Consider the following 42,909-nt stretch of genomic DNA (forward strand, 5'->3'; position numbering starts at 1 on the left):
TTCGGCCGCCGCCAGTGGCTGCCAGAGCTTCGGCCTGAGCATGGCCGAGTCGCGTCAGCTTTCGGACTTCGGCGTGGTCAGCCTGCTGCTCAGCCACCAGCGAACGCTGCGAGATGCGTTGCAGGTCGTGGTGCATTACCGTCATCTGATGAACGACTCACTGGCCATCTTCATTGAAGAGGCCGGCAAGATGGTGATCATTCGCGAAGAGGTGGTCACCGAATCGCCGATGCCCAGCCGGCAAGCCACCGAACTGGCCATCGGCGTGATGTTCCGCCTGTGCGCCGCGCTGCTCGGCAGCCACTGGCACCCTTACAGCGTCAACTTCACGCACCAGCCTCCCGACAACCTGCAACTGCATCGGCGCCTGTTCGGTTGCAAGCTGGAGTTCGGCAGCGAGTTCAATGGCATTGTCTGCTCCGACGCCAGCCTCGATGTGACCAACCCCAATGCCGACCCGGCCATGGCACGTTACGCGCAGAGCTACCTCGACTCGCTGCTCAGCCACGAAGGTCCTTCGATGCTGTTCGAGGTGCGCAAAGCCATTTACCTGCTGCTGCCGATGGGACGCGCCACCATCGAGCAGATCGCCCAGACCCAGGGCATGAACGTACGCACCCTGCAACGTCGCCTGAAAGACGACGGCTGCGCCTTCAACGACCTGATCAACGACGTGCGCCGCGATCTGGTGTTGCGCTACCTGGAAAACCCGAATTACTCGTTGGGCCGAATCGCCGACATGCTCGGCTATTCGATGGCGAGCTCCTTCACACGTTGGTTCATCACCCAGTTCGGCATGCCGCCCGCCGCATGGCGCAGCGCGCAAAAGCACCCCGTCAAAGCTCCGCCGGACTTGAGCACCCTGCCCGGCTCCAGCGACTCCTGAAGCGGACGAAGGGCAGGCAAAAAAAAACGGCGACTGCTGGCACAGTCGCCGTAAAAGAACCGGTGTTTATGACGCACCGGCCGAGGAGTCCCTCTGCAATGTGGAACGAGGTCCGGCCCTGTAGGAGCTGTCGAGCCTGCGAGGCTGCGATCGGCTGCGAAGCAGTCGTGAATCCGGCTGACGCGGTTTGCCTGATGCACCGCAGGTTCTGGTTTTACGACTGCTTCGCAGCCGATCGCAGCCTCGCAAGCTCGACAGCTCCTACGGGATAGCATTACGGCTGCCAGTATTTTTTAACAGGCTTAAAGACCCCAGCGCAGCAACAGCAGCACCAGCACGACAAGGAACACCGTCTCCCCCACCATCAGCAGGATCGGCTTGATGCCCACCGCCGCCAGCTCCTTGAGCTGGGTTTTCATGCCCAGGGCGCTGATGGAAACCACCAGGCACCAGCGCGACAAGTCATTGACCGATCCCTGCACCACCGGGGCTATCCAGCCGGTGCTGTTGATACAAGCCAGAATCAGAAACCCGACGGCGAACCATGGCAGCAGCGGCGGTCGTTTGCCGGCCGGGTCGGCGCCTTGCATGCGGGTAATCATCGCGGCGCAGACGATCACTGGCAGCAGCATGGCAACCCGCATCAGCTTGATCACCGTGGCCGTATCGCCGGTCTCGGTCGACATGCTGTAACCGGCGCCGACCACCTGGGCGACATCGTGGATGGTCGCCCCCAGGAACACGCCCGCCACTTGCGGCGACAACGACAGCCAGTTGGCAATCATCGGATACACGATCATCGCCAGAGTCGACAGCGCCGACACCCCGATCACCGTGAACAACGTTGCGCGTTCTTTCTGCGGATGGTTCGGCAATGCCGCCGCCAGCGCCAACGCCGCCGACGCACCACAAATCGCAGTAGCCCCGCCCGTCAGCATGCCGAACAAGCGTTGAAACCCCAGCGCCTTGGCCGCAATCACCGAGACGCCGATCGTCACCACCACCACAATCACCACCAGCGCCACAGGCTTCCAGCCCAGCGCGGCAATCTGTTCGAGCGTGATGCGCATGCCCAGCAACGCCACGCCAATGCGCAACACCGTACGTGCCGTGAATTCGATGCCAGCCTTGCAGGCGCCATCACCGGCCAGGAAGTTCAGCGCCATGCCCAACAGCAAGGCAAACAGCATCACCGGCGCGCCGTAATGCTCGGACAAAAAGGACGCGGCCGCCGCCACGATCAGACTGACGACAAAACCCGGCGCCAATTCGCGCGTTCGGCTGTGGATACGGGTGAGAGCGATAGTGCTCATGGCACGGACTCCTCGGGAACGATGACGATGAATACCTGGCCGTCAATGATCTCGACGGGGTAGTTGGCGACTTTGAGCTGGGTTGAATTGAGCAAGTAACCGCTGCGCAAATCGAAGCGCAGGCCATGGGCGCAGCACTGAATCACCCGCCCCTCAAGACGCCCGCCACACAGCGAGGCGCCCTGGTGCGGGCAACTGTCGTCGATGGCGAACAAGTCACCTTCAACGTTGAATAACGCCAGGCTTTTGCCATCGAATTCGAACAGCGCACGACCGCCTGCCTGCGGGAGTTTTCCGGCAGGCACGGGAATACGAAGACTCATGCCGATTGCTGCTTGCGAGTACTTTCTTTCAGTGCCTGGCTCATGGCCCCGAGCAATGCCACTGCAGGTTGCGCGCCCACCACCGTCATGCGGCGGTCGAACTGAAAGCTCGGCACGCCACTGCTCGCCCCGAGTGACCCAGCAAATGGAGTGGCGTCACCCATCAGGCAGTCGGCCAAGGCCTCGACATCAATGCCGCAGGAGCGGGCAATCGCGAGCAAGGTCTCACGGCAACCCAGGTCTTCGCCCCTCTGGAAATAAGCGGCGAACAGGCGCTCGAGCAAGATGTCACGCTGGGCAACATTGCCTAGCTCGCAGGCACGCTCGAAGAAACGATGAGCGTCTGCGGTGTTAGGCATTGTCGCGATGCGGCTCAAGTCAATGGCCAATCCGACCGCCGCAGCAGCCTGCTGTACCTGGGCCTGGCGCATGGCCACGGCGTCGGCATTGCCCAGACGCTTGCGATAGAAGTCGGCGAAGGGCTCACCTTGTACCGGCAACTGAGGCAGCAACTGCACGCCATGCCACACCGTGGTGATCTGCACATCCGGGTGGCGACTGCGAAACTGTACCTGCGCATGCTCCAGTTGACGCTTGCCGATCAGGCACCACGGGCAGATGAAATCGAAAAACACATCAATACGTAAACGACCACTCACAACTTCACCTCTAACGCCGCTTTGCCAATCGAATCGAGAACTTGCTCGCCCTTAAGCCGGGCAATGTCCTTGTGGTAATGACACTTGGCATAAAAGAACACGGCCGCAGCCGCGATGCTGACCAGTGGCACCAGCTGAAAAGCAGCCTGCAAGCCGATAAGGTCGGACACCCTGCCGGTGATGAACGGCCCAGGCGCCAGCCCCAGCATGTTGTTGGCCAGGGTCAGCGTGGCGAAGGCCGTGCCGTGGACCGAGTAATGGGTCAGGTTGGCAACCATGGCTCCGCAAGGGCCGGTCGTGCCGGCGGCAATCAACATGCCCAGGCAGATCAGCACCAATTGCCCAGGCCCCGCCGGCAGGGCGAACGCCGCCGACAGCAGCAGGCAACTGCCCAGGCAATAGGCGATGGCCAAAGCGACTTTGCGCTCCGGCGAATGGCGACACAGTCGATCACTGAGCATGCCGCACAGGATCATCCCCGCACCGCTGCACAGCACGATGATCGCGGCGAGGCCTCCTGCCTTGTCGGTGGCCATGTCGTAATAACGATTGAGGTAACTGGGCATCCACACAATGACGGTGCCGCCGACGAACAGTTGCAAGCCACTGCCGATGTAGGCCGCGATCACCGAGCGGCTGGAAAACAGCGTACGCAACGGACGCTTGACCGCGGCAGCCGTCTTGTTCGCCGCCTGAGCGGCACGTTGCGGCGCAATGCGTGCTTCCTTGACGATGACCGGGTAAAGCACCGCCAGCAGCAGACCGAACAGCGCCATGCCGGCAAACGACCAGCGCCAGCCAAGCTTGGCGGCGATTGCACCACCCAGCGCCATCCCTAACACCGAACCGAACATGCCACCCGCCATGAACGCACTGGCAAGCGTTGCACGCATGTGTTTGGGAAACACCGAGATCACCACGGCGATGCCGACGCTGCCGTACGCCGCTTCACCGACGCCGACCATGAATCGTGCAATGAACATCTGCTGATAGTCCTGCGCCAATGCGCAGCCCAGCGTCGCCAGGCTCCACAGCAAAGCCATCAGTGCCAGGCTCTTGACCCGGCCGAAGCGATCCGCCAGCAATGACAGGGGAATGGTCAGCAGCCCCACCATCAGGGCGACAATGCCACTGAGCAGGCCGAGCTGGCCGTCGCTCAGGGCCCATTCGCCCTTGAGCATCGGGAACACCGCGTTCAACACCTGACGCGACATGTAATCGGAAATCAACAAACCGAACGTCAGCGCAAAGACGATCCAGGCGTACTTGCGCGCAACGCCGACGCCACTGCAGTCATCATCGTCTGCGGCGATTGGGTGAAAGGCCATGCAGCCTCCTCAAAGCTTCGTTTTATTGTTGTTATCAAGCGTGTTGCAGTGCAGCGAGCGGGAGGCCATTGCCCCCCGCTTCGTCTGCCGATCAGCCGCGTTGTGGCACACCTTTCTGCCCGGCCTTGCGGTTGGGGGCCATGCCATTGGCCAACAGGGTTTCTTCGATGCTTTGGTACTGCACACCAATGCGGTAGATCTCACGGGCTTCTTTGCCCGTGGCGATTTCGCGACCCAGTTCATGGGCGATGCGTACGGTTTGCTTGATCTGCGCAACCGAGCCGAAACGATCGCCCTTGTGATCAATGATAGTGTCTTCATTGCCCACACGCGGGTGCATACCCATGGCCATCGCCATGGTGTTGAATGGCATGACGTTTTTGAGCAGCGACTCGGAGGTCAATGTGCAACCGTCTGGCGCGCGGTGGATGAAGTTGAAGAAGTTGAACGGATTGGGGCCATCGAAACCGCCGCCGATACCGATCCAGGTCAGGTTCAACGGGCCCTTGTAGACGCCCCTGCGCACCAGGCGCTCGAGGGTTTCCATGGCATGCATGCCGGTCAGCTGGAAATGCGGCTGGATGCCGTTGTCCATCAGACGCTTGAGGTGCTCGGCGACCCAGGCCGGGCCGGCCGGTACGGTCATTTCGCTGTACGCCGCCTGATAGGCAGGATTGGCCAGGGACGTGCCTTCCAGGTATTCCGGATACAGCAGTTCCATGATGTTCATCTGGGTGGTGTTGATGGCCACTGTGACCTGATCCGGTTTTGGCGTCAGCTCGGCCAGCATGTGCCGTGTATCGTCAGACAGCCACTTGGCGGCTTCGCCATCGCTTTCGGGGGCGAAGGAAATCGAGCCACCGACCTGGATGATCATGTCTGGCACGGCTTCACGCACACCGGCGATCAATTCGTTGAACTTGGACAGACGCTTGGAACCCTTGCCATCCAATTCACGCACGTGCAGGTGCAATACCGTTGCACCCGCCTCATAACACTCAACCGCCTTCTGCACCTGCTCGTCCATGGTCAGCGGGATGTCTTCAGGAAAGTCTTCCGGCATCCATTCGGGGCCATACGGGGCCACGGTGATCACCACCTTTTCCATGTTTTCCGGGTGCAGGGAATCGTCGAAGAATTGCATGAGTTACTCCTATTCTTATGATTGTTCCGCCCACCCGGGATCGTGCCGGGCAGGCGTGTTTACGAGTGCGAATGCAGTTGCGGTCGATCAGTAAGTCTTGTCGCCGATGATGCCGGCGCGTTCCATCTTGCGATGGCACGGCGGGTAATCCATGACGGCGTAGTGCTGGGTACTGCGGTTGTCCCAGATGGCGATGCTGTTGGGTTTCCAGCGCCAGCGCACCTGATACTCGGGGATGTAGGCCTGGCTGATCAGGTAACGCAGCAGCTCACTTGCGCCCGGGTTGGCGTCCTGGCCGAAGCGCACCCGCTCGGGGGTGTGGTAGTTGCTCAAGTGCGTCGTGAAGGCGTTGACGAACAGCACCTTCTCTCCGGTTTCCGGGTGGGTGCGCACCACCGGGTGCTCGGCATCCGGATACATCGCCTTGAGCGCCAGACGCTTTTCGATCGGCATGGCGGCACCGAAACTCGCTTCGATGCTATGGCGCGCGCGCAGGTCGGCGATCTTCACCTTCACGTCTTCGGGCAAGCGCGCATAGGCCTCGACCATGTTGGCCCACATGGTGTCGCCGCCTACCGGAGGGCACTCTACGCAACGCAGCACACAGCCCATCGGCGGCGCCTCGCGCCAGGTCGCGTCGGTGTGCCAGGCGTTTTCGTAGCGGTCCATCGGCTGGTCCGGATTCTTGTAGATGCGCACCAGCCCTGGATGATCCGGATCACTGCCGGCCACCGGATGATCCTCCAGTTCGCCAAAGCGCCGGGCGAAGGCCACATGCTCGTCACGTGTGATGTCCTGATCACGCAGGAACACCACCCGATGCTTGAGCAGCTGAGCACGAATCTCGGCAAAAAGACCGTCGTCATGGACTGCATCGGCGAGGTTGACGCCCACCAGTTCCGCGCCAATGTTGCAGGTCAATTGTTCGACTTTCATGGCAGACAACTCCCTTAAATGACGAAAATCGATGAGCCCGTGGTTTTGCGTGATTCCAGGTCGCGATGGGCCTGCACGGCATCCTGCAAAGCATAGTGCTGGTTGATCTCGATCTTGATCCGGCCGCTGCCGACATGGTCGAACAACTCGCCCGCCAACGCGGCTTTTTCCGCCGGATCGGCGATGTAATCGGCCAAGGCCGGACGGGTCAGGAACAGCGAGCCTTTCATCGCCAGCAATACCGGATCGAAAGCCGGGATCGGGCCGGATGCCGTGCCGACGCACACCATCAAACCGCGACGCTTGAGCGAGTCCAGGGAGCCCATGAAGGTGTTCTTGCCGACACTGTCGAACACCACGTTGACCCCCACGCCATCCGTCAGCTCGCGAACGCGCTGGGCGACGTCTTCATGGCTGTAGTTGATGACATGCTCGCAGCCATGGGCCCGGGCAATTTCACCCTTTGCCTCGGTGGACACGGTGCCAATGACGTTCAGGCCGAGCAGCTTGGCCCACTGCGAAACGATCAGGCCCACACCACCGGCAGCGGCGTGCAGCAGAATGCTGTCGCCGGGCTTGAAGTCGTAAATGCGTCGCATCAGGTACGAGGACGTCAAGCCGCGCATGGTCATGGCCGCGGCGGTCTCGAAACTGATGGTTTCCGGCAATTTGATCAGAGGCGCGGCCGGGATCAGACGCTCGGTGCTGTAGGCGCCCAATGTATTGAGAAAACCGGTGTAGGTGACGCGATCACCGACTTGTACGTTGGTCACCCCTGCGCCGATGGCCTGGACCACACCGGACGCTTCAACCCCCATGCCGTTGGGCATCGGGATCGGGTAAGTGCCATTGCGAAAGTAGGTGTCGGCATAGTTCAGGCCCACCGCCACATGACGAAGACGAACCTGGCCTGGACCGGGATCGCCGACTTCGACCTCTTCATAACGAAGGACTTCGGGACCACCGGTTTCGTAGAAGCGTACGGCTTTGGCCATTTTTTCTTATTCTCCAGTCTCAAGTTGGGCTGCTGCGTCGAATTGCGCTGATTGGACTGTAGGACGCCGTCTGGTGAGTCGCTTCTCATCAGACGACAATGGCTTTTCATTTCATGACAGTGAGCACTGCATCAACAGCTGCCATGGATGACTTATCCAGTGCCTCTCGATACCCTGCGCATCTCGGTGCCTGATGGTGTTCCAGGTCAAACCACCTCCCTCCAGACGAGCATGTAATGAAATCCCCTGCAGGTTTGCTGCTGTCGGCTATCGAGCTGGACCGTGCCAGCGCCATCCCCCTGTACCGCCAACTCTATTTGCAGATTCGCAAACAGATTCTCAGCGGAAAAATGCAAGGAGGCGTGCGCCTGCCGTCGACGCGGACCCTGAGCAAAGAATTGGCGCTGTCGCGGATCACCATTCTCAATGCATTCGATCAGCTGATTGCCGAAGGTTTCCTGGCCTCGCGCACTGGGGCGGGCACCTATGTCGGCAATGAGTGGGAGAGCCGAGGGATTGCCGACGAAGAGCAGCGCCAGCCACCGCGCCTGTCCGACCTGAGCCAGTCCATGCTGTCGCTGCGCAGCAGTCACTTTCGTGGGGTTTCCTATACCGATTGGGATCCTGCGACCCCCACCTCATTCCTGCCCAGCCACAGTACCTACGACGCGTTCCCCCTCGCGGTGTGGCGGCGCTTGATGAACCGCCACCTGCTCAAGCCGACCAAGGCCATGCTTGGCTATGGCGAACTGCAAGGGTTACAGGCCTTGCGCGCGGCGATTGCCGAATACGTTTTTGATGCCCGTGGCATCGATTGCAGCGCCGAGCAGGTGGTGATCGTTTCAGGGGCCCAGCAAGCCTTCAACCTGTTAGGCATGCTGTTGCTCAATCCGCAGGACAGCGTATGGATGGAAGACCCGGGACACATCGCGGCGCGCATTGCGTTGCAGGCCCAGGGGGCTCAGGTGGTCCCGTTGCGGATCGATGAACAAGGAATTGATATCCGGCAAGGCCTGGCCGAGTGCCCTGACGCCCGACTGGTGTTCACCACGCCATCTCGCCAGCATCCCTTGGGCGTGACCATGAGTTATGCGCGGCGCCAGGCACTCATCGACTGGGCCGCGCAGTATCAGAGCTGGATCATCGAGGACGATTGCGACAGTGAATTTCGCTACAGCGGCCGCCTCCTCCCCGCGCTCTACGCCATGGACCGGATGGCGCGAGTGATCTACGTCGGCACCTTCAGCAAAGTGCTCTTCCCCTCGCTAAGACTGGGTTACGTGATACTGCCGCAAGCCCTGATCGAACCCTTCTGTACCCTGCGCGCGGTGATGGATCGCAGCCCGCCGACGCTGCTCCAGGCGACGACGGCGGACTTCATGCGCGAAGGCCACTTCCTCGGCCATATTCGCCGCATGCGTACGCTGTACCAGGCTCGCCAGCAAGCACTGCTCGAGCAACTTCAGCAACAGCTGGGCGGCTTCTTCAATATCACTCCGGTGGAAGCCGGCATGCACTTGATCGCCTGGCTGCCACCCACGCTTGATGACGACGCCATCGCCAGGGAACTGGCCCGGCACAACATCCACACCTATGCCCTGAGCGACTACTGCCTCGAGCATGTCCTGCCACCTGCCCTGCTCATCGGTTTCGCCGGTACGCCTGAGGGCCAGGCGCAGGAGCGCGTCGAAGCACTGGCCCGGGCCTTGAGCAAAATGGGGTACCTGCAGGCCACTTGAAGCTAGGCAAGTGGTCTTATGATTTAACTGATAATGGATCTATCGAGAGTTCCTGACTGGCGCGATAAAGGCTGCGCCGGTAGACCCGGCGTCTGACCAGGAACGACTCGAATGAACAATAAGATCCAAGAGCGATTCAATGCCTTGCTCAGCCACAAGGCTGCCGAGGCAGGAACACCTCCCCTACTGACTGAAGCACTGGCCCGCCAACTGCTCGACCGCCTTGGGCAGATGCGCTTGTTTGCTCATGCCTATCCCTTGCTGACCAACCTCACCCATGGCCGTGTCACGCCAGCCGATTTGCTGGACTTCGCCTATCGCCACGAGTTGCAGGGGCTGAGCCTGCACTTGCTCGACGGCGAAGAAAACAGCCTGAGCCAAATGACGCCCGCACAGTTGCAAGCGTTTGCCGACAAGGCCAATGCGCTCGCACTGGATGTGCACCTGGAAATCAGCAGCACGCTGAAAAAAGATGTCGATCAGGTGATCGCCATCGCCAAGGCGCTTGGGGTTCGCAACATCCGCGTTTACTCACGCTACGAGGGGACGCTGTCCCGAGTCATGGACGTGATCGAGTCAGACCTGAATTACCTCGCGCAGCAGGCAGATGAGCACGACCTGTTCTTCGACTTCGAGCAGCATGAGGAACTCAAGAGCGCCGAGATCGCGCAACTCCTGAACCGGCTAAACCACCCACGGCTGCACGCCTTGTTCGACTTCGGCAACATGATCAACGCCTGCGAACAGCCCCTGCCGGCTCTGCACACCCTGGCGCCGCACATTCGCCAGACCCACCTCAAGGGTGTGCGTATCGTCCCCGAGCACAACGGCTTCGGCCATTACGGCGTGCTGCAGGGCAGCGACGAAGACGACCTGCCAAGCGCCCGCATGCTGTTCGAACTGTTGATGCTCGGCGACTCAACCCCGCAAGTGATCGCGTTCATTCTTGAGCAGGAAAACCACTATGTCGCCCCGGCGTTCCGCCAGACCTTTGAGGCTGCCGATCCATTCATTGCGTACCGGGAAATGAGTGACACCCCCCTCCCGGACGGCTACTCGCTCGAACGAATGCTCGCCGACGAACACCGTTGGGCGAACAACCAGGTCGCCTATGTACGAAGCCTGCTGACCGAGTTCCGAACCCTGGCCGAGTTGACCCTCGACAACCACGAAAACGCCTGAACCTGACGTTACTACCCAATTACGCCTGGAGAACAATAATGACAACTCGTGACAAGGCCAAATGGCTCAGATTCCTGATTCTCATCCTCGGTGGTGGCACCATCTACAAGCTGGCGAACCTCAAGGACGCCTTCTATGTGCCCATGCAAGAATTCATGGGCTTGAGCCACACTGAAATCGGCCTGCTGCTGAGCGCCAACGCCATCATCGCCACCGCACTGTTTGTCGTCGGCGGCATGCTCGCCGACCGCTACGACACGCGCAAAATGATTCCCATCGGCCTGATCGGTACCGGCGGCCTGGGGCTGTATCTGGCGACCTTTCCGCCCTTCAGCAATCTGCTGATCGTATTCAGCCTGCTGGCCGTCTGCGCCGATTGCTTCTTTTGGCCCTCGCTGCTCAAAGCCATCCGCAACCTGGGTGACGATCAGGAACAGGGTCGCTTGTTTGGACTGTTGGAAGGTGGGCGTGGCGTCATTGATACCTTGGTCGCCTTTTCTGCACTGGGCGTTTTCGTCGCCATGGGCTCCGGTGAAACCGGGCTGAAATCGGCCATCCTCTTCTACTCGGTCATCGACATTCTTGCCGGAACCCTGACCTGGTTCCTGCTCAAGGGCGGCAGCGCACAGTCGATTGCCAAGCCGAAGAACGGTTTGGCGAACCTGCTCGAAGCCATCAAGGTGCCGGGTATCTGGCTGGTCAGCCTCAACGTGTTCATGGTCTACATCGTCTACTGCGGCCTGACCTATTTCATTCCCTACCTCAAGGAAATGTACGGTCTGCCCGTGGCACTGGTGGGCGCCTACGGCATCATCAATCAGTACTTCCTCAAAATCCTCGGTGGCCCCGCCGGCGGCTTCATTGCCGACAAGCAATTCAAGAGCACCAGCCGCTATCTGAAATGGGCATTCCTGGCCTTGCTGCCGCTGATGGGCGTCATCCTGCTGATCCCGAAAAGCCCGAGCTTTATCTACGCAGGCATGGCCGCCACACTGTCCTTCGCGCTGATTGTGTTTTCCATGCGCGGCGTGTTCTGGGCGCCCATGGGTGAAGTCGGCATCCCTTCGCACATCACCGGTTCAGCCTTCGGTATCGGCTGCCTGATCGGCTACGCACCCGGCATGTTCGCTTACGTCATCTACGGCGCAATCCTCGACCATTTCCCGGGTCAGCAAGGCTACAACTATGTCTTCAGCTTGATGAGCCTGTTGGCCATTGTTGGATTCATGGTGTCCAGCGTGTTGTATAGGAGCGTGCGGAACAAATCGGTGGCAATGGGTGGGGTGGGTGCGGTGCAAAGCTGATCGGGGTCGCCCTCATTGAACAGGCCAAGGCCTTTCGGTGGAGCGCTCACCTTGGACTTGAAATCGTTGAGGGTTGCGACTATCAGTGAGGTTCAATCCTTCGAGGGCAATAACATGCCAACGACTGAAGAATCGATAATTGCAGCAGCAAGGCTGCGCGCCGCATATCGGGGAGAAAACGAGGCGCTGGCTGCGGCTTCAGCGCTCGAGGCCCTGGCAGTGCTGAAAAAAACTTTGAAGGGAGATAAATACCAAGAGGCGCTCGAAAGACTGTATCTCGAGTATTCAACCTCTTGATCCGCCTGTGCCGCCGTAGCGGCGGCACATTGTTCACTTATTGAGAGCAGTTTGAACTCGCATCACCTCGGAAGACCGCAAGAGCAACACCGCAGAAACGAGAAGGAACAACCGACCTGGCTTCACTTGCTGCCAGTACGTGACCACTCATCTCCCCTGACGCCCGCTGCACTGGCGACTATCAGCGCCACTACACAGGCAACCAACAAGAACAGAGCAAAAGCACCCATCACATGCAAATAAGGCAGTACGTGATTCCACGCTCGAGCTACCCCCAGGAAAGCAGCAAATAGCCAGCTGCTCATAGAGAGAGCGCCCAAGAGAGCGAGGCGAGTGCGGCCGGAGTTGCGTAACAAGACAAAAGGGGCCTTCTGCAGCAGCGGGAAACCGATCCGATGCAACAAAACACCATTGAGGCTAAGCAGCGCGACAACACTCACCTTGGCCCAGAGCTTTTGATTGAGCAGATACGCGCTCCCCTCATAGAGGTAACCCTGTAGCACCAGCAGCAAGCCACTTCCCCAAAGCGCCAATAGCGCGAGCGTGACGATTTTTTGGGTCTCTTCGAGGTACTCACGCTGCACCTCACTCAACACATCCTTGCGCCAGCTCCATAGCTTTTGATCCGCCTGTAACACCCTCCCCAGAGCAATACAGGTGGCAATCAGATGACCGTACACGAGTAGCATTTTGAGCATTACCTTGACCTTATTTTTATATGGGCAATGCACTCCCTCGCACCCTTGATATGAAACTAAATGATACAGATTCATATTTGTATCAACAAGTTACACAATCAGCCATCCATCTGGAAGCGGGTGTTTTTGCTGGGTTTTTTCCTTAGCCCGGCGCTTGCGGAGCTGACGAGTCTGCTTGGTTAACGTCAGCAAGCCGACGGGTGGGGGCAATGTGATCTGGCTGAAGCGATTCGCCAAGCATCCAACGAACCACGATTTTTACAGCCTGGTCATGCATTTTTTAACCATCAGACCCATCATCGCGGCCAGGTTACAACTCTGCTTTCGCAGGCGGGTGTCGACGTAGGCGATACGGATCTAGTCGTTTTGATTCCATCCGAGTCCCGCACTTAGCAAAACTGCTTCACTGAGGTTCCAGGCCTTTCGTGTTAATCCCCCTTATCAAAACGAACGTACGTTCGATCATTTTTAAGGATTTTATGACTGCTGAAACGTATCATCACCGAAATTAGCCGGTTTTAACCGAAATACACTCCGCATTGCACTGCGCCATCTCCGCTGACCTCGGAATTTCTCCATTTCGAGCCAGCTAGCGGAAGAGCAATACAAACAAAGAAACAGCCTCACTTAGATGAATACCGATACGCCCCCCTCCAGACGACTCTCCGCCTTCGAGGCGCACGCCCCCATTGAAAAGAGCATGTTCAACGCAATACGCGCACAAAGCTCAAATGCATGGGTGCTCGTCGAGCCTCTGCGATTACTTATTAACAATGAAACAACTATTAATCTAACCAAGATGGAGTACGCAGTACTCGACTTGTTAATAAGCAGCAGAGAACGGATAGTAAGTAATGATGCAATTGCCAAAAAACTAAACAAAAATCTTGACCACTATAAGGGGCTGGCGATGTGCCTCAGCAGGCTACAAGCGAAGTTCAAGAAGTCCGCTAGAGGAGACAACCTTTTTCGCTCGGTGAGAAATCGCGGTTACTGCATCGTCCAAGCAATACACATTGAGAAGGACTTATCTCACAGGCATAACGCATGCGATGAAAAAACCTGGAAGCGTTGCTCGCCTAATCTCCGCCACAGCATCTACTTGCTAGCTGGTGCATCCGCCGATTGGGTTGAGGTATGTAGCAGCTCTGGCACGAGAGGTGCGTATTAACCAGGCGACTATCGCCCTAAAGGAAAGCCAAGGTTTTGCACGCTGGTTTCCAGTGCTTATTTCGGTGGGTGGGTATGGGCTCGAAATAGTCTTTCTGGGGCCGGCTCAGAAGGACCTGCCCATGTCATTAAATACCTCGATGTGGTCCGGCCTTGGTCAACACTCATCACTGTGATTGCGGCCTTCAGATATCAACAGATTCCCAGTTTTACTGCTGCAGGAGGAATCACCCTTATCATTGCCGGAATCATTCTGGTCAATATTGCAAGCGTGAGCGCCAAAGCCTGCGTCCGACCACGCTGAAGCCGTGAGGATTCCACCCAGAGCCGGTGGTTTTGTGGGGGGGGTAAAAACGACCAAAAATAAAAAAGGGTCGCGAGATAAAATCTCGCAACCCTTTGAATTATATGGTCGGGACGGAGTGATTCGAACACTCGACCCCTAGCACCCCATCTTCTTTTTCATACTTCTTGAAAGCTTCCAAAATTTTACTCTGGATTTTTCTAAGCTAGTATTTACTTGAGCTCCAGCGGTGTTCTGCTCTACGAGAGTCCAGTAACGCCCATCAAGAGCCGACGTTTTTGTGGGGGGAAAAGTAGGGGGAACCCATTTTATGGCCAAAATCACCATCAAAGAACTCGAGTCGCTGACTCCCAACGATGCCGGCCGAATCCTCCGGGAGGATGGCAATCTAGCTGGTCGAATCTCAGTCCGTAAGGACGGTGTGTCGGTCAGCTTTTCTATCGTTATCGCTGGGGCGATCAGAACAAAGAGTACGCCTGCGGGTCCTGGCCGCGCAGATCCCTGACGGACATCCGTAAAGCACGCAACCAGGCACGTGCGCTCATCGATGAGCAGATCAATCCCAACGAGCAAAAGAAAACCGCCAAAGCACAGGCGCATGCCGCGACGAATGCAAAAGCCGAAAAGGAAAAGTCGACGAAGGTGCAAACACTAACCGTCCAGGATATGGCCAAGGCCTGGCTGTTGGATGGCGTCGCGCGTAAAGACGGCAATGCCGAGTTGCAACGACGTTTTAACAAGGACCTATACCCGGCACTCGGCAAAACATCGGTGAGTAGTGTGTCCGAGCACGATATTCGGGCGCTGATCCGGGCGGTCCTCAGCCGCGGCGCTCACCGGCAAGCCATCAGCTTTTTCGCCGACCTCACCCAGATGTTCAGCTGGGCCAGAAAGCGCCAACCCTGGTGGGCGTTACTGGTTGAGGGTGATCCGACGGAACTGGTCGACATCTCCCCCCTTATCCCTGCCGACTACGAAGCAGAAAGAAGCCGGATCCTTTCCTCGGCGGAGCTGTTGGAGTTGCACAACCGCTTCCAACACATGACCGCCGATTACCACGCCCTCCCCGCCGGTCAAAAGTACGAAGGTATTCGGCCGTTAAAAAAGGAAACCCAGCTCGCGCTCTGGATCAGCCTGGGCACGCTGTGCCGGATTGGCGAGTTGCTGCAGGCCGAATGGAAAAATGTGGATCTGGAACAGCAGACCTGGTTCCTCCCCAGTGAAAACGTCAAAGGCTCCCGGGGCAAGAAACAGGACCACCATGTCTTCCTCTCGCCCTTCGCGCTACATTTCTTTCAGGAACTCAAGACCCTGACGGGAGATTCCCAGTGGTGCTTTCCGAACAAGCAGGATGATGGGCATGTGGACGTAAAAGTGGTGAGTAAGCAGGTCGGCGATCGCCAGGCCCGCTTCAAAAACCGCAAGGCGCTGTCAAGACGGCGTAATGACGACACGCTGGTGCTTGCCGACGGCCAAAACGGCGACTGGACGCCGCATGACCTGCGCCGTACGGGCGCGACCATGTTGCAGGCCTTGGGGGTCAGCCTGGACGTCATCGACCGCTGCCAAAATCATGTACTGGCCGGCTCGCGGGTGAGGCGCCATTACCTGCATCACGACTATGCCGAAGAGAAGAAGCGCACCTGGAATCTGTTGGGCGATCGACTCAGCGCCGTGTTGTTTTCAACATACGAACATCCACCGACCGAGTCGATGATGTCTTTTCCAGACTACGCCGCCACTGGATCTCTGCCGCCCCCATAGGCCAAATTCTTCAATACTGAATCCCTCAGTTTCGTAATCAGCGGGGTCGGATTCGGGAAAAATCCCCCCGCCCTCGTCAAGGTGCGGATTCACGCTAAACTTTTGTTGCTAGCTGTTGTGACGGTTACGGGCTGACTGGCGATCAAATGTACGAGGCATTTAACGCATTTAAAAAAGGAATTTAAGCATGTTCATTGGACGACTCGCCGAGTTGACCGGCTGCACACCAAAAGCCATTCGACTGTATGAACAGATGGGTTTGATAAACGAGCCGGAACGCGACGGTCGATACCGGACCTACAACGCTCACCATCTGGAGATCGTCCACCTCATTCGTAGAGCACAAATTGCCGGTTTCAAACTGGCAGAGATGAGTCCCCTGATCAGCGCCAAAAACAAGCTCAAAGCCTTTCCTTTGGCGCTGGCAAACGAAGCCGTCAACGCCAAGCGTCAGCAAGTGAAAGAAAAAATCGCTGAGTTACAGGCGCTGGACCTTCATTTGATCGAGCTCAAAGGCGAGATGAACTCATTGTTCGGTCCTGCACCGACGTCAATTCTTCATAAGGCTGAGTCGATCGCCTGCCCAGATAAACAAAAGCTGACATCAGCGCCTCTTCGGGCGGTCGCGGGCTGAACCCCAATTCAGTCTTCGCCTTGACGATGCTGTACTCCTGCCGAACGTTATGGAACAGGCGCACCTGGCTGAGCAGTAACTGGGCAGGCTTGCCCGTCAGTTGCGCGGCCCGTTCCTGCATCCAGGCAATGCAGACCAATAGCCACTGCGGGGCTCGCGGTGGCTGGCGATAACCCGGCGAAAGCGCATTGGCGGCCTCGATCAGGTTGGCGAGCGACGATGAGCGCTCATTCGCAAGAATATAGCGCTGCCCTCCCCTGCCCTTTTCGGCGGCCAGAATCAAACCTTCCGCCACGTCGCGCACATCCACGAAATTGAAATGGAACCCTGGGTCCAGCGGGACCTGACGCTGTTTGACTGACTCCAGAAACCCCATGGTATCGGTCAGTTGGGTCGCGTTTGGCCCCACCATCGCCGAGGGCAGTACCGACACCATCCAGAGCCCCAGGTCGTTGGCGGTCCGCCAGGCCATTTGCTCGGAGAGAATCTTGGATTTGTAGTAGGCATTTTCGGCCTCGTCATTCCAATGCGCTTCATCCAGAGCACTGCCGTCATGACCAACCGCGGCGACGGAACTGACATAGACGACACGCTTGACGCCCGCCCGTGCAGCGGCCTCCAACACGCTACGTGTCCCCCGCACATTGGGCTCGACAATCTCGGTTTCCGGGCTTTTGGCCCAATGCTTGAAAACCGCCGCCACTTGAAACAGCACGTCGACACCGTCCAATGCCTTGAGCATTGCAAGCCCGTCCAGCAATTCGGCATAGACCAGTTCGCAATCAAGCCCCGCGAAGGGCGCCGTGTTACCGATGTCACGCACTCCGGCTCGGACTCTGTAGCCCTGACTGAGCAATGCTCTGACCAAGGTGTTGCCCAAGTGCCCATTGGCGCCCGTGACCAGACATAACTTGCTCACTGAAACTCCTTCTTCTGGAAGAGAACCATTCTGTTCAGGATCGAGAAAATCATAGAGTCTGTCCCGCAGGACAGAGTCAAGCGTGTCTTGGCACGTTAGTTCGAGTTATCAGAAAAACATGCCGCCGAAACATTTAGACACATCTGAGCAACACAATATTTAGAATATTTAACACCAGCAAGCATGAAACGATCGTTCCAAGTTTAAAAAAACACCATATAAAACACCACCTTATTCATCTGTCCCTTAGGACAGATGAATCGTGTTTAGCAAAAAAAAATTTCGAATCACACTTGTTGAGTTACAACGCGAGCACTGATAGCATTTCGCTACTGATCGAGAGCTCCACTCTTCGACTGATAACGCATGGACGCAGTAATGGATTTCAGCCCACAACTTTTATCTCTCCGCCAATTCTGCGAAGCGCTCTTCCCAACCGCTTTCCGTACGGCGATGTTTTTCTTGAGCGCTAACCTAAACATCAAGTCCTATCCTCACGCCCATCTTTAGTGCGTTTCCCGGCCGCTCTTGGCCCGGCAATTAAATAACTAGACAGCTTTAATAAAACGCAACCATTGCGACATTTCCGCGTGAACGATTAAAAATATAATACTTCGATCTAAGGCGTGCTCATGTTCAAACCATTCGTCTTCGCTATTTCAGCGCTGCCTGCACTTGCGCTCGCCGGAGAGTTCAACTCCGACTCGAAGATTTCATACCAGACTGCTGAAAACATATCCGTCGACAAGCTCTCCAAGTCAGAAACACGGTTCTATAACGCGCTGTCTTACGAAACCGACACCGATGCCCGTTTTCTGTTATCCACCCGCATCAGATGGAACATGAGTGGCCAACTTGAGCCAGGAGAACCCGATCAAACCGCGCTCTCGCCCATCAACGATGGCCGTAAGATCTATGACAACTATCCTTTTCAGTTCGAACTGCGTGAACTCTATTTCAGAGACACCCTGGGTGAAGACGGAACGCTGATTCTCGGCAAACAACAAGTGGTGTGGGGCCAGGCCGATGGGGTCACGGTGCTGGATATTGTCAACCCCATGAATTACCGCGAGTTCATCCTCGAAGACCCCGAAGAAGCCCGCATCCCGACATGGATGGCCAACATCGTGGTGCCGGTGGGCCAGTTTGATCTGCAATTGCTGTGGATCCCCGACCAGACCTACACCGACTTTCCGAATTACAACGAAGGCGAATTCGCCATTCGTTCGCGGCGGTTGATACCCCAGGCACCTCCCGGGTTGACGTTGCCCGTTGAGCGACGTCGCGCCGAACGCCCCGACCGGCCCATTAAAGATTCTGACGTCGGCATGGCCCTGACAACCAGCGTTGAGTCATGGGATTTCTCGCTCAACTACATGTATCACTACAACGACGCTCCGTTCTTCGAAACTCAAGTATCCATGGCGGGTACGCGCCCGGTGATTGTTGTTCGCGAGCGTTATGAAAGAACCCATACCTTTGGTGGCAGTGCCAGTACTTCAATTAATGATTTCGTCTTGCGCAGCGAGTTGGCCCACACCACTCACCGCTCGGTAATCGACTACGACCTGAATAGCGAAAACGGACGATTCCAGACCAACGACACCAGTTACGTCTTGGGACTTGATTATTATGGCGTAGAAGAAAGTGTATTCAGTGCTCAGTTCTATCAAAGCATCCTGGGTGAGACCACCGAGTACCTGCCACGCAAGAAAGTCGACAGCATCATGACCTTTCTCTACCGAAAGGACTTGCTGCACCAACGAGACAGTTTTGAAGCCCGATGGCTGACCAACAATAATGATGGCGATGGTTTGTTTCGTCTTCAGTACACATCGAAGCTGAGTAAAAACATTAAAGGAACCGTCGGACTTGATGTTTTTTACGGCGATAAGAATGGACTATTCGGACAGTTTAATAACAATGACCGCATTCAGTTAAAACTAGACTTTTACTTTTAACCCCCCTACCGCCAACGACCCCGAGTTTGCTTGGGACCGACTGCCTGCGAGAATGAAAATGCAGACCATCAATCATAGATTCAGCCATGCAATGACCCAAGGCGATGCCGTTTGGACGTTCGCTGATACGAATTGCTCGTACACGATTGCCGAAATAGGTGCGATTGTTGATACCTGCTCGTCGAAACTGGCCAGTCAGGGACTGCGGCGGCAGGACCGGGTGGGCCTGGTCCTGAACAACAGTATCGAACTGGTCGGCTATCTATTGGCTTGCTGGCGATTGAACCTGGTGGCGGTCCCCCTCAGAACCAAATCGGGCAAATATCTGAACTACGCGGATTTCCTCGCCAGTTGTGACAGCTCTTGCAGCTTCAAACTGGTGCTGTGCGACGGTGCAATCACGGCCGAGGACATCGAGCAATGGCGTTCACGCACGGGTCTTGAGATTCACTCGGAGCCCACATTCAACCCTCAATGCGTGGAAGTACTGCCGCTGGGTGCAGATGTCCAGCCAGAGGACATGGCGATCATTCAGTTCTCTTCCGGCAGTACCGGTTTCCCGAAGGGCATCATTGTCACCCATGACATGATCATGAATCAGTTGAGGCACATCGAGCTGTCCCACAACGCCAGCAGGCACGGTATCCCCATCAAAAACAGTGCCTCCTGGACGCCGATTCATCATGACATGGGCTTGTTTACCGGCGTCTTGTTGCCCATCTACGCCGCTTGCAACCATCTGCTCGCGACACCCGACTACTACATGCGCAATCCGGCGCGTTGGTTCAAGTTGCTATCAGAGAAACAGGCAGACTTGAGCTTCATCACCAATTCGGCGCTGGTGGCGGCACTTCGAACGGTGAAGCGTTTATATGGTGATGAACAAATTGATCTGTCCCGACTGCACCTCTACATCTCGGCAGAGAAAATCAGCGCGTTGGTACTAAGAAAGGTCAGGGAGCGATTCTCGCCTTTGAAGTTGCTGCCGGAACATATTCACTCAGCGTATGGAATGGCTGAAAACAGTCTGGGCGCGAGTTGCAGTAAACTGGGTGAGCTCAAGATTCTGATAGTCAGCATTAGTCCCGACGGTGATGTGAAACTCGCCGCCAGTGAAGATGAAGATCGCATTGAACTGGTTTCATCAGGACAAGCCAACGCTCGCCATCGCATTACGGTGCGCGACGCGAATGATCGCCCGTTACCGGAACTCAAGCTGGGCGAAATTAACATCGAGAGCGATTGCCTGACGCCCGGTTACTTGAACATGCCGGAGGCCACCCTCGCCAAACTGAAAGACTGTCGTCTGCGCACAGGTGACCTAGGGTTTTTCCATGAACAGGAACTCTACTTTTATAGCCGCCAGGACGATTTGATTATCATCGGCGGCAGAAACATTGTCCCGGACGACATTGAAGAAACCATCGAGAGTTTTGACTTTGTCCGCGCCTCCGGCAGTGCGCTGTTGTCGATGGAAAACAGCAACACGGGTTTGATGGAACTTCACCTGGTGCTTGAGGGGGATGCCAATGACAACAACAGTGAGCGCGCGCAAAAACAGCAAACCCTGACGTTGGCGGTTCTAGACACTCACGATGCGTTGTTGAGTCGGGTTCATTTCTGCCCACGAGGAAGCATTGAAAAAACTTCAAGTGGCAAGAAGCGCCGGCGGGTCATACGCCAGCGTCTGATCGACAAGCAACTCGTTGCTTTTTCGGCGCAGCACACCAGTCCCTGAATCACCCGGGCGCCTGTAACGCTCACCTTACCACCAATGCTATTTCACACATGGAGCAGTGACAGAATGAACGAGCATGCACTTGACCCTCTGACTTACGCGCCCCCGGCCTTATCGTCAGTCACGCGTGAAACTGTTGGAAACTGGATTTCCAGTTGGTTGACCGAACGTGATTACGATGAGAGTCAATCGATTTCCATCGACACACCGTTCTCTGAAATGGGATTGAGTTCAATCGACGCCGTTGAACTCGCCGCTGAACTTTCCCATGTTTCAAAAGTGCAATTGGATTCGACGATCGCCTGGCATTGGCCCACCCCTGATTCACTGGCAGGTTATGTGGCCGATACCGCCAGGGCCTATGTGCCAACGTCGGCCGAGGAGCCCGCAGGGCACAACGCGGCTTTCTTGCATCTGGATGAACAGGGCATGGCAGAACTTCTTGAGAGCTTACTACACCCACACAGTTTGACGCCGGCCACGTGATAACACGCGGCCAGAACTATCTGACCACTCGCTGACTTAAGTATCGAGCTGCGTTGCTCCTGAAAGAACCACTCCATTTAAATAAGCGCTGACCATCGATGTGCGGCCTCTTTCGCTGCAGGTTGGCTCGTGGTCACGGTTTGGCAATTTGCAGCACTTTTTTACTCGCCCTTTTGCGGGTGACGGCTAACTTCTTGAGATTAAAACAATGAAATCGACAGACACTACAACTTCGGGAATCAAGGAGCTTCTGGAAAACTCTGTCTCCGAAATCCTCAATCTCAGGCAGAAAGTCCAACATCTGCAATCTGGCATCAACGAGCCTGTCGCCATTGTCGGGATCGGTTGCCGGTTCCCCGGCGGAGCGAACACGCCCGACGCATTCTGGAAATTGCTCGAAGCGGGTAACTGCGCCGTTCGCAATATCACGGATGAACGTTGGTCGGCCGAAGACTATTACCATCCGGACGCCGACATTGCCGGCAAAATCTATAGCCAGCATGCCGGGCTGATTGACCGTGTCGATCATTTCGACGCGCAACTGTTCAAGCTTCCCGCCCATGAAGCCAATCTGATGGATCCTCAACAGCGCCTGTTGCTCATGGTCTGCTGGGAAGCACTGCGTAACGCCAACCAGAATCTGGACGCGTTGAAAGGCAGCAAGACCGGTGTGTTTTTCGGGATGAGCACCAGTGATTACGCACGCCTGGCCATCGATCAGAAAGCCCCCGAAAACATAGATGCTTATGCGTGCCTGGGGAATGCGCCTAGTGTCGCGGCGGGTCGTGTCTCCTACCTGTTTGGCTTCCATGGTCCGACACTTGCCCTGGACACTTCCTGCTCCTCGTCGCTGCTCTCCGTGCATCTGGCCTGCAACAGCCTGCGTTCCGGCGAGTCGACAATGGCCCTGGCCGGAGGGGTCAACCTGATCCTGGCGCCGGAAAACAGCATCGGCTTATCCCGGATGCAAGCCTTGTCCCATCATGGCCTGTGTCGCACTTTCGATGCAGAGGCCGACGGCTACGTGCGTGGCGAGGGTTGCGGTGTCGTCGTATTGAAGACGCTGACGCAAGCTCGCAAGGACGGCGACCATATCTACGCGGTCATCCGCGGTTCGGCCGTTAACCATGACGGCGCCAGCAATGGACTGACGGCCCCCAATGGTCGCATGCAGCAAGAAGTGATCGAACGGGCGCTGAAAGACGCCCGAGTCAGCGCCGCCCGTATTCACTATGTCGAAACCCATGGCACGGGTACCCCGCTGGGCGACCCGATTGAAGCCAACGCCCTGTCGCGCGCCTTGCGCCGAGACCTGTCCGATATTCCACTGGTCATCGGTTCGGTCAAGACCAACATCGGCCATCTGGAATCGGCCGCCGGCATCGCCGCGCTGATCAAGTTGACGCTCTCGCTCAAGCACAATCTAATTGTGCCCCACCTGCACTTTTCCAAGCCCAACCCCCATATCAATTGGGGCGATAACACGCTCGTGGTTCCCACGCAAAGTCGTGCCTGGCCACAAACCGACGAGCTCAATTACGCCGGTGTCAGTGCATTCGGGTTAAGCGGCACCAATGTCCACATGATCCTGTCATCGGCCGAGGAAAACACCGATACCGGCGAAGCGGATCCCGCCTCGGGCGTACTCACCTTTGCCGCCTCCACGGCTGAAACCGTGAAGCAAACGAGTCGCCGATGGAGCGAGTTCCTGCTTGAGAGCCCGCTGCCTTTTGCTGATGTCTGCAATAGCAGCAACGCCTATCGTCAGTCCGGAAAACACCAGCTCGCGGTGGTAGCCGAAACAGCAGACCATGCACGTGAACTACTTGCGCAATTTGCCGCGGGAGAATTATCCGAGCATGTTCACCATGGCATCACCCCGCTGCGCCGCCCGGCCGTTGCCATGCTGTTCTCGGGTCAAGGAGCCCAGTACGCCGGGATGGGAGAACGTCTTTACGCCACCCAGACTGTCTTCCGGGCAGCCCTCGATCAGTGCGACACGCTCTACATCGCCGAGGTCGGCCACAGTATTAAAGACATTCTGTGGGGCAGTCGCACGACAGAACTGAGCCAGACCGATTACACCCAACCCGCGATCTTCTGCCTTCAGTACGCGCTGACCCGACTCTGGGCAAGCATCGACGTCAAACCCGCCGCGGTGATCGGCCATAGTCTGGGCGAGTACGCCGCAGCCTGTGCCGCCGGTGTTTTCTCCCTTGAAGACGGCCTGCAGCTGATCATCAAGCGAGGTCAGCTGATGACCGCACTGACGTCGCCCGGTGACATGCTGGCGGTGCACGCCGAGCGGCAGGCTGTGGAGCTGATGCTCGCGCCGTTTGCCGGCCAGGTTTCGCTGGCGGCCCAGAACACCCTCAATGACGTGGTCATTTCCGGTGACGCCTCGGTGGTTGCGCAGCTCAAAGCCAGTCTCGATCAACAAGGCATCCGTAACACCGCTTTGTCGGTCTCCCGGGCATTCCACTCGGCGCTCATGCAGCCCATGCTCGAAGCGTTTCGTCGTTATGCCGAGCAGATCCGCTACAGCGCTCCCACCGTGTCGTTCTACTCCACCGTCCTGGGCCGGCGTGTCGAAAACGAGGTGTGCGAAGCCGCCTACTGGGTCAATCAGGTGGCCGCGCCGGTGGAGTTTCACGCCGCCCTGCAAGCGTTGCTTCACGAACACGACCATTTGCTGCTGGAAATCGGACCGAGCGCGACCCTGGTGGATTTGGCCAGCCGCAGCCTGCCGCCAGGCGATGCACGTGCAACGCTGTATTCTCTGCGCAAGGGGCACGAAGACAACCGGGTGCTGCGCAACAATCTGGCCCGACTCTACGTGCAAGGTGTGCTCTCGCGCATTCCCGCCAACAACGTCGTTGCACGCAAGCTCGCGCTGCCGTTCGAGGTACTCGATGAACAACCCTACTGGATCGGCGGCGGAGCAAAACCACCGCTCAAGAGCAAGAAACGCCCTGCGACGCGCCTGCACTCGAATCAGCGCCTGAGTCTCTACCGGCAATGGCACGACACCGGCAGTTTCCGCGGGCACCCACAACCGTTGATCGGTCGCTGGTTGCTGATCAGTGAGTCGGCCGACTTTCTGGCCGCCGTTCAGGACACCGCCTTCACTAAAGTGCTCCCCGCTGAACTGGATGCGAGCCTGCACGAAACCGGCCTCTCGTTTGACGGTGTCCTATATGTCGCGACCCCTACCAGTGCTGACGTTGCCCGGGCCGCCATGGCGCACATCGAGCGCTTCGTCTCGCTCAGCACCCGGATCTGCGCGGCAGAATGCCTGGTGCCCGGGGCGCGTTTTGTCGTCGCCCATTACAACCAGGGCCCGACCTCACGACTCATTCACAGCGGTGGTGTCGGACTGACCAAGACACTCGCGCAGGAATACAGCCACCTGCAATTTGCCCAACTCGACTTGTCGTCATCCGGTTCGTTGGCCGAAGACGCCCAACGCCTGCTCGATTGGCTCGCGGCCCCTGTTACAACCGGAGTGCCGTTCGAAGTGCACCTCGAACGGGACAATGCCTACGAATGCCGACTGGAGAACGCGGTTTGCGCCGGGCAGTCAGTGCCGATCGCAATCAAGGCCGACCGTAGCTATCTGATCACTGGTGGCCTCGGCGCACTCGGGTTGATGATCGCCCAGGCCCTGGCCCACAAGGGTGCCGGTCAGTTGCTGTTGATCTCACGGCGTACCACCCTGGATGAGCGGCAACAAACCCTCATCACCAGTCTGCGGGAACACGGTTGTGACATCAGGATCTTGTCGCTGGATGTCAACGACATCGATGCCCTGCGCGACCTCATCACCGAGTGCGACCAGTCGCTGCTGCCCCTGGCCGGCGTCGTGCATGCCGCCGGTGCGCTCAGCGACTGCCGGCTCGACAGCCTGGCACCCGGGGCGTCTGAACCCGTCGTTTCGCCGAAAGTGCTGGGTGGCTGGCACTTGCATGAACTGACTGCCCAGCTGAATCTGGATTTCTTCGCCCTCTTCTCTTCCGCCTCGGCGGTATTCGGCAATTACGGCCAAGGGATTTACTGCGCGGGCAACAGCTTCCTTGATGAGTTGGCGATCTTCCGCAACGCTCAAGGTCTGACCGCCACCAGCTACGCTTGGGGTCCGTGGGCCGGGTCCGGCATGGCGAGTGCAGACGCCGTCACCTCCGCGGCGCTGCACGCCCAGGGCCTGGCGCTTCTCGACCCCGTCGAAGGACTTGAGTCGTTCTTCAGCCTGCTCTCGGGTGCCTCGCCCACTCCGGTGGTGCTCGACCTGCAACCCAAGGCTCTGGAAGCCCTGCGGCACAACCCCGCCAGCCCGGCGCTGATGAGGCTCTATGGCCAACAGGTGTTGTCGGCGGCGTTGGCACAGGACGCAGAAACCATCATCTCCCCCCTGCGTGCCTACGTCGAAAGAATGCGCCCGCTGGCGCCGGAAAAAGCCATAGAACGCTTGCTGCGTGACAGCATCGCCGAAGTCTCGGGCACCGAAGTCAAAGGTGACTACAGCGCCGACTCGCCGCTGATAGAAATGGGCCTGGATTCGCTGATGGCGGTGCAGTTGCGTAATCGGCTGTCGAAAATGACCGGTGAAATCCTGCCCGTCAGTCTGTTGTTCGACTACCCGAGCCTTGCTCAACTCGGCGCCTACCTGGTATCGCTGCTCAAGGACCACGCCTCCGTCGCCGCGATGAGCGACGCGATCCCGGCGACCGCGTCCTCCGTCGAACAGGACATCGCGATCATCGGCATCGGTTGTCGCTACCCGGGTGGTGTGAATCACAGCGCGTCTTTTTGGGCGATGCTGGTCGAGGGTGTCGATGCCATTGGTGAAGTCGGCAATGCACGCTGGAACAGCGATGAGTACTTTGATGCAGACCCGGATGCGCCCGGAAAAATGTACAGCCGCTGGGGCGGTTTGCTCGATGATGTCAGCGGCTTTGATAACAGCTTCTTCAACATCAGCGCGCAAGAAGCTATCAGCATGGATCCGCAGCAACGGCTGTTGCTGGAAGTCGGTTGGGAGGCGCTGGAACACGCCGGTGTAACACCCTCGGCGGTAGAGAAAGGCGGGATCTTTGTCGGTTGCGGTCCCAATGAATACAGCCACGTCCTCAATGCGCAGGGCGGGCCCGAGACCAGTGCCTATTTCGCTACCGGGAACTCGATCAGTGTCAATGCCGGTCGCCTCGCCTATTTCCTGGGCTGGGAAGGCCCGGCCATCGCCATTGATACTGCCTGTTCGTCAAGCTTGGTCAGTGTGGCACTGGCCTGTCAGAGCCTGCGCAGTGGCGAGTGTTCGGTGGCGTTGGCCGGGGGCGTGAACCTGACCCTGTCGCCGCACACGAACGTGGCCCTGTCCAAGGCGCATATGTTGTCGCCTGATGGTCGTTGCAAGACATTCGACCAAAGTGCGGACGGTTATGTGCGCTCCGAAGGCTGTGGTCTGGTTCTGCTCAAACCGCTGAACGATGCCTTGCGTGATGGCGACAACGTACTGGGGGTGATCAAGGGCAGTAGCATCAATCAGGATGGACGCAGCCAAGGCTTGACCGCGCCAAACGGCCCGGCCCAGGAGCGCGTCATGCGTGCGGCGCTCACTCGCGCCGGGGTCGAACCCCATCGTGTGCAATACCTTGAGGCGCATGGCACCGGCACACCGCTGGGCGACCCGATAGAAATGCGCTCCATCGAGGCGGTCTACGGCGAACGTGGCACCCACCCCCCCCTCTACGTAGGGTCGGTCAAAACCAACATCGGTCACACCGAGGCCGCGGCCGGCGTCGCCAGCCTGATCAAGCTGTCGTTGATGCTGCAACACCGCACCATCACCCGCAACCTGCACCTGAAAAACCTCAATCGGCACTTCAGCTCAAATGTCCTGGGTGAAACCCCCAGCGTCATTGTCGCCGATCAACTGCGTCCGTGGCCGTCGACGGATGGCAAGCCCATCGGCGCCGTCAGTTCGTTCGGTTTCAGCGGGACCAACGCTCACTTGTTGCTGGCCGCAGGCCCCGACTCACCCACCCATGCCGTCCCCGACGACGCAGGCGGGGCTTATCTGCTCCCGCTGTCTGCGCGAAACATGGCTTCGTTGACTGAACTGAAGCACAAGTACATCGAACAGCTTCAGAGTAATGAGCCCGATCTGGCCAGCCTGTGCCATAGCGCCAGTACCACTCGCTCGCATTTCGAGGTCCGTCAGGCGTTCGTCGCCACCACAGCGCAGCAGCTGTGCCAGCAGTTGCAGCTGCCAGCGGACGACACACCGCGGCCCAACAGTAACAGCCCGGCCACCGTCGCCTTTCTGTTCACAGGCCAGGGCAGTCAGTACCTGGGCATGGGACGCGCGCTCTATCTGCAGGCCCCGGTGTTCAAACAGGTTCTGGATCAGTGTGAGCAGCTTATGCGTCCTTATCTGGCGGGTTCGATCCTGGATGTGCTGTGGGCCAACAGTGCCGAACAGTTGAACGACACGTACTACACGCAACCGGCGCTTTTCGCCCTGCAATATGCCTTGGGCAAACAGTGGATGGCCTGGGGTGTCATGCCTGACTACGTCCTGGGGCACAGCGTTGGTGAATACGCCGCCGCCTGTCTGTGCGGCGTAATGACCCTCGAGGAAGCAACCAGGCTCATCTGTGCCCGCGCACGGTTGATGGTCGAGCACTGTGAAAAAGGCTCGATGCTGGTGGTCTATGCCGATTGCCCCGGCACTCAGGCACTGCTGGACACTCTTGGCGATGTCACGCACAAACTGTCGATCGCAGCCCATAACGGCCCGACCAACACCGTGGTTTCGGGCTGCTCTGAAGCGATGGCGCAGTTGATCGAGTTGTGCGCCGAACGCGGGATTGACGCACAGTCACTGCGGGTCTCTCACGGTTTCCATTCGCCCTTGATGGCACCGATGCTGGAGGCATTTCGCAGTGTGGCGCAAGGCATCCGCTTCAAGCCTGCGTCCATGACCTTTGTGTCGACGGTCACCGGGACGGTCCTAGGCGACGAATGCGCCTGCGCAGATTATTGGGTTCAACACGTGCAAGCCCCCGTGCTGTTCGATGCGGCGCTGACCACGCTGGCAGCGCTGGCGCCGCAGGTCGGGCTGGAAATCGGGCCGGCCACGCAATTGATCGGCATGGCCAGGCGCTGTGTGTCGGATGCGCCAATCTGCTGGCTGTCTTCCCTCAAGGCGAAAACCGACGATCAATCGCAAATGCTCACGTCCCTCGGTGAGCTTTACAGCCGCCAAATAACACCTGTCTGGTCAGCGTTGTTTGTGCCCACCCGCACCTATCAACGGGTCACTCTGCCGACCTACGCCTTTCAACGGCGTCACTTCTGGCCACTACAGAACGGCCCACAGCTATTCCCTTCCCGTCAGCCCCACTCCGTGGCGCAGCGCGCCGAGCTGCCGAAGCTGGGAGAGAAAACCATCAGCGCCACCGGCGATGTGATCTACCAAACCCGCTTCGGCGCCGACATGCCGTTCCCGATTACCGATCACCAACTCTACGGGACCATTGTCATCGCCGGTGCCACCCACCTGGCCATGACGGCCCTGATTGCCGAGAACCTGAACATCGCGCTCGGCTACGAGCTGAGCGACATCACCTTCCCCGGTGCGATGGTGTTCGAACCGGACGAAACCAAGCACTTCCAGTACATCGTCTCGCAACAGCAGGACGCGTGTGTGGCCGTCGCCGGGTACAGCCGGACGGAAGGTGATAAAGGCCCATGGCAGCAGAACTTCGCCTGCACCCTGAACCCGCAGACGAACCAGCAACCCGTCGGCGAGCAAACGATAGACCCGCAACACCTGAGCCAGGCACTGCACCAGCAGTTGGACGGCCCGACGTTCTATCGCGAAATGTCCCAGGCCGGTTATGAGCTCAATGGCGGCTTCCGTTGGGTAGAGCACGTGTGGCGGCGCCCGGGAGAAGCGCTTTCGCGCTTGCGTAAGCCCGAGACCGGTGAAAGCGATTACATCGTCGCACCCGGTTTGATGGACGCGTTCTTCCAGACCACTGCGGCGGCTTCCTACGAAGCGCAATTCAGCCTGTCCGGACGCGACACGATTTACATCCCGTTTGCCGTCGACGCAATGCGCGTACTCAAACAGGTCAAGGGCCCACTGTGGTGTCATGTCGAATGCTTGTCTCCGGCACCGATCGACGCCAGCGCTGCCGAACTTGAAGCGTACAGCCATCGGATCTCGGTCTACGACGAACACGGCGAGCGCGTGGTGACGGTCGAAGCGTTGCGCAGCAAGCGTGCGCCCAAATCCGTGCTGATCGACTCGCTCAAGCGCAAACAGGCGCTGACCTATCAGATCGACTGGATACCCTGCTCTACACCCACCGACCATCGGCGCTTGACGGCCCTTGACGCCGACCAACTCTGGGTCATCCTGGCTGACAGAAGTGGCCATGCCGCACGCCTGCAACAACGTTTGCACAGCATTGGCATTCGTTGCCTGTGCCTGGGCACTGATCTCGACAGCGACCTCGCTTCGTATGCTCGCTACGACATCGCGCATTTGCCGGACGGCCTCGCTGCGCTGATCGATCCATTGACCGAGGAACACTCGATTCAGCAGGTGATCGACCTCCAGGGCCTCGATACGCCGGCGGCTGACGATCACGATCTGGAGACGCAGCAACGCGATCTTTTACTGCCGGTGCTCGCCCTTCAACAGTACTGCCTCGTCAAAGGCGTCGAACCGGACTGGACCTTTGCCATGCCGGACGATTACGCATCAAGGAATGAGGCTCCTGTCTGGGCAATGCTGCGCGGACTGGCCAAAGTCATGGGTGAAGAACATCCCCAGTCGCGCATCAAGCAAGTCGCCGTTGCCGCGAATGATCCGTCAGCCTGCGTCGACACCCTGTTTGCCGAGCTCGAATTGGATGACGATGAAGGCGACATCCGCTACGTCAACGGTTCACGCCAGATCGCCCGGTTGGCGCCGATGGACTGCGATCCGGTCGACAAGACGCCCCCAGTGTTTCGTCAGGACCGGAGCTACCTGATCACCGGCGGGTTGGGCGCGATCGGGCTGAGTCTGGCGGATTTGCTTATAGAACGAGGCGCTCGACACCTGGTACTCGTAGCCCGAACCGTCAATACGGAAAAGCTCGACCCCTACCTTGCACGCTGGAACGCCGTGGGCGCATCAGTACTGATCAAGCCCTGCGATATCACGGTACGTGCGCAGCTGACTGACCTGCTCAATGAAATCGACCTCACGCAGCCAACGCTCGATGGCGTTTTTCATTGCGCGGGGATCTTGCGGGACGGCTTGCTCGGTTCCCAGTCCTGGCAAGACTTCCAGGCCCCGCTCGCGGCGAAAGCCAATGGCGCCTGGTGGCTGCACCAAGCCACCCGGGAGCGCCAACTGAGCTGGTTTGTGCTGTTCTCCTCGGCGGCGACCGTGTTCGGTTCACCGGGTCAGGGCAACTATGCCGCCGCCAACGCTTTCCTTGATGAACTGGCCGTTTCCCGGCGCGCCATGGGCTTATCCGGGCTGAGCGTCAACTGGGGCCCTTGGGACGGACAAGGCATGGCCAACACCACCGGACGCGCGGCGAACTTCCAACGCGCACCGGGAGTGGATTTGCTGCCGCCTCAAACGGCCCTTGAGCTGTTATTGAGCCTGGCCCGCACCGAGCAACCTAACCCTACCGTGATCAATATCGACTGGACCCGGATTCACGGTTCGGTCAGCGAGCGTGCGCAACGCTCGTTACTGTCCAATCTCATCAGAAAAACCGCCGCGAGCGCCGAATACCTGACGGACCTGGGCACGTTGCGCAGTGACTGCGATCAACTCGCCCCGATGGAGCGCCAGACCTACATCGAGCAGTTCGTGCTCAGGGTGGCCAGAGACATCATGGCACTCAACGAACGCCAGTTGCTGGACGTCAGCGAGCCGCTGCAATCTGAAGGCCTGGACTCGCTGATGGCGCTGGAGTTGCGCAACAAACTGGCCAGCATCGTCGGCCGCAAGTTACCCGCCACGCTGCTGTTCGACTACCCGACCGTTCGCGCTATGAGCACCTTCATTATCGATCAACTGTATCCGTCGACTGCGGCAAACGCAGAAGACTTCGCACACCTGTCGCCCCCCTCGGCACCCGCCGAAGCACCCGACAACTTCAGCAATTTGAGCGACGACGAACTCTCTGCCCTCCTGGCGGATGAAGCACTTTGAGCCGACACAACCGCACGCGAAAGGGAATGCAAGCATGACGCAACAAAACGATAGCCGCGCGCTCATGGAAAACGCGCTAAGAAAAATCCAGCGGCTCAACAGTGACATCAAAGAACTTGAGAACCGCCAGCACGAGCCCATTGCCATTGTTGGGATCGGGTGCCGATACCCTGGCGCCGACGACGGTGTCGAGCAGTTCTGGAGCAACCTGTGCGCGGGCGTGAACAGTGTCTCGCCACTGACAGACCAGCGCTGGAACCAGGCGCGCTATTTCGACCCGCAAAGCCCGGTGCCCGGGAAAACCTATTCGCCCAATGCCGGCCTGCTCGATGACGTCCTGCGCTTCGACGCCGAGCTGTTCGGCATTACACCCCGCGAAGCCGAATGCATGGACCCGCAGCAACGACTGCTGTTGGAGGTGACATGGCAGGCGCTGGAAAACGCCAGCATGGCCCCGGATAAAGTGCGCGGTTCAAATGCCGGCGTTTTTACCGGAATAATGAACAAGGACCATTCCGACCTGCTGGTCCGCCACCTGAACCTGGATGAAATCGCGGCGCACATGAACGCCGGTAATCATGAAAGCGTCCATTCGGGAAGAGTGTCGTATACCTTCGATTTCAAGGGCCCTTGCGTCACGCTCAATACGGCCTGTTCGTCGTCGCTGGTCACCGTGCACCTGGCCTGCCAGAGCCTGCGCCAGAACGAGTGCGACTTTGCCCTGGCCGGCGGTTGCAACGTCATGCTCGCACCGACCACCTCGATCGCCCAATCCCAGGCCATGATGCATTCGCCCGAGGGGCTGTGTAAGGCCTTCGATGCATCGGCCAATGGCTACGTCCGCGCCGAAGGCTGTGGTGTGCTGGTGCTTAAACGCCTGTCCCGGGCGGTGGCCGACGGTGACCATATTTATGCGCTGATCCGCGGCTCGGCGGTCAACCAGGATGGTCTGAGCCAAGGCATCATGGCGCCGAACGGCCCTTCGCAGGTCAGGGTCATTCGCAGCGCCCTGGACAATGCCCGCGTCAACGCCAAAGACGTCAGTTATGTCGAAGCCCACGGTACCGGGACCAAGCTCGGTGACCCGATTGAGCTGCAAACGCTGGGCGCGGTCTACGGACGGGCAACAGGCCGTGCCGCGCCGTTGCTGGTGGGCTCCGTCAAAACCAACATCGGCCATTGTGAATCCGCGGCGGGTGTTGCCGGCATCATCAAGGTCGCCAAAGCGCTGCAGCACGGCAAGATCCCTGCTCAGTTGCACTTCGACACCCCCAATCCGTTTGTCGATCTCAACGTCGAGAACATCGAAATATGCACGGACCCAAGAGCCTGGCCGGCCTTCAGCACGCCGGCGCCAGCAGCCGGCGTACCAGCGTCGCGTCTGGCGGCGGTCAGCTCGTTCGGTTTCAGTGGCACCAACGCCCACATCATCCTGGAGTCCTACACCCCTGCGACTCACCGTGAGCCCGGCGTTGAACACCCGCAGCAACTGTTGTTCATCAGTGCCCGCGAACAGTCGGCGCTTAAAGCGTACATCCCCAGGCTGATTGATTTTCTCGAAAGCAGCGACGAGCAGGCATTGGCCGATATTTGCTTCTCGCAGAACACTGGCCGCCGTCAGTTCGAGCAACGAATCGCCGTCAGTGGCAAAAGCCGCCGTGACCTGATTCAAGCGCTGCATCAATCGCTGACCGCTGAACGTCTCGTGACCCGGCATGACCCTCGAGGCCCGCAAATCGGTTTCGTCATGGGCAAGCTCGATCCCCAGAGCAGAGCCCGGTTGCGCCCGCTACTGGAAGCCAGCCTGCTGTTTCAAAAAGCATCGACCGAGTACCTGGACACTGCCACACAAACCCTTGGCCGCGACGTTTCCGCAGCCTTGTGGAACGCGGCAGCGAATGAACAGGACCAGGACCTGATCGACGGCGCGCTGCTCTATGGGTTCGCCATGATGTGGCGCGCACTGGGCGTCTTGCCCCGCTGGATTATCGCGTACGGTCCTGCGCACCCGGTGGCCGCCGCCCTAGTCGGCGCGCTCTCGCTGGAGCAGACGATCCTGGCGATTGCCGGCCTGGGCGCTCAGGACAAAGCCCTCGCCTACCTCTACCGGAACAAGTCCGATCGCCATCAACCGCTGCAGCTGAATATGGATCCGGAGGGGCTAGACCAGGCGCTACAGGCGGATGCCGTCAACGTCATCATTGCCATGGGGGACGCCAGCTTCATCGACGGATACCTGACACGTCACGTCAATATCACATCGGTGCAGATACCCGCGAAGTCCGGGGCCGATGTCTGGGCCGATATCGGCGCGACCCTTGTCACCTTGTATGAAGCTGGAACGCCGCTCATTGCCGCGGCGTGGGACAACCGCCCGCAACGCAAAAAAATGCCACTGCCCACCTATGCCTTCCAGGGCCGTCGTTATTGGCTCGAACGGCTGAACGCGTTGAATGACGAGCAGTCCAACGCCAACGTCCAACCTGTGGCGAACCTGGTGCTTGCCGACCCTTCCAGCATGAGCGCTCGGGAGTACGTGAAGTACCTGATTCGACAACTGGCCAAGCTGGAAGACTACAGCCTCTCTGACGAAAGCTTGTTGATCGACGACGTGGGTTTCGACTCATTGATGCTGGCGGAACTGCGTACCCGCGTCGAGAAGGCCTACCCCACCCTCGGCAAGATCCCGCTCGACCTGCTTCATACCGGCCAGCTTGGCGAACTGCTGGACTTCGTCCACACCGCCGTCGGCAAAACCCAGCCGAGCCTGGCAACGCCAGACGCCCTGAGCGGCCGGGATTTCGCCATGGCCTGGCTGACGCAGTGGAACGCCTCCGGGAACGTGGACAACGTTGGTCGAATGAACAAAAGGCATGTCCACAAGTCCAGCGAACGCAATGTGTTGCTGGGCGCTATCGCCGCCATTGAAGACACGGGCTGGTACGCCGCAGAACTGTTTCACGACCAGACCCACCCGTTCTTCTATGAGCACGCACAGGACCATATTCCCGGCTTGTACCTGATTGAAGCCGTGCGTCAATTCGGGATTGCCTGCACACACTTGTTCCAGGGCGTGCCTCACGACTTCCCGTTCGTCCTGGACGACATGCACATTCAGTTCGACTCCTTTGCCGAGCACGACAGCCCAGTGTTTCTGATCGCCGAATACATCGACCTGATGTTCAAGGATGGCCACCTGCATCGCAGCCACAGCCGCTGCCACATCGTGCAGAACGGCAGGGCCCTGGGCACCGTTGAAGGTCGCGGGCTCATTCTCCAGCCCGCGGACTATCAAACGGCCCGTTCCCTGGAAGCCACCATTTAACGCGTCAATCCATGACAGCAAGGATCACCTGTGCCTACTCAACCTAACGATAAACCGGTCATCGCCGTCTTTGACTTTGACCGCACGCTCACCGACCGCCATACCTTCTGGCGCTTTTTGCGACGGCTGATCGGCCGTCCGCGTTTCACCCTCGTCGCCATCAGCCTGATTCCCACGGCGATCCTGTTGGCGCTAAAGGTCATTCCATTGATGGCTGCTCGTGAAGTCATGATCCGTCGCTGCATGACCGGTATCAGTGTCGAAAAATACCGCACCCTGGGCGTGCTGTTCGCCCAGCAGGACATTCCCGACTGGCTGAAGCCCGAAGCTCTTGCACGGCTCAAGTGGCACCAAGCTCAAGGGCACCGTTGCCTGCTGATCAGCAACTCGGCCGATGTCTACCTGGAACCCTGGGGCAAAGCCGCGGGTTTCGACGCCGTCAGCGGTTCGCGCTTCAAGGAACGCAATGGTCGGCTGACCGGCGAACTGGATGGGCCGCACTGTCAGGCGGAAGAGAAAGTCATCCGGGTCCAGCAAATCATCGGAAACCCGCGCGACTACGTGATTCACGCCTATGGCGATAGCGAGGGCGACCGCAATCTGCTGGATATCGCCGAGTACCCCTACTACCGGTCTTTTGAACACTGCACTCAGTGACCAGGGAGGTCTGAAATGAGCCACCAAGCGAAAGGCACTACCCCCGTTCTTATTGTCGGTGCCGGCCCGGTCGGATTGCTGCTGGGTCTACAACTGCAACGCTTCGGCATCCCCCACAGGCTGATCGACAAGCGCCCGCAACGCCAGACCTTTTCCAAGGCATTCGCCATTCATTCTCGCTCAATGGAAGTGCTTGAGGACTTGGGTTTGCTGGAGCAACTGCTCGCCCGAGCTGTTCGGGTCGAGCAAATGAACATCTACAGCAATCGCAAGCGGCTGATCACCTACAACCTCGGGCAACTGGATGTGCCCTACCCGTTCACGGCCAGCATTCCACAAAACTGCGTCGAAGAAATACTGGAAACCCGCTATCTGGAGTCAGGCGGCCGCATCGAACGCGGGATCGAATTGCACAGCCTCATCCAGAACGAACACGCGGCCCACGCGACCCTTAATGACGAGCGCGGCAACCGGCAATCTCTGGAATGCACCTTGGTGGCTGGCTGCGATGGCGGGTTTAGTCACGTGCGCAAAGCATCGGGGATTGCCTTCGACGGCGCACCCTACAAGCGGCCCTACATCATTGCCGACGGCACGTTGTCGTGGAAAGGCGAGAACAGCAGCGGTCATGTGTTCACTTCAGGTGATGGTTACATGATGTTGTTCCCGCTCCCTGGCGGCAAACACAGAGTCGTCATCGATTGCGAAGACAGCACGTTGACGACCGCGGACCTGAACATCGAGCGGGTCAACGCCCGGCTGCATGAGCGAGGCTTCGAAGACATCACTCTCAGTGATCCGGTGTGGCTGTCGGTCACGACTTTTCAACATCGCCTGGCGGAGCAGTATCGGGTTGGCCGGTTTTTTCTGGCCGGGGACGCCTGTCATGTCCACAGCCCCATTGGTGGCCAGGGGCTCAACACCGGATTGCAGGACGCCTATAACCTGTCCTGGAAAATCGCCCATGTGCTCAATCACGACGCCAGCCAGACGCTGCTTGACAGCTATCAGGCAGAAAGAAGGCCCGTGGCGCAAACCGTGCTGAAAAACACCCAACAACAAATGCACATGCTGAACATGAAACATCCGTTGCTGCGTTTGTTGCGCGATGCCCTGGTGCCGACGCTCGCGACGACCCGTCGCTTCCAGAACAGGATCATGAAACAGGTCACGGGTTTTCAAATCGATTACGCGACAACGTTACTCGCGCCCCAGGCCCGGCAAACAGTCGAACAGGGGCCGCTCACCGGCCAGCGGATGCCCGACGGCACGGTGCTCGAACAAAACGGTGATGCCCGGCGTCTCTTCGAACTGCTCAAAGGCATCCACTATTCGTTGTTTGTCTTCGAGGACAACACACCGGACAGCGAAGCTCACTGTCAACAAATCGCCCACGCCCTGAGCGCTGCTCGTTGGCCGGCCAACTTCTTGCGGGCCTACCTGATACGCATCCCTGCCTCGACAGACTCAACGATCAGCGCTGGTTTCGAGGCTCGATATGACATGACGGATGTATTGCGCGAGCAACTGGGTGTCAAGAACGGAGGTCTGTTCCTGGTCAGGCCGGACGGGTATCTGGCGCTACGGTGTGACCTTGAGCAAGGTGCACAACTGAACAGTTACTTCGAGCGTTTCTACCCGGCGTTCACCGCAGCGAAACGCTTATACAGCGTGCCGACGGCATTGCCGGTCACCGGCTGATCCGCGCCCTATTCACCTGAAAAATTTTTATCAAAAACAAGGAACAGTTCAGTGACGTCCTTTTCTCAGCGCTACGCCAGTTTCATATTGAGGCACAAGAAGGCCACCCTTGGGGTCCTGGCCCTGACAACGATATTTTTCTGCTTGCAGTTGTTATCGCTGCAAGTCAACCCGTCACTGTTTCTGCTCGGCAAGGACTTCAAGGGTCGTGTGCTGATGGCCGAAGCGCGCCAGCATTTCAGCGGCTCCGGCGAGCAAATTCTGGTCGGCGTCGTTACCCAGGAAGATTCCATCTTCAATCCCGCGTCGCTGGCATCGATCAAAACGCTGACACAACAGTTCGCCAAACTGACGCTGATTGACGAAGACGATAACGAGCGACTCCAGTCGGCGGCGCTCGATGCCCAAAGCAAGGGCATGGTTGAGCAAATACTGGCCGGAGGTATCGACGCACTCGACAAAAACACGCTGAAGGCCTTGTCGTCTTACCTGGCAACGCTCGCTGATTGCCCGCAGAACGTTAAAGACTACGTCGCGGACCTCACCGTACGTGCAGCGCCTGTCGTTAAAGTCAGAAGCCTGGCCGATGTGGAAAACATCGAACTCGATGGCGACGCACTCGACGTTCACGACCTGATGACCGACGTACCGTCAGACACCCAGGCGCTGAACAACCTGTCGGAGGAAGTCTTTGGCAACGAGATGTTCAGCAACTCCTTGATCTCCCCCCAAGGCAAGGCCTCGATGATTCAGATCGAGCTGGCCGTGGATGAGGAAGACTCCCGGAACCTGCAGCGCGCTTACACCGAGGTGTTAAGACAGGTCAATGAAATCCCTTCCGAAGACTCATTCCACATTGGCGGCACGGCCACCTACTACGCGGCCATCACCGACATCGTCGAGAAGGACAACAACAAGTTCCTGCCCTTCGTCGTGCTGGTTATTTCATTGTTGCTGTACATCAGTTTCCGCCGCTGGCAGGGCGTATGGATTCCGTTGCTGATCGCCATCCTGTCGTTGATCTGGACCATGGGCCTGGTGAGCCTGACTGGGTTCAAACTGAACATCATCACCAACATGATTCCGGTTTTCATCATCTCAATCGCGGTCGCCGATTCCATCCACTTCATCAGCGCCTATTACGAACGCGTGGTCGAAAGCGATGCCGAGACGGCCATAAGAAACACGGCGCATTACCTGCTTGGCCCAATGCTCATCTGGTCGTTCACCACATTTGTCGGCTTTATTGCGATGGCGTTCACCAACCTGACGTTCATCCGCGAGTTCGGCATTTTCGTCGCCATCGGTGTTGCATTCGCCTTTGTGATTACCATTACCTTGCTGCCCGCCCTTCTCCCTTACCTGAAGTTGCCAAAACAGCAAATCCAGCAAAGCAACGACAATGGATTCATGCTGTTCGTCGACCGCTTCAGTCACGCGGCGAATCGTCTGTCACGCAACAATCCCTGGCGGTTGCTGAGCGTGAGCCTGCTTATTTTGGTGGGGGCCACGTACCTGAGTCTTCAGGTCAGGGTCGACAACGAAAACATATCGTCATTTTCAAAGTCCACCGCTGTGCGACAAGACAACGACGTGCTTAACAAATACTTCGGCGGAACCGTACCGGTCTCCATCTGGCTCAAGTCAGACACCCAGGACCGGGTCAAACAACCCGACTTTATCAATGCGCTGCGCCTGATCGAGCAACGGCTCAAGCGTCATGAGCAAATTGGCTACACCATTTCGCCTGTTGACTACTTGAATCGCATCAATGAGCTGATGTCCGACGATTCAAACTTCCGTCTACCGGCCGATGCCTCGCAAGAGCTGATCTCTCAATACTTCCTGCTTTATGAGTTTGGCAACGGCAGCGAGATAAAAGATGTGGTCGACTACACCTACAGCAGTGCCCGCATTATCGGCATGGCTTACACCGACCGAGGGACAACGTGGGAAGCCATCATTGATGACATACGCAGTTATGCCGCCACGGTGGTGCCTGAAGGCGTGACCGTCGAGGTATTCGGTACGGGGGAGCTGCAAGCAAGCAACATTCCGGAGATCGTTAAAAGCCAGGTTTATAGCTTCGTTTTCTCTTTCATCCTGATTGCCTCGATGATGATCGCGATATTCCGCTCGCTGAAATTCGGCATGGTCAGCATGGTGCCGCTCATCTTTACGCTGGCCTTTATCGGCGCACTCATGCAGGTCCTGGATATCTCGTTGGATATCGGCACCGCCATGATCTGTGGCATCTGCTTTGGCGTGGGGGTCGATTACACCATCCACTTCCTGAGCGTTTACAAGACCTACTCGAAAGTACCGGGCACGAACCATAACGAAGTGTTGGGCAAAACGGTCAACTCGGTTGCCCGGCCGATCATCATCAACTCGCTTTCATTGGCGTGCGGCTTTGCCATTCTCTGCCTTTCGAACTACGCGGCCATTGTGAATCTGGGTTTGCTGACCGCCGCATCGATGGTCGCCTGCGCGATTTTTACACTCATTCTGATACCGGCAACGCTGCGAGTCGCCGTCACTTTCGTCCCCGTAGAACAAGCGACCGGGACGCTGGAACCGATCGCCCATTAGTCACTGCGCGATGCCTGCAGCGTCACTTATTTCAAGGACTGTTTCAATGAGCCGGACATTCGTACCTTTCACCGAGCATCGCCAGGGCGCCCCCGTGCTCTTGTGTTTTGGACCCGCCGGGTGCGGCCCTAGCTTCTATCGTCGTTGGGCGAAGCTGCTCGACTCACCCACTCAATTGTTGGCAGTCCAGTTGCCTGGTCGCGAAGGGCGTCATCGGGAAGCGCGTGTTACTGACTTTTCGACGTTGACGGCTCAACTGGCAGACGAGATCAACAACCACATAAAAGGTGAGTTTTCGATCTTCGGTCATAGCCTGGGCGGTGCATTGGGGTTCGCGGTGGCTCAGGCGCTGGAGCAACGCCATGACCGTTGCGCAAAAACGGTCGTGATCTCCGCGCGCACGGTGCCGGACGAAACCCGTCTCACCGACATTGATCCGGAATCGTCGAACCGGGAACTGATCGACTTCCTGATCTCCCTGGGTTGCTTGCCTCCCCAACTGGCGGCCGACAGTGAAGCGATGGAGATGTATTTACCGATTATCCGGGACGACCTGCGCCTGAACGTTGATGCACAAAGGCACGCCTTCACCCGCGTCAACTCCCGGCTGGTGGCGCTTGCGGGCGACAAGGATGCCCTCGCGACACCTGCGCAGATGCAGCGGTGGTCGGAACACACGAATCAGGATTTTGCGCTGCACACCTGCCAGGGCGGGCATTTCTTCATCCTGGAACAGGAACCAAACATCATCGAACTATTGGCTCGTGTTGTGGAAGGGACCGACAGGCTGTCGCCCATTCTTTCACCCGGACAGGACGCTTAAGACAATGAAACGAACCGCATGGGTCGTGGGTGCGAGCGGACAAGTGGGCAGCGAATGTGTTGCCCTGATATGTCAGGACGCTCGTTATTCCAGCGTATTGGGGATTGTCCGTACCGCCACATCATTGCGCCATGAACAGTATCGTGAAGCGGTCATTGATTTTGACGATATTCAACGGTCTGGCGATTGGGGTAAATGCGACGACATTTATTTCGCACTTGGACAATCGAGCCGTGACAAGGCGCTTTTTCTCAAGGTGGATTGCCAGTACCCGGTATTACTTGCCCGGCATGCCCAACTGCACGGCGCGAGCCGCATCGGCTATGTCTCCAGCCTGGGGGCGAACCTGAACTCGTCCAATGACTACTTTCAGGTAAAGGCTCAAGCGGAAACCGAACTGTCCGGGTTGGGCTTTGAAACCGTTTGTTTCATCCGCCCTTCCATGATTTACGGAAGCAAGGATGACCGCCGCCCTTTTCAACGCCTCAGTCGCCACGCCTCCCGCTTCCTGGGCTGGGCGTTCGTTGGCGCGTTAAAAAAATACCGCCCCGTATCGGCAACCTGCGTCGCCGCCGCCTTGATTAATGCCGTTAACGGCCAGGTACGTGGCAACCATCCGATCGAGTCAAATGAAATCCCTCAGAAAGCGCCTCGCCAGGCGCTTTTCCAAACCCTTTAACTTCGCCAAATGGAATTGTATTTCAATGAAAAAGCTTAACCTCATAGCGCTCATTTTCAGTGCGGTAATCCCTTCTGCCTACGCCCAGAGCTACACCGGCGAGCAGATTATGCTGCTCAACGAAGACTCCCGTAAAAGCCTCTCGGAGACCAGCGATGTCTTTATTACGATGACGGATGCGCAGGGCAATGTGCGCGAGCGAACATTAAAACTGCGAATTGACGATGGTGATAAAGCGGCGCGCAAATCCTATCTGGAGTTCGTGGAACCGAAAGATGTGAAAGGCACGCGCGTACTGGCACTGGAAAAATCCAACGCTGAAGAAGACCCGGATCGCTGGATCTATCTGCCGGCGCTGCGCAAAGTTCGGCGGATCGCCGGGGCGGATCAGACCCAAAGCTTTGTCGGCACGGACTTCACTTACGAGGACATGTCGATTACCGATGGCGTGGTCGGTGTCAAACACCACAGCTACAAAATCCTGCGTGAAGAAACGATCAAGGACAACAGTGGCGTCGAGCGTAAATGCTGGGTCGTTGAAGCGACGCCGACGACTAAAAAACAAATGGAGCAGGGTTTATACGGCAAAAGGATTATCTGGGTCGAACAGCAGTACTACACCGCAATCCAGGAGCAATATTTCAATAAAAGCGGGCAGCTATTCAAAATACGAACCAGCTCTGACATCCGTGAGTTTCCTGCGACGGCGGGCACCACCGAATGGCGCCCTAACCTGTTTTCGATGAAAAACCTGGAGACAGGGCACAGCACACAAGTTCGCTTCGAGCAGGTACTGGACCAACCCATAGACGCCAAGATATTTACTCGCCGCTTTATGGAAATCGGGCTGTAACAGCCCTTTCCAAAACCGAAAAGTATCCGCCGGGTCGATCCGGTGGGTATCGTGCAGTGCTTTCAAAATATGCCGCATGACTGTGAAAGGCTCCGTCGGCCTAACAAGTAAAACTGATAAACAATCTGTCGAAGCCCCGTAAGCGAAGAGCGGCGTGGGTACTCAAAGTGCCAAGAATAGTCGGCAACGTGCTACTAAAGACCGTGCCATAAAGCGCTAAAGCTGGCGTTGGATTACAAAAAAGCCACGAGAATTCCACCCAGAGCCAGTGGTT

26 protein-coding genes and 4 pseudogenes are annotated in these 42,909 nt (G+C 57.9%); 21 read left to right on the forward strand and 9 right to left on the reverse strand.

Annotated features, from left to right (window positions below; genetic code table 11):
• On the forward strand, positions 1-886 hold an 886-nt coding region (locus tag PMI36_RS13815; RefSeq protein ID WP_008072376.1), incomplete at its 5' end, for an AraC family transcriptional regulator.
• Positions 887-1,188: 302 nt separating this feature from the next.
• Here PMI36_RS13815 and PMI36_RS13810 read toward each other — a convergent pair.
• The 7 genes from PMI36_RS13810 to PMI36_RS13780 all read right to left on the reverse strand — a co-directional run bounded on the left by PMI36_RS13810 (position 1,189) and on the right by PMI36_RS13780 (position 7,584).
• On the reverse strand, positions 1,189-2,199 hold the full coding sequence (locus PMI36_RS13810; RefSeq protein ID WP_008072377.1) for a YeiH family protein: 1,011 nt from the start codon (positions 2,197-2,199) through the stop codon (positions 1,189-1,191).
• Positions 2,196-2,522, reverse strand: coding sequence for a Rieske (2Fe-2S) protein (locus PMI36_RS13805; protein WP_008072378.1), 327 nt, complete (start codon positions 2,520-2,522; stop codon positions 2,196-2,198). Before PMI36_RS13805 ends, PMI36_RS13810 begins: the two co-directional genes overlap by 4 nt.
• Complete coding sequence (locus PMI36_RS13800; RefSeq protein WP_008072379.1) at positions 2,519-3,181, reverse strand: DsbA family oxidoreductase; 663 nt, start codon at positions 3,179-3,181, stop codon at positions 2,519-2,521. Before PMI36_RS13800 ends, PMI36_RS13805 begins: the two co-directional genes overlap by 4 nt.
• Positions 3,178-4,509 carry an MFS transporter gene (locus PMI36_RS13795; protein WP_008072380.1) on the reverse strand — a complete coding sequence of 444 codons (1,332 nt, stop codon included), beginning with the start codon at positions 4,507-4,509 and terminating at the stop codon, positions 3,178-3,180. Before PMI36_RS13795 ends, PMI36_RS13800 begins: the two co-directional genes overlap by 4 nt.
• A gap of 91 nt (positions 4,510-4,600) precedes the next feature.
• Positions 4,601-5,653, reverse strand: a complete 1,053-nt coding sequence (locus PMI36_RS13790) for a 3-keto-5-aminohexanoate cleavage protein (protein WP_008072381.1) — start codon at positions 5,651-5,653, stop codon at positions 4,601-4,603.
• A gap of 87 nt (positions 5,654-5,740) precedes the next feature.
• Positions 5,741-6,589 carry a TauD/TfdA dioxygenase family protein gene (locus PMI36_RS13785; RefSeq protein WP_008072382.1) on the reverse strand — a complete coding sequence of 283 codons (849 nt, stop codon included), beginning with the start codon at positions 6,587-6,589 and terminating at the stop codon, positions 5,741-5,743.
• Between the two features lie 14 nt (positions 6,590-6,603).
• Positions 6,604-7,584 (reverse strand): quinone oxidoreductase family protein, encoded by a 981-nt coding sequence (locus tag PMI36_RS13780; protein ID WP_008072383.1) that lies wholly within the window; start codon positions 7,582-7,584, stop codon positions 6,604-6,606.
• 236 nt (positions 7,585-7,820) lie between these two features.
• Here PMI36_RS13780 and pdxR point away from each other — a divergent pair, with 236 nt between their 5' ends.
• The 4 genes from pdxR to PMI36_RS0129635 all read left to right on the forward strand — a co-directional run bounded on the left by pdxR (position 7,821) and on the right by PMI36_RS0129635 (position 12,106).
• Positions 7,821-9,323, forward strand: a complete 1,503-nt coding sequence (pdxR, locus tag PMI36_RS13775) for a MocR-like pyridoxine biosynthesis transcription factor PdxR (protein ID WP_008072384.1) — start codon at positions 7,821-7,823, stop codon at positions 9,321-9,323.
• Positions 9,324-9,434: 111 nt separating this feature from the next.
• Positions 9,435-10,505, forward strand: a complete 1,071-nt coding sequence (locus PMI36_RS13770) for a sugar phosphate isomerase/epimerase family protein (protein ID WP_008072385.1) — start codon at positions 9,435-9,437, stop codon at positions 10,503-10,505.
• Positions 10,506-10,543: 38 nt separating this feature from the next.
• A complete protein-coding gene (locus tag PMI36_RS13765; protein ID WP_008072386.1) occupies positions 10,544-11,809 on the forward strand; it encodes an MFS transporter in 1,266 nt (421 codons plus the stop codon).
• A gap of 51 nt (positions 11,810-11,860) precedes the next feature.
• Positions 11,861-12,106 carry a hypothetical protein gene (locus PMI36_RS0129635; RefSeq protein WP_008072387.1) on the forward strand — a complete coding sequence of 82 codons (246 nt, stop codon included), beginning with the start codon at positions 11,861-11,863 and terminating at the stop codon, positions 12,104-12,106.
• A gap of 122 nt (positions 12,107-12,228) precedes the next feature.
• On the opposite strand, the gene PMI36_RS13760 is transcribed toward PMI36_RS0129635, so the two are convergent.
• Entirely contained in the window at positions 12,229-12,804 is a 576-nt protein-coding gene (locus tag PMI36_RS13760) for a hypothetical protein (RefSeq protein WP_008072388.1), read from the reverse strand.
• 256 nt (positions 12,805-13,060) lie between these two features.
• On the opposite strand from PMI36_RS13760, the pseudogene PMI36_RS32490 reads away from it, so the two are divergent.
• From PMI36_RS32490 to PMI36_RS30680, 5 genes and pseudogenes are all read left to right on the forward strand, one after another.
• A pseudogene (locus PMI36_RS32490) lies at positions 13,061-13,197 on the forward strand (DinB family protein); the annotation flags it as partial.
• A gap of 307 nt (positions 13,198-13,504) precedes the next feature.
• Positions 13,505-13,975 carry a winged helix-turn-helix domain-containing protein gene (locus PMI36_RS32495; RefSeq protein WP_443216705.1) on the forward strand — a complete coding sequence of 157 codons (471 nt, stop codon included), beginning with the start codon at positions 13,505-13,507 and terminating at the stop codon, positions 13,973-13,975.
• Positions 13,929-14,278 (forward strand): annotated as a pseudogene (locus PMI36_RS32325) (DMT family transporter). The gene PMI36_RS32495 and the pseudogene PMI36_RS32325 overlap by 47 nt, the downstream one beginning before the upstream one ends.
• A gap of 310 nt (positions 14,279-14,588) precedes the next feature.
• Positions 14,589-16,042: pseudogene (locus PMI36_RS0129645) on the forward strand (tyrosine-type recombinase/integrase).
• Between the two features lie 187 nt (positions 16,043-16,229).
• Positions 16,230-16,538: pseudogene (locus tag PMI36_RS30680) on the forward strand (MerR family transcriptional regulator); the annotation flags it as partial.
• Positions 16,539-16,551: 13 nt separating this feature from the next.
• Here PMI36_RS30680 and PMI36_RS13755 read toward each other — a convergent pair.
• Positions 16,552-17,595, reverse strand: coding sequence for an NAD-dependent epimerase/dehydratase family protein (locus PMI36_RS13755; RefSeq protein ID WP_008072392.1), 1,044 nt, complete (start codon positions 17,593-17,595; stop codon positions 16,552-16,554).
• A gap of 632 nt (positions 17,596-18,227) precedes the next feature.
• On the opposite strand from PMI36_RS13755, the gene PMI36_RS13750 reads away from it, so the two are divergent.
• From PMI36_RS13750 to PMI36_RS13705, 11 genes are all read left to right on the forward strand, one after another.
• The gene (locus tag PMI36_RS13750; protein ID WP_008072393.1) at positions 18,228-19,556 is read left to right on the forward strand and encodes a DUF1302 family protein; all 1,329 of its coding nucleotides are present in this window, start codon (positions 18,228-18,230) and stop codon (positions 19,554-19,556) included.
• 58 nt (positions 19,557-19,614) lie between these two features.
• Entirely contained in the window at positions 19,615-21,294 is a 1,680-nt protein-coding gene (locus PMI36_RS13745; RefSeq protein WP_008072394.1) for an AMP-binding protein, read from the forward strand.
• 66 nt (positions 21,295-21,360) lie between these two features.
• A complete protein-coding gene (locus PMI36_RS13740; protein ID WP_008072395.1) occupies positions 21,361-21,780 on the forward strand; it encodes an acyl carrier protein in 420 nt (139 codons plus the stop codon).
• A gap of 208 nt (positions 21,781-21,988) precedes the next feature.
• A complete protein-coding gene (locus PMI36_RS13735) occupies positions 21,989-32,005 on the forward strand; it encodes a type I polyketide synthase (RefSeq protein ID WP_008072396.1) in 10,017 nt (3,338 codons plus the stop codon).
• A gap of 34 nt (positions 32,006-32,039) precedes the next feature.
• Positions 32,040-35,330 (forward strand): beta-ketoacyl synthase N-terminal-like domain-containing protein, encoded by a 3,291-nt coding sequence (locus tag PMI36_RS30085; RefSeq protein ID WP_008072397.1) that lies wholly within the window; start codon positions 32,040-32,042, stop codon positions 35,328-35,330.
• Between the two features lie 30 nt (positions 35,331-35,360).
• A complete protein-coding gene (locus PMI36_RS13730; protein WP_008072398.1) occupies positions 35,361-35,987 on the forward strand; it encodes an HAD family hydrolase in 627 nt (208 codons plus the stop codon).
• Between the two features lie 15 nt (positions 35,988-36,002).
• On the forward strand, positions 36,003-37,688 hold the full coding sequence (locus PMI36_RS13725; protein ID WP_008072399.1) for an FAD-dependent monooxygenase: 1,686 nt from the start codon (positions 36,003-36,005) through the stop codon (positions 37,686-37,688).
• 51 nt (positions 37,689-37,739) lie between these two features.
• Positions 37,740-40,280, forward strand: coding sequence for an efflux RND transporter permease subunit (locus PMI36_RS13720; protein WP_008072400.1), 2,541 nt, complete (start codon positions 37,740-37,742; stop codon positions 40,278-40,280).
• A 46-nt stretch (positions 40,281-40,326) separates the two neighbouring features.
• Positions 40,327-41,103: a thioesterase II family protein gene (locus PMI36_RS13715; protein WP_008072401.1), complete on the forward strand. Its 777-nt coding sequence runs from the start codon at positions 40,327-40,329 to the stop codon at positions 41,101-41,103.
• A gap of 4 nt (positions 41,104-41,107) precedes the next feature.
• Positions 41,108-41,782 (forward strand): hypothetical protein, encoded by a 675-nt coding sequence (locus tag PMI36_RS31460; RefSeq protein WP_008072402.1) that lies wholly within the window; start codon positions 41,108-41,110, stop codon positions 41,780-41,782.
• A 25-nt stretch (positions 41,783-41,807) separates the two neighbouring features.
• Positions 41,808-42,635, forward strand: coding sequence for an outer membrane lipoprotein-sorting protein (locus tag PMI36_RS13705; protein ID WP_008072403.1), 828 nt, complete (start codon positions 41,808-41,810; stop codon positions 42,633-42,635).
• Positions 42,636-42,909 lie beyond the last annotated feature (274 nt).

This window comes from Pseudomonas sp. GM79 (genome assembly GCF_000282495.1).
Lineage (GTDB): Bacteria > Pseudomonadota > Gammaproteobacteria > Pseudomonadales > Pseudomonadaceae > Aquipseudomonas.

What these genes read in the sequence shown, in the direction of transcription:
- PMI36_RS30085 (WP_008072397.1), top strand. Translation starts at nt 32,040, where the DNA reads ATGACGCAACAAAACGATAGCCGCGCGCTCATGGAAAACGCGCTAAGA.
- PMI36_RS13770 (WP_008072385.1), top strand. Translation starts at nt 9,435, where the DNA reads ATGAACAATAAGATCCAAGAGCGATTCAATGCCTTGCTCAGCCACAAG.
- PMI36_RS13760 (WP_008072388.1), bottom strand. Translation starts at nt 12,804, where the DNA reads ATGCTCAAAATGCTACTCGTGTACGGTCATCTGATTGCCACCTGTATT.
- PMI36_RS13705 (WP_008072403.1), top strand. Translation starts at nt 41,808, where the DNA reads ATGAAAAAGCTTAACCTCATAGCGCTCATTTTCAGTGCGGTAATCCCT.
- PMI36_RS13805 (WP_008072378.1), bottom strand. Translation starts at nt 2,522, where the DNA reads ATGAGTCTTCGTATTCCCGTGCCTGCCGGAAAACTCCCGCAGGCAGGC.
- PMI36_RS13745 (WP_008072394.1), top strand. Translation starts at nt 19,615, where the DNA reads ATGCAGACCATCAATCATAGATTCAGCCATGCAATGACCCAAGGCGAT.
- PMI36_RS13735 (WP_008072396.1), top strand. Translation starts at nt 21,989, where the DNA reads ATGAAATCGACAGACACTACAACTTCGGGAATCAAGGAGCTTCTGGAA.
- PMI36_RS13790 (WP_008072381.1), bottom strand. Translation starts at nt 5,653, where the DNA reads ATGCAATTCTTCGACGATTCCCTGCACCCGGAAAACATGGAAAAGGTG.
- PMI36_RS13740 (WP_008072395.1), top strand. Translation starts at nt 21,361, where the DNA reads ATGAACGAGCATGCACTTGACCCTCTGACTTACGCGCCCCCGGCCTTA.
- pdxR (WP_008072384.1), top strand. Translation starts at nt 7,821, where the DNA reads ATGAAATCCCCTGCAGGTTTGCTGCTGTCGGCTATCGAGCTGGACCGT.
- PMI36_RS13750 (WP_008072393.1), top strand. Translation starts at nt 18,228, where the DNA reads ATGTTCAAACCATTCGTCTTCGCTATTTCAGCGCTGCCTGCACTTGCG.
- PMI36_RS13785 (WP_008072382.1), bottom strand. Translation starts at nt 6,589, where the DNA reads ATGAAAGTCGAACAATTGACCTGCAACATTGGCGCGGAACTGGTGGGC.
- PMI36_RS13810 (WP_008072377.1), bottom strand. Translation starts at nt 2,199, where the DNA reads ATGAGCACTATCGCTCTCACCCGTATCCACAGCCGAACGCGCGAATTG.
- PMI36_RS13725 (WP_008072399.1), top strand. Translation starts at nt 36,003, where the DNA reads ATGAGCCACCAAGCGAAAGGCACTACCCCCGTTCTTATTGTCGGTGCC.
- PMI36_RS32495 (WP_443216705.1), top strand. Translation starts at nt 13,505, where the DNA reads ATGTTCAACGCAATACGCGCACAAAGCTCAAATGCATGGGTGCTCGTC.
- PMI36_RS13780 (WP_008072383.1), bottom strand. Translation starts at nt 7,584, where the DNA reads ATGGCCAAAGCCGTACGCTTCTACGAAACCGGTGGTCCCGAAGTCCTT.
- PMI36_RS13765 (WP_008072386.1), top strand. Translation starts at nt 10,544, where the DNA reads ATGACAACTCGTGACAAGGCCAAATGGCTCAGATTCCTGATTCTCATC.
- PMI36_RS13795 (WP_008072380.1), bottom strand. Translation starts at nt 4,509, where the DNA reads ATGGCCTTTCACCCAATCGCCGCAGACGATGATGACTGCAGTGGCGTC.
- PMI36_RS13715 (WP_008072401.1), top strand. Translation starts at nt 40,327, where the DNA reads ATGAGCCGGACATTCGTACCTTTCACCGAGCATCGCCAGGGCGCCCCC.
- PMI36_RS31460 (WP_008072402.1), top strand. Translation starts at nt 41,108, where the DNA reads ATGAAACGAACCGCATGGGTCGTGGGTGCGAGCGGACAAGTGGGCAGC.